Origin of the sequence: Halovivax ruber XH-70 (genome assembly GCF_000328525.1) — an archaeon.
Taxonomy (GTDB): Archaea; Halobacteriota; Halobacteria; order Halobacteriales; family Natrialbaceae; genus Halovivax; species Halovivax ruber.
The window spans coordinates 1,927,240-1,983,817 of sequence record NC_019964.1; the positions used below are offsets into that span (position 1 = coordinate 1,927,240).

Annotated in this window: 57 protein-coding genes and 1 tRNA gene (2 of these 58 running past the window's edge); 34 read left to right on the forward strand and 24 right to left on the reverse strand. The window is 62.6% G+C overall.

Annotated features, from left to right (window positions below; translation table 11 throughout):
* A protein-coding gene (locus HALRU_RS09135) for a DUF192 domain-containing protein (RefSeq protein ID WP_015301108.1) crosses the window boundary here: on the forward strand, window positions 1-188 show its 3' portion. The gene continues 166 nt to the left of window position 1, outside the view; only the last 188 of its 354 coding nucleotides appear in the window; its start codon lies beyond the left edge, outside the window; it ends in the stop codon at window positions 186-188.
* Window positions 189-640: 452 nt separating this feature from the next.
* On the opposite strand, the gene HALRU_RS09140 is transcribed toward HALRU_RS09135, so the two are convergent.
* Window positions 641-725 (reverse strand) — tRNA-Ser (locus HALRU_RS09140).
* A gap of 122 nt (window positions 726-847) precedes the next feature.
* Here HALRU_RS09140 and HALRU_RS09145 point away from each other — a divergent pair.
* Both HALRU_RS09145 and HALRU_RS09150 read left to right on the forward strand, forming a co-directional pair.
* The gene (locus HALRU_RS09145; protein ID WP_015301109.1) at window positions 848-1,798 is read left to right on the forward strand and encodes an AAA family ATPase; all 951 of its coding nucleotides are present in this window, start codon (window positions 848-850) and stop codon (window positions 1,796-1,798) included.
* A 70-nt stretch (window positions 1,799-1,868) separates the two neighbouring features.
* Window positions 1,869-2,420, forward strand: a complete 552-nt coding sequence (locus tag HALRU_RS09150; protein ID WP_015301110.1) for a hypothetical protein — start codon at window positions 1,869-1,871, stop codon at window positions 2,418-2,420.
* A 375-nt stretch (window positions 2,421-2,795) separates the two neighbouring features.
* Here HALRU_RS09150 and HALRU_RS09155 read toward each other — a convergent pair whose 3' ends face one another.
* The 7 genes from HALRU_RS09155 to HALRU_RS09185 all read right to left on the reverse strand — a co-directional run bounded on the left by HALRU_RS09155 (window position 2,796) and on the right by HALRU_RS09185 (window position 10,891).
* Window positions 2,796-3,758 (reverse strand): zinc-dependent metalloprotease, encoded by a 963-nt coding sequence (locus tag HALRU_RS09155; protein ID WP_148680487.1) that lies wholly within the window; start codon window positions 3,756-3,758, stop codon window positions 2,796-2,798.
* A gap of 46 nt (window positions 3,759-3,804) precedes the next feature.
* Window positions 3,805-4,095: a hypothetical protein gene (locus HALRU_RS09160; protein WP_015301112.1), complete on the reverse strand. Its 291-nt coding sequence runs from the start codon at window positions 4,093-4,095 to the stop codon at window positions 3,805-3,807.
* A gap of 54 nt (window positions 4,096-4,149) precedes the next feature.
* Window positions 4,150-5,427, reverse strand: coding sequence for a serine/threonine-protein kinase (locus HALRU_RS09165; protein ID WP_015301113.1), 1,278 nt, complete (start codon window positions 5,425-5,427; stop codon window positions 4,150-4,152).
* A gap of 39 nt (window positions 5,428-5,466) precedes the next feature.
* Window positions 5,467-7,215 carry a PP2C family protein-serine/threonine phosphatase gene (locus tag HALRU_RS09170; protein WP_015301114.1) on the reverse strand — a complete coding sequence of 583 codons (1,749 nt, stop codon included), beginning with the start codon at window positions 7,213-7,215 and terminating at the stop codon, window positions 5,467-5,469.
* Window positions 7,216-7,223: 8 nt separating this feature from the next.
* Window positions 7,224-8,477, reverse strand: a complete 1,254-nt coding sequence (locus HALRU_RS09175) for a serine/threonine protein kinase (protein WP_015301115.1) — start codon at window positions 8,475-8,477, stop codon at window positions 7,224-7,226.
* A 144-nt stretch (window positions 8,478-8,621) separates the two neighbouring features.
* On the reverse strand, window positions 8,622-9,827 hold the full coding sequence (locus HALRU_RS09180; RefSeq protein WP_015301116.1) for a vWA domain-containing protein: 1,206 nt from the start codon (window positions 9,825-9,827) through the stop codon (window positions 8,622-8,624).
* A gap of 173 nt (window positions 9,828-10,000) precedes the next feature.
* Window positions 10,001-10,891: an FHA domain-containing protein gene (locus tag HALRU_RS09185; protein ID WP_015301117.1), complete on the reverse strand. Its 891-nt coding sequence runs from the start codon at window positions 10,889-10,891 to the stop codon at window positions 10,001-10,003.
* Between the two features lie 401 nt (window positions 10,892-11,292).
* Here HALRU_RS09185 and HALRU_RS09190 point away from each other — a divergent pair, with 401 nt between their 5' ends.
* From HALRU_RS09190 to purF, 4 genes are all read left to right on the forward strand, one after another.
* A complete protein-coding gene (locus HALRU_RS09190) occupies window positions 11,293-12,615 on the forward strand; it encodes a zinc ribbon domain-containing protein (RefSeq protein ID WP_015301118.1) in 1,323 nt (440 codons plus the stop codon).
* A gap of 137 nt (window positions 12,616-12,752) precedes the next feature.
* Entirely contained in the window at window positions 12,753-12,995 is a 243-nt protein-coding gene (locus HALRU_RS09195; protein ID WP_148680488.1) for an LSM domain-containing protein, read from the forward strand.
* Window positions 12,992-13,168 carry a 50S ribosomal protein L37e gene (locus tag HALRU_RS09200; protein ID WP_007704383.1) on the forward strand — a complete coding sequence of 59 codons (177 nt, stop codon included), beginning with the start codon at window positions 12,992-12,994 and terminating at the stop codon, window positions 13,166-13,168. Before HALRU_RS09195 ends, HALRU_RS09200 begins: the two co-directional genes overlap by 4 nt.
* 202 nt (window positions 13,169-13,370) lie before the next feature.
* The gene (gene purF / locus HALRU_RS09205) at window positions 13,371-14,882 is read left to right on the forward strand and encodes an amidophosphoribosyltransferase (protein ID WP_015301120.1); all 1,512 of its coding nucleotides are present in this window, start codon (window positions 13,371-13,373) and stop codon (window positions 14,880-14,882) included.
* A 56-nt stretch (window positions 14,883-14,938) separates the two neighbouring features.
* Here purF and HALRU_RS09210 read toward each other — a convergent pair whose 3' ends face one another.
* Window positions 14,939-15,505, reverse strand: coding sequence for a DUF420 domain-containing protein (locus HALRU_RS09210; protein WP_015301121.1), 567 nt, complete (start codon window positions 15,503-15,505; stop codon window positions 14,939-14,941).
* Between the two features lie 203 nt (window positions 15,506-15,708).
* Here HALRU_RS09210 and HALRU_RS15705 point away from each other — a divergent pair, with 203 nt between their 5' ends.
* From HALRU_RS15705 to HALRU_RS09230, 5 genes are all read left to right on the forward strand, one after another.
* Complete coding sequence (locus tag HALRU_RS15705; protein ID WP_015301122.1) at window positions 15,709-15,846, forward strand: hypothetical protein; 138 nt, start codon at window positions 15,709-15,711, stop codon at window positions 15,844-15,846.
* A gap of 177 nt (window positions 15,847-16,023) precedes the next feature.
* Window positions 16,024-17,367, forward strand: coding sequence for an alkaline phosphatase family protein (locus HALRU_RS09215; RefSeq protein WP_015301123.1), 1,344 nt, complete (start codon window positions 16,024-16,026; stop codon window positions 17,365-17,367).
* Between the two features lie 104 nt (window positions 17,368-17,471).
* On the forward strand, window positions 17,472-17,939 hold the full coding sequence (locus tag HALRU_RS09220) for a DUF371 domain-containing protein (protein ID WP_015301124.1): 468 nt from the start codon (window positions 17,472-17,474) through the stop codon (window positions 17,937-17,939).
* Window positions 17,940-17,957: 18 nt separating this feature from the next.
* Window positions 17,958-18,896, forward strand: coding sequence for a cation diffusion facilitator family transporter (locus HALRU_RS09225; RefSeq protein ID WP_015301125.1), 939 nt, complete (start codon window positions 17,958-17,960; stop codon window positions 18,894-18,896).
* Between the two features lie 124 nt (window positions 18,897-19,020).
* On the forward strand, window positions 19,021-19,911 hold the full coding sequence (locus HALRU_RS09230; RefSeq protein WP_015301126.1) for an endonuclease III domain-containing protein: 891 nt from the start codon (window positions 19,021-19,023) through the stop codon (window positions 19,909-19,911).
* A gap of 83 nt (window positions 19,912-19,994) precedes the next feature.
* Here the strand turns inward: HALRU_RS09230 and HALRU_RS09235 are convergent, their stop codons facing one another.
* Window positions 19,995-20,249: a hypothetical protein gene (locus tag HALRU_RS09235; protein ID WP_015301127.1), complete on the reverse strand. Its 255-nt coding sequence runs from the start codon at window positions 20,247-20,249 to the stop codon at window positions 19,995-19,997.
* Between the two features lie 719 nt (window positions 20,250-20,968).
* On the opposite strand from HALRU_RS09235, the gene HALRU_RS09240 reads away from it, so the two are divergent.
* Window positions 20,969-21,412 (forward strand): PH domain-containing protein, encoded by a 444-nt coding sequence (locus HALRU_RS09240; RefSeq protein ID WP_148680489.1) that lies wholly within the window; start codon window positions 20,969-20,971, stop codon window positions 21,410-21,412.
* 30 nt (window positions 21,413-21,442) lie between these two features.
* On the opposite strand, the gene HALRU_RS09245 is transcribed toward HALRU_RS09240, so the two are convergent.
* On the reverse strand, window positions 21,443-23,380 hold the full coding sequence (locus HALRU_RS09245; RefSeq protein ID WP_015301129.1) for a beta-CASP ribonuclease aCPSF1: 1,938 nt from the start codon (window positions 23,378-23,380) through the stop codon (window positions 21,443-21,445).
* Window positions 23,381-23,700: 320 nt separating this feature from the next.
* Between HALRU_RS09245 and HALRU_RS09250 the strand changes: the two genes are divergently transcribed.
* Complete coding sequence (locus HALRU_RS09250; RefSeq protein WP_015301130.1) at window positions 23,701-24,201, forward strand: hypothetical protein; 501 nt, start codon at window positions 23,701-23,703, stop codon at window positions 24,199-24,201.
* A 131-nt stretch (window positions 24,202-24,332) separates the two neighbouring features.
* Window positions 24,333-25,634 carry a helix-turn-helix domain-containing protein gene (locus HALRU_RS09255; RefSeq protein ID WP_015301131.1) on the forward strand — a complete coding sequence of 434 codons (1,302 nt, stop codon included), beginning with the start codon at window positions 24,333-24,335 and terminating at the stop codon, window positions 25,632-25,634.
* 60 nt (window positions 25,635-25,694) lie between these two features.
* On the opposite strand, the gene HALRU_RS09260 is transcribed toward HALRU_RS09255, so the two are convergent.
* The 3 genes from HALRU_RS09260 to gvpA all read right to left on the reverse strand — a co-directional run bounded on the left by HALRU_RS09260 (window position 25,695) and on the right by gvpA (window position 26,970).
* A complete protein-coding gene (locus HALRU_RS09260) occupies window positions 25,695-26,030 on the reverse strand; it encodes a CHY zinc finger protein (protein WP_015301132.1) in 336 nt (111 codons plus the stop codon).
* Between the two features lie 104 nt (window positions 26,031-26,134).
* The gene (gene gvpO / locus HALRU_RS09265) at window positions 26,135-26,653 is read right to left on the reverse strand and encodes a gas vesicle protein GvpO, halophile-type (RefSeq protein ID WP_015301133.1); all 519 of its coding nucleotides are present in this window, start codon (window positions 26,651-26,653) and stop codon (window positions 26,135-26,137) included.
* A 23-nt stretch (window positions 26,654-26,676) separates the two neighbouring features.
* Window positions 26,677-26,970: a gas vesicle protein GvpA gene (gene gvpA, locus HALRU_RS09270; protein WP_007704306.1), complete on the reverse strand. Its 294-nt coding sequence runs from the start codon at window positions 26,968-26,970 to the stop codon at window positions 26,677-26,679.
* 271 nt (window positions 26,971-27,241) lie between these two features.
* Between gvpA and HALRU_RS09275 the strand changes: the two genes are divergently transcribed.
* The 7 genes from HALRU_RS09275 (at window position 27,242) to gvpM (ending at window position 31,255) form a co-directional block, all read left to right on the forward strand.
* Window positions 27,242-27,868, forward strand: coding sequence for a GvpL/GvpF family gas vesicle protein (locus HALRU_RS09275; protein ID WP_015301134.1), 627 nt, complete (start codon window positions 27,242-27,244; stop codon window positions 27,866-27,868).
* Window positions 27,865-28,119 (forward strand): gas vesicle protein GvpG, encoded by a 255-nt coding sequence (gvpG, locus tag HALRU_RS09280; RefSeq protein WP_015301135.1) that lies wholly within the window; start codon window positions 27,865-27,867, stop codon window positions 28,117-28,119. The genes HALRU_RS09275 and gvpG overlap by 4 nt, the downstream gene beginning before the upstream one ends.
* Window positions 28,120-28,234: 115 nt before the next feature.
* Window positions 28,235-29,077: a hypothetical protein gene (locus tag HALRU_RS09285; protein WP_015301136.1), complete on the forward strand. Its 843-nt coding sequence runs from the start codon at window positions 28,235-28,237 to the stop codon at window positions 29,075-29,077.
* A complete protein-coding gene (gene gvpJ / locus HALRU_RS16125; protein WP_015301137.1) occupies window positions 29,074-29,508 on the forward strand; it encodes a gas vesicle protein GvpJ in 435 nt (144 codons plus the stop codon). Before HALRU_RS09285 ends, gvpJ begins: the two co-directional genes overlap by 4 nt.
* A complete protein-coding gene (locus HALRU_RS09295; protein WP_015301138.1) occupies window positions 29,505-29,846 on the forward strand; it encodes a gas vesicle protein K in 342 nt (113 codons plus the stop codon). The genes gvpJ and HALRU_RS09295 overlap by 4 nt, the downstream gene beginning before the upstream one ends.
* Window positions 29,843-30,874: a gas vesicle protein GvpL gene (gene gvpL / locus HALRU_RS09300; protein ID WP_015301139.1), complete on the forward strand. Its 1,032-nt coding sequence runs from the start codon at window positions 29,843-29,845 to the stop codon at window positions 30,872-30,874. The genes HALRU_RS09295 and gvpL overlap by 4 nt, the downstream gene beginning before the upstream one ends.
* 3 nt (window positions 30,875-30,877) lie before the next feature.
* Window positions 30,878-31,255: a gas vesicle protein GvpM gene (gene gvpM, locus HALRU_RS15985; protein WP_015301140.1), complete on the forward strand. Its 378-nt coding sequence runs from the start codon at window positions 30,878-30,880 to the stop codon at window positions 31,253-31,255.
* 45 nt (window positions 31,256-31,300) lie between these two features.
* Here gvpM and HALRU_RS09310 read toward each other — a convergent pair whose 3' ends face one another.
* Window positions 31,301-31,513, reverse strand: a complete 213-nt coding sequence (locus HALRU_RS09310; RefSeq protein ID WP_007704295.1) for a hypothetical protein — start codon at window positions 31,511-31,513, stop codon at window positions 31,301-31,303.
* A gap of 584 nt (window positions 31,514-32,097) precedes the next feature.
* Between HALRU_RS09310 and HALRU_RS09315 the strand changes: the two genes are divergently transcribed.
* The 3 genes from HALRU_RS09315 to HALRU_RS09325 all read left to right on the forward strand — a co-directional run bounded on the left by HALRU_RS09315 (window position 32,098) and on the right by HALRU_RS09325 (window position 35,377).
* Window positions 32,098-33,882, forward strand: coding sequence for a MutS domain V (locus HALRU_RS09315; RefSeq protein WP_015301141.1), 1,785 nt, complete (start codon window positions 32,098-32,100; stop codon window positions 33,880-33,882).
* Between the two features lie 115 nt (window positions 33,883-33,997).
* Entirely contained in the window at window positions 33,998-34,654 is a 657-nt protein-coding gene (locus tag HALRU_RS09320) for an HAD family hydrolase (RefSeq protein ID WP_015301142.1), read from the forward strand.
* An 87-nt stretch (window positions 34,655-34,741) separates the two neighbouring features.
* Entirely contained in the window at window positions 34,742-35,377 is a 636-nt protein-coding gene (locus HALRU_RS09325) for a helix-turn-helix domain-containing protein (protein WP_015301143.1), read from the forward strand.
* Window positions 35,378-35,428: 51 nt separating this feature from the next.
* Here HALRU_RS09325 and HALRU_RS09330 read toward each other — a convergent pair whose 3' ends face one another.
* Window positions 35,429-35,896 (reverse strand): MaoC/PaaZ C-terminal domain-containing protein, encoded by a 468-nt coding sequence (locus tag HALRU_RS09330; RefSeq protein ID WP_015301144.1) that lies wholly within the window; start codon window positions 35,894-35,896, stop codon window positions 35,429-35,431.
* 66 nt (window positions 35,897-35,962) lie between these two features.
* Window positions 35,963-36,955 (reverse strand): glutathione S-transferase family protein, encoded by a 993-nt coding sequence (locus HALRU_RS09335; protein ID WP_015301145.1) that lies wholly within the window; start codon window positions 36,953-36,955, stop codon window positions 35,963-35,965.
* Window positions 36,956-37,146: 191 nt separating this feature from the next.
* Here HALRU_RS09335 and HALRU_RS09340 point away from each other — a divergent pair, with 191 nt between their 5' ends.
* Window positions 37,147-38,172 (forward strand): DNA methyltransferase, encoded by a 1,026-nt coding sequence (locus HALRU_RS09340; RefSeq protein ID WP_015301146.1) that lies wholly within the window; start codon window positions 37,147-37,149, stop codon window positions 38,170-38,172.
* Between the two features lie 55 nt (window positions 38,173-38,227).
* Here the strand turns inward: HALRU_RS09340 and HALRU_RS09345 are convergent, their stop codons facing one another.
* Complete coding sequence (locus tag HALRU_RS09345) at window positions 38,228-38,884, reverse strand: potassium channel family protein (protein ID WP_015301147.1); 657 nt, start codon at window positions 38,882-38,884, stop codon at window positions 38,228-38,230.
* 238 nt (window positions 38,885-39,122) lie between these two features.
* Here HALRU_RS09345 and HALRU_RS09350 point away from each other — a divergent pair, with 238 nt between their 5' ends.
* The 3 genes from HALRU_RS09350 (at window position 39,123) to HALRU_RS09360 (ending at window position 46,374) form a co-directional block, all read left to right on the forward strand.
* Window positions 39,123-40,628 carry a DUF7289 family protein gene (locus HALRU_RS09350; protein ID WP_015301148.1) on the forward strand — a complete coding sequence of 502 codons (1,506 nt, stop codon included), beginning with the start codon at window positions 39,123-39,125 and terminating at the stop codon, window positions 40,626-40,628.
* A gap of 276 nt (window positions 40,629-40,904) precedes the next feature.
* The gene (locus tag HALRU_RS09355; RefSeq protein WP_015301149.1) at window positions 40,905-43,247 is read left to right on the forward strand and encodes a vWA domain-containing protein; all 2,343 of its coding nucleotides are present in this window, start codon (window positions 40,905-40,907) and stop codon (window positions 43,245-43,247) included.
* Between the two features lie 337 nt (window positions 43,248-43,584).
* Window positions 43,585-46,374 (forward strand): DUF7289 family protein, encoded by a 2,790-nt coding sequence (locus tag HALRU_RS09360; protein WP_148680490.1) that lies wholly within the window; start codon window positions 43,585-43,587, stop codon window positions 46,372-46,374.
* Between the two features lie 74 nt (window positions 46,375-46,448).
* Here HALRU_RS09360 and HALRU_RS09365 read toward each other — a convergent pair whose 3' ends face one another.
* Entirely contained in the window at window positions 46,449-47,102 is a 654-nt protein-coding gene (locus tag HALRU_RS09365; protein ID WP_015301151.1) for an adenylate kinase, read from the reverse strand.
* A gap of 58 nt (window positions 47,103-47,160) precedes the next feature.
* Between HALRU_RS09365 and HALRU_RS09370 the strand changes: the two genes are divergently transcribed.
* The 4 genes from HALRU_RS09370 (at window position 47,161) to HALRU_RS09385 (ending at window position 51,883) form a co-directional block, all read left to right on the forward strand.
* On the forward strand, window positions 47,161-47,559 hold the full coding sequence (locus HALRU_RS09370) for a hypothetical protein (protein WP_015301152.1): 399 nt from the start codon (window positions 47,161-47,163) through the stop codon (window positions 47,557-47,559).
* 225 nt (window positions 47,560-47,784) lie between these two features.
* Window positions 47,785-48,708, forward strand: a complete 924-nt coding sequence (locus tag HALRU_RS09375) for a heme/copper-type cytochrome/quinol oxidase subunit 2 (RefSeq protein WP_015301153.1) — start codon at window positions 47,785-47,787, stop codon at window positions 48,706-48,708.
* A complete protein-coding gene (locus HALRU_RS09380) occupies window positions 48,708-51,401 on the forward strand; it encodes a cbb3-type cytochrome c oxidase subunit I (RefSeq protein WP_015301154.1) in 2,694 nt (897 codons plus the stop codon). The genes HALRU_RS09375 and HALRU_RS09380 overlap by 1 nt, the downstream gene beginning before the upstream one ends.
* Window positions 51,402-51,616: 215 nt before the next feature.
* Complete coding sequence (locus tag HALRU_RS09385) at window positions 51,617-51,883, forward strand: cytochrome C oxidase subunit IV family protein (RefSeq protein ID WP_148680491.1); 267 nt, start codon at window positions 51,617-51,619, stop codon at window positions 51,881-51,883.
* 118 nt (window positions 51,884-52,001) lie between these two features.
* Here the strand turns inward: HALRU_RS09385 and HALRU_RS09390 are convergent, their stop codons facing one another.
* Complete coding sequence (locus tag HALRU_RS09390; RefSeq protein ID WP_015301156.1) at window positions 52,002-53,321, reverse strand: 4Fe-4S ferredoxin N-terminal domain-containing protein; 1,320 nt, start codon at window positions 53,319-53,321, stop codon at window positions 52,002-52,004.
* A gap of 228 nt (window positions 53,322-53,549) precedes the next feature.
* Here HALRU_RS09390 and HALRU_RS09395 point away from each other — a divergent pair, with 228 nt between their 5' ends.
* On the forward strand, window positions 53,550-53,960 hold the full coding sequence (locus tag HALRU_RS09395; RefSeq protein WP_245547735.1) for a high-potential iron-sulfur protein: 411 nt from the start codon (window positions 53,550-53,552) through the stop codon (window positions 53,958-53,960).
* Between the two features lie 80 nt (window positions 53,961-54,040).
* Here HALRU_RS09395 and secY read toward each other — a convergent pair whose 3' ends face one another.
* The 4 genes in view from secY to HALRU_RS09415 are tightly spaced (at most 3 nt apart) and all read right to left on the reverse strand, a layout consistent with a single transcriptional unit that may run on beyond the window.
* Entirely contained in the window at window positions 54,041-55,501 is a 1,461-nt protein-coding gene (secY, locus tag HALRU_RS09400) for a preprotein translocase subunit SecY (protein WP_015301158.1), read from the reverse strand.
* A gap of 3 nt (window positions 55,502-55,504) precedes the next feature.
* Entirely contained in the window at window positions 55,505-55,990 is a 486-nt protein-coding gene (locus HALRU_RS09405; RefSeq protein ID WP_007704236.1) for an uL15m family ribosomal protein, read from the reverse strand.
* 2 nt (window positions 55,991-55,992) lie between these two features.
* The gene (gene rpmD, locus HALRU_RS09410; RefSeq protein ID WP_015301159.1) at window positions 55,993-56,460 is read right to left on the reverse strand and encodes a 50S ribosomal protein L30; all 468 of its coding nucleotides are present in this window, start codon (window positions 56,458-56,460) and stop codon (window positions 55,993-55,995) included.
* On the reverse strand, window positions 56,457-56,578 hold the final stretch of the coding sequence (locus HALRU_RS09415; RefSeq protein WP_015301160.1) for a 30S ribosomal protein S5. 532 nt of this gene lie beyond the right edge of the window; only the last 122 of its 654 coding nucleotides appear in the window; its start codon lies beyond the right edge, outside the window; its stop codon occupies window positions 56,457-56,459. The genes rpmD and HALRU_RS09415 overlap by 4 nt, the downstream gene beginning before the upstream one ends.

The following is a 56,578-nucleotide window of genomic DNA, read 5'->3' on the forward strand; positions in this document are numbered from 1 at the left end:
TCCACATGGTGTTCGTCTTCGTCCCGCTCGACGTGATCTGGGTCGCAGACGGCGTCGTCACTCACGTCGAACGGTTGCACCCCTGGCGTGGCATCGCCCGTGCCGAGGCGGATCTGATCGTCGAACTCCCCGCCGGTGGCGCCGATGGAGTGGCGGTTGGCGACCAGCTCTCACTGAGCGAGGCGTGACAGACAGTCCCGTCGGTCTCGGTCCGTTCGGATCTCGCCGGTCCAACGAGTCCCGGGCCGGCTCGCTTCGCTCGTCACGTTGTTCACGAAGAAGCGCCGAGGGGGAGATTTGAACCACGCCGAGACGTTCCGGGTCGCTCGCTGGCTCACGGCTGTGCCGTTCCCTTTTCGCGGTTCTCACTCCGTATCGAACCGCGCTCCGCTCGCGTCCCGGGCTGCGACTCGTCTCCTTCAAACTCACTATTCGCGCTCTCCGCTCACGGAGACGAGCACACGCTACGCGGTGCTCGTCACGTTGTTCACGAAGAAGCGCCGAGGGGGAGATTTGAACCACGGTCGGACGTTCTCGCTCACTTCGTTCGCGAGCGTGCGACCTCCCTGATTCAAATTCCCCGTTCTACGTTTTCACGACGCAGTGGCTCGCTTCGCTCGCCGTGTTGCGTCGTGAAAAACGCCGAGAGGGAGATTTGAACTCCCGTGTCCGTGAGGACAGCAGATTTCGAATCTGCCGCCTTGGCCGGGCTAGGCTATCTCGGCTCGTCATCGTCTACCGGGTGGGTGATTTTAGTGGTTTCGATTCGGGGCCGGCGTGGCCGTGACGAGGTGAGATTCTGCTCCGGGACCGCAAAAACTATCCGAGAAAGAATTAAGATACCAACATGGACGCCAACCAGGCGCACGACGAGTGCGAACGCGTTCTCGAGACGATCGGTGAGGCAATCGTCGCCGAGCGTCGCTTCTTCGAAGACATCCTCGTCGGAGTCGTCGGTCGGGGGCACGTGTTACTGGAAGACGTTCCCGGGACAGGAAAGACGCTGACAGCCCGGAGCGTCGCCACGGCACTCGGCCTCTCGTTTTCGCGCGTGCAGTTTACGCCCGATCTCCTTCCGTCCGACGTGACGGGCACGCACATCTACAACGAGAACGACGCCACGTTCGAATTCACCGAAGGGCCCATCTTCGCGAACATCGTGCTCGCCGACGAGATCAATCGCGCGCCACCGAAGACACAGGCGGCGCTCTTGGAGGCCATGGAGGAGGGGCAGGTGACCGTCGCCGGGGAGACTCGCGAACTCCCGAAACCGTTCTTCGTGATCGCCACGCAAAACCCGGTCGAACAGGAGGGAACGTTTCCCCTCCCCGAGGCACAGGTCGATCGATTCCTCGTCAAGACCTCGATGGGGTATCCCGACGAAGCCGGTGAGATCGAGTTGCTAGAGAGGCGAGCGAACCGGGACGCACAGAGCCCGTCAGTCGAGGAAGTGTTCGAACCGAGTCACGTTCGCGACCTCCGTCGCGCACCGGAGACCGTCGACACCGATCCCGACCTGCTCTCGTACATCGCGGCGATCGCTCGCCAGACACGAACCGACGGCCGCGTCGCCGTCGGCGTCTCCCCGCGTGGCACGCAGCGACTCTTCGAGGCCTCGCGAGCGTACGCCATCCTCCAGGGCCGCGATTTCGTGACCCCGGACGACATCAAGCGCGTCGCACAGCCGGTGCTCGCCCACCGGCTCGTCCTGACCCCCGACGCCGCCGTCAACGACGTCGAAAAGTCCCACATCATCGAGGGCGTCCTCGAATCGGTTCCCGTGCCGACGGTCGAGTGAGGACGCGCCGTACCGGCTTCGCTTCTCGGGATTCGATACGTTCATCCACCCAGCGGCGAAAGTGGATGGTATGCGGATTCGAGAGTGGAACGACCTGCTCGAAGACGTCAGCGACGAGTCGGCAGCCCCGGCAGACTGGCGAGCGATCGCCGGCGATCGGGCCAGCGGCGTCGGCGAGGACCTGTACCTCGCACACCCACAGGTCGGCGTCTACCTCCTCAAAACGTACGCCAAGAATCCCTACGAGGTTGGCGGCTACGGCGCCGAGGTCGCCAGATCACTCGACGACGAACTCGGCTCGTTCTTGCCGTCCGACGACGCAGACGGTCGGTTCGCCCTCCAGCAACCCCCTGACGACGAAGATCACGCCGAGACGGTGACGAACCGGCTACAGACGGTCGTCGAGACCCACCGTGACGCGCCGACCACTCCGAAAGACTTCTTCGACGACGTGATGGACGCACTCGAGAGTCCAGCCTTCGGACCGATGGAGTACGATCAGTTCGATCGGCCCGAGGAACTCGACGAACTCGCAGCCCGGTTTGAAGAGGCCGAATCGGTCCTCGACGCCGAACTTGACGAGCTCATCGAGGCGGACGACGTCGATCGCGGATTCATGTGACTGGGACCGACCGATCAGCGCCGACCAGCCGCTCGATCGATCACAGACCCAGCGCGATTCCAGAACGACTCCCGACGAATACCTGTGCTGTCCTTCAACGGCATCGATAACACACGCTCACAGGTGGTAGAAAACGGCAGGGAATGTACCCTGCCAGTGTCAGAGGCAGGCACCCCACTACTGGTGCCGTCTATCCCTACAGATCATGACCACGTAGTAGTATGGCCTAATCGTTTAGGACAGGTATGTGACGGCGTACCACGTGACCAGCCATGAACGAGGGCTGGATCTCGACGACAGTCCCGACCACTGGACTGGACAGATCGAACGGCGTTAGAACACGTGACACGCCAACTCAAGGGGCGCCGGTCGGCCTCAGCGCGTCTCGTCCATCCGATCGATCCACTGCGCCGGTGCGTCCAGTTCCGCTGCGGTCGGCAGCGCCTCCGGACCGTTCCAGACTCGACCGGCGAACGCGAGGTCGCGCTTCCTGGCTACCGTCTCGAAGAAGCGCTTGCCGCGTTCGTACTGTCGACGTTTGAGTCCGAGACCGAGGAGGCGCCGAAACAGACGCTGGAGTGGAGAGCCACCCTGGCGGCGGTCGTCGAGTTTTCGCCGCAAGTCTCCGGTCTCCTGATCGAACGCGTGGTCCATTAGCAGTTCGGCGTAGCCCTCGACGACAGTCATCGCAACGTCCAGCGTTTCGAACGCGTTCGCGTCGAAGGACCCCGACGAGAGCGTCCGGAGGCTCGTCTCGACGTGGCGTTCGAGGTGGGCAGACAGCCACGGTGCCGTCGCGAACTCCGCCGCGTGCGTGACCTCGTGAAACGCGATCCACCGGCGAAATCGATCGCGATCGAGGTCGAGTTGTTCGGCAACGCGGACGATGTTCGGGTGGACGAAGTACAGCGCGTGCGTTCGATCGGCAGACTCAGCGAGCAACAGCGGGTCGTACTGGCCGAGGACGTTCCGACCGAGATAGCCGAGCAAGACGGACATCGTTCCCGTGTTGATCGTCCTGGCGATACCGGGAAACGACCCGAGTTCGTGCTCGATTGGCGTCATCACGCGCTCGAAGGTCGTGACGTTCGCGTCGATCCAGTGATGGCGATTGTGGACGTCGATCGCGTCGGGAAGCGTCACGTCGACGCCGCCGACTCGCTCGATCTCCCGGCGGGCATCCCTGACGTCCGCCCTGTACCCCGCTCTGTCGGCCTCGTCTATGTCGAGCGAACCAGGTGGCGTCAGCGCCTTCGACGCCTCGGCAGCCGCTGTCCAGTCGATCGCGTGCTCGCCCGAGGCGCCGGCGACCGCCCGAGCACTCCGATACAGATTCACACGCGACATACGAAGCTACCGGGCAAAAGGGTTCGGCTCCCAGCGGTCAGTTGACGACGACGTCTCGCTCGTCGAACGAGTCGGGTTCGGACTCGTCACGTCGGTATCGACGAACGGCGACCGCGATGGCGATCATGGCGACCGCCCCCACGACCAGCGGACCCAGGCCGCGGCCGTCGTCGGCCGACTCCTCGTCCGCGGATTCGGCCTGCAGCGCGGTCTCGTCATCTGCCCGTGAGTCGTCCGAACTCGAACCCAGACCGGGGAGCGACTGCGGACCGAGCTGGTACTCGCCGTCGAAGTGCAACTCCAACAGAGTGAACGTTTTCTCACCCATACGTGGCCTGTCCACAGTCGGGCACTTAGCCGTTGTGTCGCCAAAATCGGTCGCTCAACGATCTGCCCCAAAGGTGAGGATGGGACTGTACTCCGGGCTTACGGGGGAAATCCTGGTTCCGTTCTCGAGTGACACGTGCTCGGGCGGCGATCGATCCGGCACCGACTCCCCGGCAGCACGTCTGCGCTCGATCCCGTCGGCAGCACAGACGTACCGCCACTCGCCGTCGATATCCACGTAGGTCCCGTTCACACTTCGGTCCACGTATCGCCAGCCACCTGGCGTCCACTCGATCGTCGCGTGCGTCGGTGAGAGATATCGCTCGACGTCGGGAAGGACGACCGCCGGTGACGCTCGATCGGAATCGATTCGACCAATCGCATCGCCCGAACGGACGGAAACGCTCACCCCGCTGTCCTCGTCGGTTAGTGTCGCCAGCCGGTCGGAGCGTCCGAGGATCGGTTCGAGCGCCGAGAGCAGTTCGATGGCGTCGTCGTAGCGATCCGCCGACCGGGGTTCGGTCGCGGTTCTGACGATCGTCGCGAGGTCGGCCGAACAGTCGGCACCGTGGGCCCAGGGGTCGAACGGCGTCCAGTCGACAATCCGTGAGGAATCGTCACCAACTGCCTGGGTATCGGCTGTCGAGTTATCACTAACTGCCAGGTCATCAGCTACCGTGTCGTCCGCGGCCGTGGTACCGGTAAGCACCGCCCAGATGAGCACTCCGAGCGCATAGACGTCCGACCACGGACCCGCCGGGTCGTCGCGAACGTCCGTCGGCGACAGTTCCGGCGGCTTGAACGGATCGTGATGAAACACCGTCGACGTCCCCTCCTCGATGGCGGCGGCGGAGTTGAGGTCGATCACCACGGGCGTTCCCTGCGGTCGAAGCAGGACGTTAGACGGTTTGACGTCCAGGTGCGCCACGCCGTTTTCGTGCAAGAAGGCGATCGCTCGACAGATCGGGGCGGCGAGTGATCGAACCGCGTCGGTCCCGGGGGAGCCAACCGGAAGTCGATCCGCGAGCGACCCGCCGTCGATCAGTTCGGTCACGACGAACCCGCCCTCGTCGGTGGTCGATCCGTCGACGAACCGGACGAGCGACCCGGGGATCGGCGTCTCGGCGAACCGACGAACCCACCGGAGTTCCCGGTCGAAGTGACGCCTGACCTGCTCGCGGTCGTGAATAGCGTCGTCCGCTCGCTTGAGGGCAACCGGGCGGTCTCGATCCAGATCCGTCGCTCGCCAGACGGTCGAGAGTCCGCCAGAATCGAGGCGAGCCTCCAATCGATAACGATCGGCGACGACCAACCCTGTCGGATCCGAACTCATTCGCACGACTCACCCTGGCGAACCGGTATCGACTCCATCTCAGACGATGAACTGTTCGAACGCCGATTCACCCGTCTCGTCGGGTCGATTCCGTCTGTCACGGGCGTCCGCCACGGAGCGGAAGAACTGGAAGGTAACCGTCTCGGTCGAGCGCGGATCCTGGAGCGTAAACGCCGTTCCGTCCTCGATCGTCGTCGTCGCCGAGATCGCCTCCTCGGCCGCCGCACCCGGGTCGAACCCGTGTTCGCGGTGGAGTTCGACACCCTCTGCGGAGAGCAACAGTACCCATTCACCGGGAGCGGCCTCGACGTACGTCCCGGAGGAACTCGAATCGCGAACCGTCCACGCGTCGGCGTCCTCGTCGTACCCGATCGTCGTGTGGGCCGGTTCGACGATCCCGTCCGGTCCGACGTCCAGTCCGATGTCCGGACCGTCGTCCGCCGTGTCAGTCACGCATCCGATCGTCACGCCGTCACCGACCTCGAAGACGCGGTCCTCACCGACGACGGCGATCGCGGCCGTCGGCGGCTCGCCGTCACACAGCGTCACGACGTGTTCGTCGGGAACGAGTGGATCGTCGTCAGCAGTCGAGGGAGCAGACGATTCAGGCGTACTCGAGGTATCCGTCGACGATTCGGGCGTGCCGGACGACGCCTCGGGGTCCGCCGACGCTTCGGCGATTGTGGCCGCTGTCGAGTCGCCATCACCGGCGGATCCACCTTCGTCGGACGCCGATCGGGCTGGTGATTCGATCTCCGTCTCCTGATCGACGAGACCCGGCGAATCGGATCCGATACCACGCGCCGGCGGTCGATCGGGTGTCTCGGCGGCGGCGGGATCGCTCGCGAGCGAGATGGAGAGGTTGTCCTTGCCGCCTCGATCGTTCGCGAAGTCGATCAGTTCCTCGACCGCGTCGGACAGATCGTCGGCACCGAGGACGATGTCGCGAATCTCGTCGTCCGTGACGAGCGTGTCACGAATGTCGGCCCGGACGGCCTCGGTGTCGGTGGCCGCCTCGTAGGCCGCCCGGAGTGGCGCGATGTCCGGGAACGCGTCGATCAGTCCGTCGCTCGTCAGGAGGATCACGTCGTCACGATAGACCGGAACCGACCCGAACTCGACGTCGACGCTTGGCTTGCCGTGGCCCGATCCGCCGACCGCGTTCGTGATCGCCGTCGCATCTTCGTGAACGCGCGCGTGCTCGTCGTGGTCGATTTCGCCTCGCTCCAGCAGGTCGTTCGTGACGGCGTGATCCCGCGTCAGCTGTTCGATCGTCTCGTGGTCCCGGTTGAGAACGTAGAGACGACTGTCGCCGACCCAGCCGTAGTGAAGGCGGCCGTCGGCGTACACGGCAGCCACGACCGTCGTCGCCGGCCGTGCACCGACGTCCCGCGCGTACTGCTGGACGTGTGCGTGCGCCTCGTCGATGGCCTCCTGGATCGCCGTCCGGATCCGGGACTCGGAGAGAGGTGACGTGCCGTCGTCGTCCGTCTCTGAGACGGTCGGCGGCGTCTCGTCGTAGGCGTCGATCGCGTATTGCTCGGGACGGTCGGTTCCGTCACCCAGCAGCGCCTCCGTCAGGTGCGCCCTGACGACCGACGTCGTCAGAAACGACGCGACGTCGCCGCTCGCTTCGCCGCCCACGCCGTCACCGAGGACGAAGAGGCCGACTGATCGACTCGTTCCCCGATGATGGTTCTCGAGGATGGTCGTCGCCACGCTGTCCTCGTTGATGCCGTTTGCCTCGCGCTTTCGTCTACCGATGTCTACCGTGCTCGCGTGTTCCATGATGTCGGTCAGATGTTGAATTGAACGTAGAATCGTTCGGGATAGCCCGGGCTGACGAGCGCGATGACGTCGCCGTCGTCGAGCCGGCGCGTCGACTCCAGATCGTCCGGGATCGATTCGCCCTTCTCTCGCTGGCGCTCCTGACCGGTCTCCGAGAGGAGCCGGTCCCACGACCGCTCGTCGCGCTTGCTGATGTACGTGCCGTTGAGACTCGTGTCGATCACGACCCAGTTTCCGTCCTCGTCGGTGTCGAACCGGCAGTGAACGGCCGAGAGCGCGCGGTGCTCGTCGTCGTTCAGCATGATCGACGGTCGGGGGCCGTCCCGGGTCCGGCGACCGATCGTGTCACCGGGGCTGAGTCGCCAGCGCGTGTCCTGCCCGAGCCACGAGAGCGAAGCCTGGGCTGGCATCGTCGAGTCACGCGTCTCCAGCGCCCGCTTCAGGACCGAGGCGTTCGGGTAGCGATCGGTCTGGTCGTGTTGAGTCGCCGTCCGGATGATCTCGTCCAGATACGGCGCGCCGTCGACCCCGAAGTCCCGTGGGGCGACGCCGTCGTCGTCCGGGACCCAGCCGACCTGGAGGAAGCAGAGGATCTTGCCGATGGAGTAGACGTCGCTCCAGGGCCCCTGTCGTTGCTCGGACCCACGATTCAGTTCGGGCGGTTTGAACTCGCCAGGGACCGTCGAATCGCCTTCCGAACTCGCCGACGGGTTGGAATGGGTACCGCTCGTGAACTCCGCGCCGCCCATCTCCGCGACGAACCCCTTCGCGGTCGTAAAGTCGATGAGTTTCGGCTCGTACGACCCGTCCAGCATGATGTTGTCCGGCTTGAGATCACGGTAGATGATATCGTGATCGTGCAGGAACGAGAGGGCGTCACAGATCCCGATCCCGATCTCCCGAACCTCGTCCGGATCGGTGATGGGATCTTCGTTTCTGACGACCGTCCCGAGCTCCTCGCCCTCGATCAATTCGACGACGAGGACGGAAGTCCCGAATCCCTCCTCGACGCCGTAGGCGGCCATGATGTTGGGGTGACCGCCTGCCGTTCGAATGTCGGAGAGAACCTCCCGCTCGCGCTGGAAGTACTTATCGACCAGCTCGGGTGGAGCGCTCCCCTTGTAGTTCGGATATTTGAGTGCGACCCGGGACCCGTCGGTCGTGTCCCGCGCCCGCCATACGACGCCGAAACCGCCGCGGCCGAGCTCCGTCTCGAGTTCGTACCGACCGGCGAGTTCGTCTCCAGCTGATGGTTCAGACATGGTATACGTGGAAATCTCGTCCGCGATCGCGTCGGCGACGTCGCCCGAGTCGACACCGGTCGACTCGTCCGCTGGCCAGAGTGGCCGAGTACGGTGACGAGCCGGGCAGGAGTCGTGGACCGGGAGACGGTCTCGAGCCGACGTTCAGTTGAACTGACTGTCGTCGAAGACGACGGTCGTGTTCTCCTGTACCTTTCGCGCTTCGCTCTCGTCACCCTGTTCGATCCGGGTGACGTTCTCGCGGAGGACGTCGGCGATCTCCGTCTCGCCCGTGATGACCTCCGTCTCGTCGATCTTCTCACGGACTTCCTCGAGTTCGCCCGGAGAGTCGGCGTGGGCGATTCGGGTCCGGAGATCCGTGTCGTGGTAGGCGAGCGTGACTTCGGTTTCGTGCTGGGAGAGTTCCTGCGCGTCGTCGGAGTAGGTCACGGAGAGCGCCGTCGAGGCGTCGACGGCATCGGAGTCGAGTTCGACGTCGGCGATGACCTGCTCGTCGCCGACCGTTCCCGGCGGGGCGTCCATCTTGAGGACGATCTCCTGCCGCTCTCTGTCCTGCAGGTCCGGGAGCCCAACGACGACGGAGCCGTCCTCCTCGTACTCGAGGTCGATCTGCTGGACCTGCGGGAGCCGGCGGAAGGCCATCCCGACCTCACAGCCCTCGATCGGGTCGATGACCAGTTCCGGATTGTTCGCGAGAACCGTGGACGCCTCCTGAACGACGTCGCCGAAGAACGAGCGAATGTCCGTCGGCTTTTCGACGTGCGCCCACCGCCCCTGGGAGTGTTCGCCGACGGTACGGATGACCTCCTTGCCGTAGTTGGTCCCGATCCCCGCGGAGTAGACGGAGATGCCAGCGGTCGCGATCGCCTTCGCGAGCGGTTCGAAGTCCGGCGGCTTCGCGCGCAGGTCTCGACCGTCCGAAAGCAGGAGGATGCGCTTCGAGATATCCTCGCTCCCGTCCAGTTCGACGAGCGACTTTCGCGCTTCTTCCAGACCGGCGTAGATGTCGGTCCCACCGCCCGTCTCGATGTTCTCGAGGCGTTCTTCCGCCTCCTCGCGCTCGATGTCGCCCCATCGTGTCGCGTCCATGATCACGTCGACCTCGTTGTCGAACGTGATGATGCTCAGGTAATCGTCGTCGTTCAACAGGCCGAAGACGAGTTTCGTCGCGTCCTGGACCTGATCCATCTTGCTGTAGGCCATCGAGCCGCTGCTGTCGACACAGAGCGCGATGTGGCGCTGGGCCGGCTGGTCCTGTGCGTCCGGTTCGATGAGTAGCTCGCAGGTGACCCCGCCCCCGTCTTCCGGCAGGTACGGTCGGTTCACCTTCGTGGATAGTTGCGTCGGCATTGTGACTGGTATATCGTGGCAGGAACGTCGGATAACTTTTTCGGAGCGTTCAGTTAGTGTGACACCACGGCAATCTGAAGCATCCGCTGCGCGTCGTCGGCCGCGGCACGTCCGCGATCGATCACCCCCAACGAGCCGACAGGAAGGTCGGTGTCGGCAGCGATCGATGGTGACTACAGTTCGACGGTGAGCTCGGCCCGTTCGGCGAGCGTGAGCGTATCACCGTCCTCGAGTTCGGCTTCGTCGCCGTCGAGATCCTCACCGTTCAGCGCCGTTCCGTTTCGGCTCGTATCCGTCACGGTGACGCCATCCTCGTCGACGGAGAACGTCAGATGGTCGCTCGAGATGTACGCGACGTCGTCCGAGCCGCCGCTCTCGTCGACGAGCGTCTCCAGCCACGGTTCGTCCTGGCGACCGAACGTGTCGCCGTCGTCGAAGTCGTACGATTCGCCCCCGAAGGAGAGCGTGACCGGTGCTGAGTCGGCCTCGTCGTCAGCACCGTCGTCTGCCTCACCGTCGTCAGCATCGTCCGCGTCGGCGTCTTCGTCGTCCGCGTCGGCGTCCTCGCCATCGGCCTCGTCCGACTCGTCAGCGTCTGGCGCTTCGTCCGCCGAATCGGTGTCGGCGTCCGCCTCCGCGTCGTCCGCCTCGTCGTCTTCGGCGGCTGCCGCACGGGCCTCGCCGAGATCGGTCCCGCAATCGGGACAGTACGATTCCGTCGAGACCGCCCGACCACAGTCGGGACAGGCGTCGAGTTCGCCATCTCCGTCGCCGTCGGTCACGGCATCATCGATGTCGGTCCCACAGTCCGGACAGTACGAGATCGAGTCGGACGACGCGGAATCGTCGCCCTCGGACGTCCCGTCATCCGCCGAGGCCGCATCAGCGTCACCGGCCGCCTCGTCGGTTTCGTCGCCAGTCGATCCATCGTCTTCGCTCTCTTCGTCGGTCGCTACTTCGAAGTCCGGGTGCGGTGTATCACAGTCCGGACAGAAGCCACCGTTTGGTGCGGGATCGAACGTCGTCTCACAGGAAACACACTCCAGGGTCGCATCATCTGACATAGTAGGTAGACGCGTTCACAGTCACTATAGAAAAAAGTATTGTCGACTCACTTTATATTGTACAACGGTTCGGCCGGAGTCCGTTGGAGACACAAACGGTGGTATCGGTCCGTACGGAGCCATACTCGCCGACTCCGACGTCACAACGAGGGGCTCGCCGCCACTCGAGGTGCTGACAGGTCGGGGATGCGATCCCACAGCAATTTCGCGCTGTCATTGCAGCCAACACGGAGGGTCGTGCACCAGCTCCAGGGGGCGAGAAATTCAGAGGCGAGAAACCACACCAGCAAAGAAATCACGTCGAGTGGGGAGTTACGTCAGAACCGTGACCAACGGAGTCTCCGTTCGACTCGCAACCGGTCACGAAACTATTTATCTGAGAAGTCCAATGTCAACCCTGAATGGACGTTCCAGAACGGGCCATACGTGCCCACGTCACCCTCAGTTTCTACGAAGTGGCTGTGGTCCCGCTTTCGTTTCTGGCAGTATTCTTCGCGTTGCTCCTCGCCGGCGGCGTTCTGTCGGGGGTCGGGATCGCTGGCGACGCGCTCGCCATCGGATCGACCGCGCAGTCTGTCTTACGGGTGGCCGTCGTCGTCGCGACGGTCGGCTCGCTGAGCGCGCTCGGTGGGGTCGTCGTTCGACTGTACCAGGGCATCTTCGATCGGTCGTTCGGTTCACTCGCCCCGCTCCGGCTCTGTGCGATTCCGCTGGTGGCACTCGTCGGTGCCCTCGGCTACGGCATCGCGTCCGGGGGGCCGATCACGGCGCCGTGGTGGATCGCCCTGATCGCCATCGTCAGCGCCCACGCGCTCGTCTTCCGATCGATCGCGGTGTTCTCGATGCTCGATCACGCGAAACGAACCGGCTCGCGCGTGGGCACGATCGCCGCAGTGCCGGCCGTGCTCGCGCTCGTCACGGTGATCACCGAGCAGGTACTAGGCGCGGGAATGAACGCGGGCGGGACGCTGGTCGTTTCGACCCTGGACGCCACCGGAATCCCGCAGGCACCGGCCACGCTCCTGCTGGCTCCGATCGCCGTCGGCAGCGTGTACGGACTCACGACCCGGGAAGAGACGGTATCGACGGACACCGTCCGACTGTCGCTGCCGTTCGAGACGGATCGGTCGCTGCTCGACCGACTCCGGCCGTCCGGCGAGTCGACGCACCCGTCGAGAGCGTCCGGCGAATCGTCGGTTCGCAACCGTTCTGGCGAGGCACCACCGCCGTCGAGCCCACACGCGAGTAACACGACCGGACGGTCGAACGGATCGACTCGGAACCGCTCGAACCGATCGGTCTTTCGGGGTGGCTCCAGCGGGGCAGATGGGACGGAAGACTCGTCGTCCGCAGCCAACGCCGCTGACTCGTCCGGAGGCACGTCGAACGCATCCGACGACGCGGCACAGACATCCGGGAATGGGTCGGCAGCATCGACCTCGGCACCGCCCGAGTCGGGTGGAGCGGGTGAGGAGTCGTCGCCCGACCCAACCGACGCCGAGGAGCAGGAAGCGACCAGTGAGGCGAATACCGAATCTGGGCCGGCTACGAACGGGTCGGGCACGGAAACACGTATTTTCACGGATGATTTCGGCGAGTACGCGGGTGCCAGCGGCGAGAGCGCTTCTGCCGACACGGACCCCGAAACGTGTCCGGAGTGTGCAACCGACCTTCCAGCCGACAGCGTCTACTGCCCGAGCTGTGGGAACGAAATTCGCACCTGAGTCCGGAACGCCGCGTTCGAAACGGCCGGAGAGAGTGAGGGTGGTGGAAGACGCTGGAGTAAACAGCGAGGCGGTCGGCGATGGTGATCGGTGCGCCGACCGATATCGTTAAGTGGGGCGTGACTGGCCTCTTTCGTATGAGTGGACGACCGCTGGACGTTCTCGAAGCCGCCCTCGGCGACCGAGTTCGCGTCCATCTGAAGACCGGAACAGAATACGTCGGTGAACTCGCCGGATACGATCAGCACATGAATCTGGTCCTCGAGGAGGCCGAGCGGACGGCGACCAGCGAGACGACACCGGCCAATGGCGACGAGGAGACGTCGAGTCAAGACACAACGATTATACGCGGCGATAACGTCGTTTCGATCAATCCATGACTGGTTCAGGAACCCCGAGTCAAGGCAAGAAGAACAAGACCGTTCACGTGAAGTGCCGACGATGTGGTGAGGCCTCCTATCACACGAAGAAGGAGCGCTGCTCGGCCTGTGGGTTCGGAAAATCGGCCTCGCGCCGCGACTACGCCTGGGAAGGCAAAGCTGGCGACAACTGATCGGTTTTTTCTCGTTCGTTCGATTTCGACACCCGGTGCAGCGCTGAGACACAAGCGGCGCGATCGTCTTCCAGGGTCGTTGGACCAGGCGGGCAGAGACGGACCCACGAAGTGCACCGCCCCGATCGGCACGAATTCGCGCGATCCCTGACCACGGCGAAAATACGGACTCTTTTATCGGGTGGAGGCCCAAGCGGTGTGTATGACTGACGGGCGGGGCGAGACACCCCTCCGGAACGGACCGACGGAGAAGTGCGGCGTCGTCGGCGTCTCACTCGACGGCCGATCGGCGGCACGGCCGCTGTACTACGCGTTGTACGCGTTACAACACCGCGGACAGGAGTCTGCTGGAATCGTCACTCACGACGGCTTCCAGCAGCACAGCCACGTCGAGATGGGGCTCGTCGGCGACGCGTTCGACGAGGGAGACCTGGACGGCTTGACCGGCGAAGCCGGCATCGGGCACGTCCGCTACCCCACGGCCGGGAGCGTCGACAAGGGCTGTGCACAACCCTTCTCCGTCTCGTTCAAGAGCGGGTCGCTCGGCCTCTCGCACAACGGCAACCTGGTCAACGCGGACGAGATCCGCGAGGAACTCGCCGGACTCGGCCACGCGTTCACGAGCGACGGCGACACCGAAGTGATTGCTCACGATCTGGCCCGGAACCTTCTGGAATCGGACCTCATTCGAGCGGTCAAGCGCACCATGGGTCGGATCCACGGCTCCTACGCGCTCACGATCAGTCACGACGACGTCGTTCTCGGCGTGCGCGACCCGGAGGGGAATCGACCCCTCTGTATCGGGAAGTTGGACGACGGCTACGTCATCGCCTCGGAGTCGGCGGTGATCGACACGCTCGACGGCGAACTGGTCAGGGACGTCCGCCCGGGCGAACTCGTCGTCCTGGAACAGGACGGCTCCGGGTTCGACTCCTATCAGCTCGTCGAGCGCGAGCACACGGCCCACTGCTTCTTCGAGCACGTCTACTTCGCCCGCCCCGATTCGACCATCGACGGAACGCTCGTCTACGACGCGCGACGGGACCTCGGGCGCAAGCTCTGGGCGGAAAGCGGCGTCGAAACCGACGTCGTGATGCCGGTGCCGGACTCGGGCAGGGCCTTCGCCAGCGGCTACGCCGAGGCAGCCGGCGAGACGACGGCCGATGGCGCGCCACGCGACGATGACGACGATGGCCCCGAATTCGCCGAGGGCCTGATGAAGAACCGGTACGTCGGCCGGACGTTCATCATGCCGACACAGGACGAACGCGAGCGCGCGGTTCGGCTGAAGCTCAACCCGATCAAGAGTACCGTCGAGGGCAAGTCCGTGACGCTGATCGACGACTCGATCGTCCGCGGGACGACCTCGACGCAACTCGTCGACCTACTCAAAGACTTCGGCGCCACCGACGTCCACATGCGAATCGGCGCTCCGGCTATCGTCGCCCCGTGTTACATGGGGATCGATATGGCGACGCGCGAGGAACTGATCGCGAGCGACAAGTCGGTCGACGACATCGCCGAGACGATCGACGCCGACAGTCTGGCGTACCTCTCGACCGATGCGGTTGCGGCAGCGCTAGAGACCGGCCGATCCGACCTCTGTCTGGGCTGTGTTACCGGCGAGTATCCATACGATATCGACGGCGAAGCGACGGATCGGGACGTGACGCGGCCGGAGATCGACGGACAGGCAATGGGCGCCGACGACTGAGACGTCCGGCAGACACAGCACAGTATCGACGGCAGTTTTCCACGACGAACGTCGGTCTATCCGTAGACGACCCTGCCGAGGAGATACACGACGATGCCGAGAGAAAACGAGATTATCCACAGCGATGCGGCCACGCGACCAACCTTCGCGTGCGCCGTCTCTCGGAGGCCACGCACATCGTGGCTCACGGCCAGTCCAAGCGTGTAGTACAGCAGCGGAATGCAGACGATCGCGAGTCCGACGTGACCGATCAGGACGGGCAGGTAGACGAATTGGAAGATCTCGTCGGGACCGGCGAACGACGCGGCCCCGCCGGTGACGACGAGCCGGTAGAGGTACAGGGTGAGAAAGGTCACGAACAGCCCGACCGCCGAACCCATCGCCCGACGGTGGGTCCGAACGCGACCGCGGCGAATCGCCCGCCAGCCGGTGGCGATTGTCACGATCGCGATCGCGCTGATGAAGACGTTGACCGTTGGGATCGCCGCCAGGACGGCCTCCGGTGGCGCGGGAAGGACGGACGAGGGAACGTATCCACCCGCTGCGGCGAAGACGATGGCCAGCGAGACGGCCGACAGCACGCCAGCAACGAGCGGAACACGATCCGGTGAGAGTGTTGCCATCGATCGAACTGTCGCGGCGGAACCGCCTTAGCAATTGGTGTTCGACGACGGAGAACGTGGCCACGGAGGTCTCCAACCAGCTTCCGCCACTGACTGCAGTGAGCTTCGAACTGACCAGATACTCGGCAGTTATCGCCGCCGTTCGCCACATGCATTATGAGCATGGGTAATCTTTTGAGTGGTGCGTGCGTACCTGACTATGTATGGCTACCAGTGAGCGGTCCCCACGGTCGACCCACGAACCCGACTCGCGAACGGCCCCCAGCGACGAGGGCGCCGGTATGGCCCACCTGACGGTCGTCCCGACCAATCTGGACGACTCAGACGCCGAGCGGGAGTAACGACCGTCGATCGACGCGCTCGGAAGTTGCGTAATCGAACGCCAGCCACATACTCGGCGGACGATCCTCGGATAGCCCACCGTTCTCGGACACAGCACCGTTTCCGGAAACAGCGCTATTCTCGTACACAGTGTGGAGAGACGAACCTTCTTGTATCCGGTCAGACTACCGTCCCCCATGGGTCTCTTCGACCGGTTGCGGGGGGAGGACGACCCCCGTGTCGCCTTCATCGGTGTCGACGGTGTGCCGTACAGTCTCCTCGCCGAGCATCCAGAGAGGTTTCCGAACTTCGCCGCGCTCGCAGCCGAGGGGACTGCGGGGGAGATTTCGAGTATCGTTCCGCCGGAGTCGAGCGCGTGCTGGCCGGCGCTGACGACCGGCGTCAATCCCGGTTCGACGGGCGTCTACGGCTTCCAGGACAGGGAAGTCGGGACGTACGAGACGTACGTTCCGATGGGCCAGGACGTCCAGGCGACCCGTATCTGGGATCGGGTCACCGACGCCGGCCGGAACGCGACGGTGCTCAACGTCCCAGTGACGTTCCCCCCGCAGCGAAACGTTCAGCGAATGGTCTCGGGGTTCCTCTCGCCGGAGTTAGATGCCGCCTGTCACCCGGGTTCCGTGCAAGCCGACCTCGATGCCATGGACTATCGCATCGACGTGAACCCGAAACTCGGTCACGACGAGGATAAAACTGCCTTCATCGAGGACGCCCACGAGACGATCGACGCCAGGTTCGAGGCGTTCTCACACTACATCCAGAAGGACGACTGGGACCTCTTCATGGGCGTCTTCATGACGACCGACCGAGTCAACCACTTCCTCTTCAAGGACTACGAACGTGACGGGGAATACGCCGAGGAGTTCCTCGCGTTCTACGAAGTCGTCGACGAATACATCGGTCGCCTGCGTGAGATGCTTCCGGACGACGTGACGCTCATCGTCGCCTCCGATCACGGCTTTACGAGCCTCGACCACGAAGTCCACTGCAATCGGTGGCTCACCGAAGAGGGCTGGCTCACCTACCGAACGGACGAACCCGAGGGGTTAGACGACATCGCCGACGACACGCGCGCGTACTCGTTCATCCCCGGCCGGTTCTACCTCAACCTCGAGGGGCGCGAGCCACGAGGATCCGTCTCGCCCGAGGACTACGACGACGTCCGCGACGAACTCGCCGAGCAACTGCGCTCGCTCACCGGGCCGGACGGCAACCCGGTCGTCGATCGCGTCGTCGAGAAGGAGACCGCGTTCCGGGGCGACCACGACGAGATCGCTCCAGATCTCGTCGCGATCCCCGCGAACGGATTCGACCTCAAGTCGGGCTTTGCGAACGAGGGCCCCGTCTTCGACACCGGCCCCCGAAACGGGATGCACAGCTTCGACGACACGTCGCTGTACATCGACGACCCGGACGTCGAGATCGACGACGTCGACCTCTTCGACATCGCTCCGACGATCCTCGAGTATATGGATATCGAGTATCGACGAGGCGACTTCGACGGCGCGAGCCTCGTCTGAGCCGCTCACACCGGATCATCCGCTCACACCACAACCAAACCCACAGCGAGCCGGTTCTACCCAGCATCGATTCCGTTTTCACCCCCACGCTCACCCGGTTACACATGACCGAACAGGCGGACGCGTTCGACGACGACCGATACACAGAAGTCATCCACGCGTGCGGCCACGAGCACGTCAGCGGCGAGCACGCCAGTACGTTCGAGGTCTCGACTGACGACTTTCTCACCCCGGCTGGTGACTGTATTCTCGCGATCGAAGCCGACCGCGCGCCGGCAGAGTTCGACTCGGACTTCGTCGCCGCGTGCCAGGACGCCACCGCGACGATCACGATGAGCATCACTGCTGGCGGTTCCGAGACGACGATCACCGGCCGGGGCGATCCACGACTGACCTTCGAGAGCGAGCGAAGCGCCGTCGGTCGGACGAGCGACTACGTCGACGACAGGACGATTATGCTAGACGCCGATCGAGCGGCGGGCGACGTAGATCGAGAACTGATCGATGCGCTGGCCGACGGCGCCGACGCGCGGGTCGTACTCGCAGTCGAAGACGGGAACACTGAAGCATAGCGCGTCGCTACGACCGGTATGAGCGAGGCTGTCGATCGGCGGCGGTTCGCCCGGGCGGCCTGGGTGAACGTCCTTGGCAACGCGGCGAAGATCGTCGTCGAGGGAATCGCTGGCCTGGCGTTCGGCAGTGTCGCGCTCCTCGCCGACGCGGCGCACTCGGTGGGCGATCTGGTGGCGAGCGTAGTCGTCCTCGTCTGGGGCGATACGCGGTTTCAGGACCCCGACGACACCCATCCACACGGCCACGCCCGAATCGAACCGCTGACGGCGCTGTTCGTCGGCGCGACGATCGTCGTACTCGGGGGAAGTCTCCTTTTGGAATCCGCACAGGGCCTCCTCGAGGGAGAGAGTGCGACCTTCAGCTACGTCCTCCTCGGCGCGCTCACCTTCGCGATGGTGCTCATGTACGCCACCTATCGCTACACCGAGCGCGTCAACGCGACCATCGACTCGACGGCACTCGCCGCCCTCGCCGCCGACTGCCGGAACGATATCTACACGACGATCGCCGCCTTCGTCGGGATCTTCGGGCTCATGATCGGCTACGAACCGCTCGATCCGATCGCCGGCGGCCTCGTGAGTTTCCTGGTCGTCTATCAGGGCGTCTCGATCGCGCGTGAAAACGTCGGCTACCTGGCCGGCGCCGCCGCCCCGGCTGACCACCGCGCCGAGATCACGGACCGACTCCGAGAACACCCCGCCGTCGAAGGGGTTCACGACCTCGTCGTCTACTACGACGGCACGGTCCTCGAAGTCGAGGCACACGTCGAAGTCGACGGCGGGCTGACGCTCAGAGAGGCCCACGAAATCGAGACAGACCTCGTCGAGCGCGTCCGCGCCCTCGAAGCAGTCGGCGACACGCACATCCACCTCGATCCATCGGGGATGGGCGAGTGGAAAGACGCGACCGACGGCGGGTGGACGGCGGAAGAGTCTCCGCATCCCGGTCGCTCCTGACCAGCTGGTACCGGCCTGGCCACCGACCGGCGCGCCGACGGGCGATGCGAAACCGGTCAGCCGATCGGACACCGACGGTCCGGTGACCGCAGGGCATTTCTTCAGTCCGTGCCTCTCGTCGGGCATGAGCGAGGAGTCCGACGGTGACCCCGCGGACGCGGACGAACCCACCGTCAACATTAGCGGTGGCGCCAGCGGCGGTGGTGCGGCCGCGACGTTCGATCCGGGGACGGCCGACTCCCGGGCGGAGCGGGTCGTGGATCGCCTCGGCGAACTGTACTGGCAGAAGACCTACGGCGGGCAGGACGCCTTCACCTGCCTCGTCCGAACGATTCTGAGCCAGAACACCAGCGACGTGGCGAGCCAACCGGCCCACGACGCGTTGATCGAGCGGTACGGGCCCGACGGCGGGGAGGCCGACGAAAACGGCCACGAGGGGGCAACCGACGGCGAGACGGAATCCACATCCGATCTCGCGGCAACGTTGGCCGATGCCGATCGCGAAGAAATCGCCGAGACGATCAGCGCTGCCGGACTCTACAACCAGAAGTCCCGGATGATCCAGGAAGCGGCCGAGTGGGTTCGCACGGAGTTCGGAACGGCACCCGCGTTCGACGCGTACGTCAGAGAAACGGCGCCGGCCACGGTCAGAGACGAACTCCTGTCCGTCCACGGCGTCGGGCCGAAGACAGCCGACTGCGTGTTGCTCTTCGCCGGTGGGCAGGACGGAGTCTATCCCGTCGATACACACGTCCACCGGATCAGCCGCCGGCTCGGCATCGCCCCACCCGAAGCGGGTCACGAGGGCGTCCGCGAAGCGCTCGAAACGACCGTCCCGGGCCCAAAATGCGGCTTCGGTCACACGGCGATGATCCAGTTCGGTCGCGAGTACTGCACTGCTCGCAAACCAGCGTGCCTCGATGGCACCGAGGCCTGTCCGCTCGCCGGGGAGTGCGATCGGGTCGGCGTCGATATCGAGGCTCAGTCTGTGGTCGATCCAGCAGAGGCGGACTGACGCAGGGTCGGGTTCTGCCACCGCAACGGAACGGCTGCCGTCCCCACGCTAGTACCGGTGTCGCACCGCGGTACTGACCGTTCCTAGCCGCCAATCGGCTCCTCACCGCTTCCAGCGCGCGCCTTCAGCCGAGCAGAAAACTCGGAGAGGTTCATCGCGGCTGCACAGTCCGGGCAGCAAAATCGCTCCGCGGTCTGGTAGTCGCGCGAAAGCGCGGTCGGTGGCTGGGAGACGAGCCGAAAGAGCCGCGCCGGTGCCACGTCGCGATCACACCGATAGCACTCCCGGTCGTGAGTCGAATCGCCGGGCCCGTCGCTCGTCCGCTCGACGGATTTCATCCGAGTACCCCGCAGTCCGACAGTTCGAACTGATCGAAGCGACTCGGCCCCCCATCCCCGAAAACGAAGGTGAACGACGGGTAGCGATACGACTCTCTAGGCAACGGGCGTGCGAGACCTTTTTGTCTCGATGGTGTCTTTCGGAACATGGCTGACGAAAACCCCACATAGGGTTTCGGAAGCCACGTCTCGGGTGCCTAAACACCCGGGGCATTTCTACCCCAATCGAGTCCGTGGCTTCCGTGTGTATTATTGACTCGATGTATAATATAGTTACTGGTTGTGGTGTGAAAACAATAGTGGATGGCGAAGTGAACCCGCCAGGCCTCACTTCGGTAGCCCTGCCCAGTGGTTCGATCGGGTAATTCGATTTACTACAGGCGCTCGAATGTGTAGCGGTCGGGACTCACTGCTAGAGACGATCGTAACGTTACTCGTCCTCAGCCGCATGTCGAGCAGGTGACTCCTGTAGAAGGAGTAATCCCAGTCTCCGATCGGTCGATCAGACTGGACAACCATGGCTACCCGGTATTACCCGCCCTCGCACCAATATGCCCACCCCAATAGTTTAGAAAACAAAACACATCGGCAAAAACACTTTTTATAGTAAAGGGAAGATCCGTATCCGGATGTCGAAAGCAAAATCAGCAGGCGGGGGACCGGGAAGTTTCGAACAATCGGGCACGGGACGGGAACAATACCTTTTCGATGGTGAAGATGTGCTGATCGATGCACGACCGGCGTGGACCGCGTGGATGGTCCACCTCGTCGTCGCGATCGTCGCCGGTCTCGGCGGGCTCCTCGCCGACGAATCCGGGATGCAGCTCTTCGGCATCTTGATCGCGGCGGCGATCGTCGGCTACGTCTGGTTTCAGCGCAAGAAAGTCCGGTATCTCGTGACCGACAGGCGAATTCTCGTCGTAACGGGAATCAGTTCCAGATCGACGAACGAGGCCTGGATGGTCGACGTCCGCGGCATGCAGACCGGCGCCTCGTTCATGGAGCGACTGCTCGGGCACGGCCACATCACGGTCTCGACCGATATCCTCTCCCAGGGATCACTGCTCGCCAGCCGGCTGAACGGGATGACTCTCGGCGGCATCAGTAACTACGAGGATGTCGCCGCTGTGATCAGAAAGCGACAGGCCCAGGAAAAGCACTAGCGTCGTACGGCGGCTTCGAGACCGAGCGAATTACAGGAACCGGAACGTCTCCAGATTTTTCGGCGCGAACGTCCGCATGTTGTAGTCGTGGTACAGCGCCGAGGAGAGGTCCTGCACGGACCGTTCGTCCCCGTGGACACAGAGGACTTTCTCCGGGCGCGGGTTCATCGTCTTCACGAAGTTCTCGAGGCCGGCGCGGTCGGCGTGGCCGGAGAACCCGTCGACGGTTTCGACGTTCATGTTGAGCGAGAGGGTACCGCGGCCGCCGCCACCGTTGTCGTGGCGACCGATGTCGGAGACGGGAATCTCGTCCCAGCCGTTCTGGATGCGCCGACCGAGCGTCCCCTGGGCCTGATAGCCGACGAAGGTCAGCGTCGAGTCCGGATCGGGGCCGATGTGGCTGAGCCAGGACATGATCGGGCCACCGGTGACCATCCCCGACGTCGAGAGGATGATACACGGCTCACCGTCGGCGACGTCCTGGCGTTCCTCCTCGCCGCCGTCGATGTGGTTGAACTGCTCGGCGAGGAACGGGTTCTCGTCGTCGTGGAAGATGCGATCCCGGAGGTCGTCACGGAGGTACTCGGGATAGGTGGTGTGGATGGCCGTCGCCTCCCAGATCATCCCGTCCAGATGAACCGGCATCGTCGGAATGTCGCCCTCGCGCATCGCCTCCTCCAGAACGAGCATGATCTCCTGGGAGCGACCGACGGCGAACGCCGGGATGACGACCTTGCCGCCACGCTCGTAGGTTTCGTTGATCACCTCCGTCAGGTTTCGCTCCGAGTCAGCCTGGTCGGTCTGGTAGTCGTTTCGCCCGCCGTAGGTTGACTCGAGAACGAGCGTCTCCACGCGCGGGAAGTCGTTGACGGCGCCGTTGAACAGCCGGGTGTCTTCGTAGTGGATGTCACCGGAGAAGGCGACGTTGTAGAGGCCGTCCCCGATGTGGAAGTGCGAGACCGCCGACCCGAGGATGTGGCCCGCGTTGTGGAACGTGAGCTTGACGTCCGGCGCGATGTCGGTGACGTCGCCGTACTCGAGGGGGATGCAGTGTTTGATGGCCTCGCGAACCTGCTCTGACTCGTACGGTGGCGTGCGGCCTTCCTTGGCTGCGACGTCCAGGTAGTCGAGCGTGAGCAGGCCCATGAGGTCGCGAGTGGGTTCCGTACAGTAAATCGGCCCGTCGTAGCCGTATTTGAAGAGAAGCGGGATGAGCGCGGAGTGGTCGAGGTGGGCGTGGGTCAGGACGACCGCGTCGATTGTCTGGGGACCGGCACCGAGCGCCTCCGGCGCGTGAAGGTACGGCACTTCGCCTTCGGCACCCGGTTTGTCCCCACAGTCGATGAGGATCCGGGTTTCGGGTGTCGACAGGATGAACGCTGCCCGGCCGACCTCGCGGCTACAGCCAAGCGTCGTGATGCGGACGTACTCGTCGTCCGACATCTCTTCACGGTGGATCTGTCGGCCAACTCGTTCGAGAACGTCACGGCGTTCGTCGCGTTCGTGTTTCAGGAAATTCCTGACGTTCGAGACCGTCGAGGATTCGATCGGCGGCGTTCGGACGACTTCGGGCGTCCAACCGACGGTCTTGGTGATCTCGCGGAGCGTCGAGCCGTGGCGACCGATTACCATGCCCGGCTTCGCCGCTTCGATGACCACCTCGCCGGTATCGGCGTGGAAGTCCAGATCTTCGACGCCGGCGTCGTCCGGGATCACGTTCATGATCTGCTCGCGAGCTTCTTCCGGTCGGGAGAGGACGCTCGGATCCGGTCGCACGGTGATCCGCTTGCGGAGTTTGCTCGCCAGTTTCCGAACGAGGTCTCCCTCCTGGGCGAACTTTTTCGGATCGTGCGTGTAGACCACGAGTTCTGGGCCTTCGTACTTCACCGACGACACCGAGATATCGCTCGGCAATTCGCTGGTGATCTCTGCTTTCAGATCGTCGAGTTGCTGCTCTACAGTACTCATAATCGCAGGTGGTCGGTTCGCCGGAGGTGGGAAACGACAGTGGACGAGGCGGCCCGTCTGTGGGCCGAATCGGCGTGACGCCGCGACACAACGTCTACGGACGTGACGCCGCTCTCTGGCCTCGCGGACGAGGCCGGTGTCACCACGGGACTGTCGGACCAGTACATCGTGTCACGACTGTCGTTGGATGACGAAGACGCCCACTGGATTCCGATCGACACGGGAGGACTCCAGCGAGAACCCGCTTACTCCGAGATACTCAATCCAGCGTATAAAAGCCTTCGCAAACGTCAGGGTCCGTCGCACCTAACCGGTGGCACATGGACCTCACACCGGAGCGTGTGGCGGCGGAACGTGACTGGGTACGCGATCGATCGGATCGCATCGTCCCGTTGATCAACGACGTTCGATCGGCCCTCGCGACCGAGTTCGACACCACTGTCGACCAGGTCACGGCCACGCAGTACCGTGCTGCCGTCGACCAGGTGTTCGCCGATGGCGACCTCGCCGTGAACGTCGCCGCACTCGTCGCCCTCCTTCGTGAGATCGACGTCGAGGGTGACTATCCGGGCTTCGTCGTCGACGAGTTACTGGGCCGCGAACTGGCAGCCACGATCGGCGGAACACAGCCGTTCAGAACGCTGGGAGAGGCGACGTTTCACTACGCCGACGTCGGAGTCCACGGTGAGGGGGACGAGCCAGCTGGACTCGACGACCTGGACGCGGCACTGGCAGCGGGCTTCCAGGAACGAATTCCGGGCTGGCCCTGGACGGACGAACCGAGTCCGTTCAGTATCGAACCACCGCAGGAGGATGACTGAGCGGACATCGACGAGTGACGGCTGGGCGGACCCCGAAGAGCGAGGACTGAGCGGGCCCCGATTTCGGCCCAACAGATCACACATCAGAGGGGAAGACCTATTACGGAGACAGCCATTTGCGCCGACCAGTCATGCACTCGTCCACGTCGTCACTCACCGCCCTCGCCGTCGGGCTGGTGCTCCTGTGCGGGCTCACCGTCGGGGGCGCGAGCGCCACGACAGGCGGACAGGCGACCTTCGTGGACAACACCACCGAGGAACTGACAGAACCATCCGAAGAGCTAGACGAATCCACGGAGGACCTCGTCAACTCCTCCGAGACCCTCCTCGACGACACCGAGACCACGGTGGACGCGTCCGAGGAACTGAACGAGACAGCCGACCAGTTGAACGAATCGGCAGACGAAGTGACGAGCGGCGCCGACTCCGGGACGGAGCTACTCGAGGACACCAACTCGACCGACGAAGACGGCAGCCTCGATGGCGGGATGGATCTCGATGGGACACTCACAGAGGTCGAGTCGGTTCTCTCCCTCGAAACACGGTCGAACGAGTCGGTGATCGCTGTCCGACTCGACACTGCACTCGGCCAGACGAATTCGTCAGTTACCGTCGAACTCGGTTCCCAATCCACGGCCGACGACGGATCGGAATCGACCGACGACGAGACGGATCGTTCCGAGGCGATGGTCCCACCCGCGAGCGACTCGGGTAATGTCGTCGACGCAGGCCTGGTCGGCCTGCTCGGCGGTCTTTCGCTCCTCGGCGGAGTCGGGACGGGAAGTGGCGCGGGCGCTGGCGGGGCAGGGGCGGCTGGGGCGACGAGTTCGCTCTTCGGACAGACCGTCGGGTCGGTGCTTCGGCTTCTCGGCGGTGTTTCAGGCCTGGCAGGCAAACTCCCGCTCAGTCTCCTTCGATACAGCCGCTACGACGACTCCGATCCGCTGGAACACGAGACCCGCCGTGCCATCTTCGACTCGATCGAGGGTGAGCCCGGTCGCTACCTCACGGCCCTCGAATCAGCCCACGACGTCTCGCTGTCGACCATCCGCCACCACCTCTCCGTGCTCGAAGACGAGGGACTCGTCGAGGCAAGAAAACAAGGTGGAAAACGCCGGTACTATCCCGCCCAGACCGACGGTGTCGAACTCGCCGCAGCCCTGGACGAACCGGCGAAGGTCGACATCCTGACGACGCTCGAAGCGGTTGGCGAGGCCCACAACGGCCGGCTCGCCGACGAGCTCGGGCTCGATCCGAGTACCGTTTCTCACCACGTCTCGACACTCGAATCGGACGGCCTGATCGAACGGCGACGCGACGGCCGCACGATCATCAATACGCTCGCACCGAACGTCGAGAACGCCCTCGGCGATCGAGCCGAAACCGATCGGACGACGACGCACCGCCCGGTTCGCGTCCCCAGTGACGACTGAGTCAGCGATGGACTGACACAGCGACCGGTCGCTTCCGTCGACGATCACGCCAGCTCGAAGTCACTCCGTTTCGAAGTAGCGGTCGCGGTGGGCCCGACAGCCCGGATTGAACGCCGCGTCGCACGCCGGGCAGCGATTGGCAGCGTCGAAGTACGCCTCCGGAGTCAGCGTAGCGCCGCACACACCACACAGCACCGCCGCTTCGTCGAACCGGGACCGGGGCCACACCTGCGCCTCGTGGTCGGTAACCGCCTCGTGGCACGCGTGGCAGGCGTAGTACGAGTCACAGCAGCCAAACCGAAGGGCGACGACGTCCCGATCGCTATCGTAGTGGGCACACCGGGTCTCGGCGTCGAGATCGACGCCGTAGACTGGGACGCCGTGAACTGATTTCACACACGGACGAATGCCAGGTTCGACCCTGAATGTTCTGGTCGGTAGCGATGGCGATCGAGGAGGGCGTGGTGACCAGACAGGCTGTGTGTCCGCCGAAACCCGAGTTACTGGACGGGGTCGAACGCGGTGGTGTCCCCTCGCCGATATCGGTCGAGTCGACGGTAGCCCTGTACCGTGCCGTTCTCGTCGAGATCGATCCGATACCGGCCGATGACGTCCTGTGTGTCGGGGACTGCTTTGCGTTCGATCACCTCGACGACGGCGTTCCAGCCCTCCTCGGCGGCCGTTATCTCGGAGACGCCGTCGAACGGATGGCCGACGAGGTCTCCGGCCGACGATTTGACGGTCTGGCGAATCGAGAGGAGCCCCTCGATCTGCTCGTCGGCCTCCTCCGCTGTCACCTCGATTTCGTCCAGTTCCGGTTCGGGCTCGTCGACTGCGTCACCACTCGACTGGTCTGTCTCGCTCGATTCGTCCTCGGAAGCTGTCTCGGCGTTACTCACGGTTGAATCACTCTCGTCGTGTTGATAGCAGTAGTCGCCCGAACCAGCGGTCCGTGAACAGCGCTCACCGTCCGCGGTGAGGGCGATACACTGACCGTCGGAGGTCGCCGTCTGTGCCATACGTTACACCCGGATCTGTGCCGTCACGATGTTTCAGCCGTCGACATCGGCGAGGACTCCGGCCGGCGCTCGATCTCGAGTTCCTCCAAGTCCTCGAGTTCACCGTCAGAGACGGCCCGTTCGATCTTGGCGATCTCGTGGGCGTAGTGCAAGAACGTATCGACGGAGGCCACGACGACCCTCGCCTCGACGGTGAGGAGTTCGATGCCGACGACGGAGACTCTCGCCCAGACGTCGATGACGACGCCCTTGTCGAGGATCCGGTCGAGAACCTCCGCGAGGCTCGAGGAATCTGGCCGGCGTTGTGGTGATGTCATGCGTCCGTAGTCCCCCAGCACGACGTATCACGGTTGACGTGGCACTCGCAGGCACTATGGTAAGGGGCCGCCGCGTGGCACTCCGTTCTGACTCGCGCGGTCGAGCAAAAAACGGCCGTGAGTGCCCCATGAGATACGAGACAGCCACCGATCGAACATCCGTACCCACCGTTGCTCGCTTCCGAACGGGACAGCACCGAAGTGACCACACCGCAGGACACCGAGAGAGGCCGCGATTCAGGGTGCAGGCACGATGTCGAGAGGCGGAACGATGAGCCGACCGTACGCGTACGGCGTCGTCGACGTCGAAGAGACCATCGAGCTCTCGGTCGACGGCGTCGGCGACGGCGACACCGTCTATCCGATCGCCGATCGATCGATCGCTGCCCTCGCCTCAGACATCGAGTCAGCCGAACCCGAACGGTCGGACGAGAACGTCCGCCGCCACGACGAGGTCTTAAGAGCGGTGATGACGGCCGACGGGGGCCGAACCGTCGTCCCGATGCGCTACGGGATGGTGTTCCGCGACGAAGAAACGCTGAAGAACGTCCTCTCCGGCGCCCGCGACGCGTTCGAAGACGCACTCCGAACCGTCGAGGGTGCCGAGGAACTCGGCGTCTCCGTCGTCACGCCACCGTCCGGGTCGGTAGACGAGGCGGCGATCACGGCGACCGTCGAGGACGAACTCGAACCGCTCGCCCGTGAGGTCGTCAACAACCGGCTGTTCAGCGATCGACTCGTCTGTAATCGATCGTTCCTCGTCGATCGCGACGACAGAGATGCCTTCGACGAAGCGGTGGGGCGCCTCGAGGAGCGTCACGACGGCGCGATCGTCCGCTATACCGGACCGTACGCTCCCTACAGCTTCGTCGATGTAAAAATCGGAGCCCAGCAATGATCGTCATCGACGACCTGCTGTTCCGACCGATCGTCGGCCTCGCGAACACCCTTCGAACCACGGCGCTCGACGAACTGTACGACGTCGAGGAGATTCAGGACGAACTCTCGGAGAATCGACTGCTCTACGAGCTGGGTGAACGCTCACGCGAGGAGTACGAAGAAACCCGAGACCAACTGGAGGCAGATCTGGAGGTCGCAGAGGAGGTTCACGAGTGGCTCTCGAGCGGGCGCGTGGAGGTGAAACGGTGATTCTGGAGCTGCAGGCCGGTACCCCTCGAATCGAGGGGGATCGGAGCGATCCCGTGCGCGGATACTGCCACGATGACAGAACGAACCCAGCCACGAAACCAGCGATGATTCAGTCATGACACCAGCCACCGACGACAATCGAGACGCAAACGAATCGACACTCGAGGCAGTCACGACTGCCATCACGGACGAAGTCAGCGAGTCTCCCGGCACGGCTCTCCAGGCGGTCGTGACGATCCTCCAGGAGGCAGAGAACGTCCTCGAGGCGATCGACGTCGAGGAACTCCCCGAAGCAATCGACGGCGAGACGATCAGCGAGGCGATCGACGTCGGAGAGATCCCCGACGCACTTCGGGGCGACGAGAGCGCCGACGCCGTCTCGCTCAGGAAGGTGATTCAGGCGATCGATCTGGGGCGTACCCTGGCCGCGATGGACGTCAATCAGGTCTGGGAAGCGAAACAATCGATCGAGGGTGCGACGGACGATCTCGGTGGCGACCTGTCCGATGGCGATGACGATGGACTGCTGGGCGGAATGCTGGATAGTGCCGACATCGACGGCGAACTGGTCGATACCGACCTGGTGGACGCGGCCGCAGAAGAACTCAAAGACGACGTGGATATTGAGAGTGGCGACCTCTCGGCATATCAGGCCGTCATCCAGCAACAGGCGATCGAGGGCGTCGACGCGTTCCGCGACGCCCTCCTCTCGACGCACGGGACGTTCGAACGGATCGTCGAGACGAACCGTGAGCTGATGCGAAAGCAGGACCGTCAACCGAACTCGCGCAACCCGACGGCAGTGTCGACGCTCCCGACGGGGCGAGCCGACGTCGCGTCGGTGCCGAACTACGCGACGATGCCGCGGACGATTCGCCACAGTGACGGCCCGACGCGCTCGCACATCTACGGCGACCGGTTCAGACGCGAGCGCGAAAAACGGGAGGGACGCCGATGACCGACTTCCAACCCAGTCGCCAGCAGGCGGACCTGGCCGACGTCCTCGAACTGCTGCTCGACAAGGGCATCGTCATCAACGCCGACATCGCCGTCTCGATCGGCGATACGGAACTCCTCGGCGTGCAGTTGCGGGCAGCCATCGCCTCGTTCGAGACGGCGGCGAAGTACGGCCTCGCCTTCCCGGAAGGCACGGACATGGACCGACTCGCAGCCGCCGTCGACGAACCCGAGTTAGCAGAGAGCGACCGCCCGCGCATTCCGATCGACGCGACCCGCGGCGTCAACGTCACGGACGAGGACGGTCGGATCCAGAGCGACCGTTCCACAGCCGATCGGGAGCATACGCCCGACGAGTTCGAAGACGATGACACGTCGACGGACGAGGAGGCCGAGTCAGATCGTGAACCAGCCACGGAGGACGACGCATGACGACGATCGACGTCGACGGCGAGTCGGCCGCCGACGGGCTCCTGACGCTCGTGCTCGCGGTCGTCGAGATTCTGGTCGACGCACTCGAGCGCGAAGCGATCAGGCGGATGGAGTCAGGCCGCCTGACCGACGAGGAGGTCGACCGACTCGGCCAGCAGCTGGCCGCGATCGAAACGCAGATCGAGGAGATCGAAGCCGATCACGAACTGGAAGACGACGTGGCGAACCTCCGGGGCGATCTGGACAACCTCGTGCGAGACGCGATCGAGCGCCTCGGTGAGGCGGACGGAGACGACCGAAGCGTCGCGGATCAGTTTCTCGCTGGTGATCGACCGTGACCGACGAGGATCGTCGCGCAACGACCACAGCCGCGTCCGATCACGGGCTCGACGAGGGCAGATACCTGTACTGCGTAGTGGATCTCCGCGGAAGCGACGCCGGACGTGAACGCGACGCCGAACGCGACGTTGCAGCGTTCGACGTGGCGGGAGTCGACGACGAACCGGTCTCGATCGTCACCAGCACGGGAGAACGGTGGGATAGCGGCCAGACTCCGGAGCGCGTGGAAGCAGGCATCGGTGCGGTCGTCCACGACTGCGACGAACTCTACGACGCGGCGGATCCACGGCTACTCAAGCGGTGGCTCGTGCAGCATCAGCGCGTCGTCGACGAAGCCACCGCGCAATTCGACACGCCGATCCCGTTTCAGTTCGACACCATCCTCCGCGGTGGTGACGCCGGTGTCGGTTCGTGGCTCGAATCGGAGTCCGAGACGCTTCGTCGGGCGCTCGAGACAGTCGCTGGACTGTGTGAGTACCGAATCGTCGTCGGTCGAACCGAACCGATACCGACGACAGCGATCGTCACCGAAGACGACGAACTCGCAGCCCTCGAATCGCGAATCGACGCCGCCAGCGAGGGAACGGCTCACCTCCTCAAAAAACAGTACGAGCGGCAACTGGACAGCCGCCGGCGGGAACGAGACCGGCAGCTCGTGGCCGGGCTCGAAGAACGCCTCGAACCGCTGGTAGCGACGTTGCAACCCCTCGATCGACGACCTTCGGTCTCGCTCGCAGACGTCTCGAGCACGACGAAGGCGGCGGGTGGCGAGGAGAGTGGGACGGCGGATGGTGCCACCGACGAGAGCGCGAAAGGGGACGAGGTCACTGACGACGGCGAACCGGTCTGTCGGTACGCGATCCTCGCGGCCGACGACGCGATCGACGAGGTCGGCTCGCTGCTCGACTCGGTCGCCGACCGCGACGGTATCACCGTCCGGTTTACGGGCCCCTGGCCCCCGTACTCCTTCGTTCCAGCGTTCGACGAGGATTCGGACGAGCCCCCACGACAGACGGAGGTGCCCTAGACCGTGGAACCGACGACCGACGAGGCGCTCGTGGATCTGGTCGACGTGCTGTTGCGCGACGGCGCCGTCCTCAGAGCCGACGTGATCGTCACCGTCGCGGACGTCCCGCTGATCGGTATCAGTCTGTCCGCAGCGATCGCCGGGATGGAGACGATGAACGAGTACGGCATGTTCACGGAGTGGGACGGATCGATGCGGGCGAACGCCATCGCTCGACGCCAGTACGCCGAGGACGGCCGACCGCGACACCGAGCGATCCCCAGCCGAGAACGGGTGAGACCGAGCGGAGGCGATAAACCGGACGTCGAGACGGGCGACAGACCGAAGGTCGACACGGGTATCGAAACAGGCGGCGACTCGACGCGAGGGGAAACGAAATAACGAGAGCGGTCCGATTCGGGCAATGCGCGACCGATGACCGTCGGGTCAGGCGTATTTCGGTCGTTCGGTCGTCACGGTGATGTCACCGTTGACCTCCACGTCGTTGTCGTCTGACCGGGCGTAGGTGCCGGTCGCGTTGCAGAGCGTACACTCGTAGCGCTCGGAGATTTCGTTGATCACCTCCCCGTCCTCGAAGTAGACCCGGCTCCTGACGATCTGGAGGAACTGGGCCGTCTCACAGTTCGTACACTCGATCATACACCTACTGGGGCGGAGAGAGACGTAGTTATCCTGCAGGTACTGGACGGGTCCGGACGCAGGCAGGCGATTAGACGGAGACTACCGGCACCCGGTCGGTGAAACGACCGATACGTTTTCGACGCTCGGATCCCTCGAAGTGGGCACTCGCTACTGCTCGTGGACGGGGACACTGAGTCGGCTCACCGCATCGTGAGACGGTTTTTCGGCCAGCAGCAGCCGGTACGAATCGCCTACGATGCCATCGATCGGAGTAGGAAGTCGCCAACGATGGTCGCGAATTGCCAATAACTCCATAACAAAAGGGTCCGAACGCGAGAGGTCAGATGCGGGGCGGACGCCCCGCGTCGGGTGCGGCCTCGGCTCCGCCCACCATGCGCCCACCGGCCCGCCAGGGCTCGCGCCCAGTACTCAAGTGGACTCGCCCCCGCTTCGAGTGCGCTCATGTCTCTCACGCCAGGGCGGGAACGCCCCGCCCCTTCCCCCTACCCACGTTCCACAGTTCCATCGACGACCACGCAGCGATCGGTGCGCGCTCGGCGTGGATCCCACCACGTTTGTACCCCCTTCCCCATACCACGGATATGCGACTGGAGGAGTACTGGGGAGTCGGTCCGAAGACGCGAGAGCGACTCGTCGACACACTCGGTGCCGATCGAGCGGCGACGGCGATCGAACGAGGTGACGTTCGGGCGCTCACCGACGCCGGCCTCACGCGTGGGCGCGCGACACATATCCTTCGCCGGGCCACGGGCAACGACGGCATGGAGACGTTAGCGACGGCCGACGCCCGGGAAGCGTACAAGGACGTCCTCGATCTGGTCGTCGAACACGCGCTGACCGAACGCGCCGCGGATCGGATCCGAATTCTCACACCACTAATCGATCCGGCGGCGATGGAATCGCGGCTCGACGACGTCGAGCAGGCCCGCGAGGTCTGGGCCGGGCTCTCCGACGACGACCAGCGCGCAGTGCTGGCCGCGTACGACACCTACGACGACCGCGACGGGACGGAACTCGCTGCCGTCGAGACGGCCATCACCCTCGCCGAGCTCGGCGTCGACGACGGCCCCTTCGAACCCGTGTCGTCGCTCGATCCCGAGGCACTCGCCGATGCAACGACCGCGCTGGAAGCCAGTGCCGGTGACCGGATTCAGGGCGACGTCGACGCGGAGCTCGACTCGTTGCGGACGGCACTCGATTCGCTCGAGGGGCTGGACGCCGACACGCTCGTCTCGGAGTTGCGCGACGGCGGCGTGACAGACGTCGATCGGTTCCGCGAGGCGCTCGAAGATCGATTGCTGACCGAAACCGATCTCACCATCGACCGCATCCGAGAGGCGATGGCGACGGACGCGGCCGACGCCGCGGACTTCGTCGCCCAGACGCTCAGACAACTACGCATCTCCGTGCAATCGGCGACCGACGAACGGGAAGAGGCGGTGATCACGGACGTCGAATCGACCGTCGAACGCCACCGCGAGGCCATCGACGACGCCGTCACGGCGGTCGACGAGATCGCGCTCTCGCTCTCTCTGGCCAGGTTCGCCGACGCGTACGACTGTACGCGACCGACGTTCGCGACCGCCGACGACGCGGCGATTTCCGTCGTCGAGGCGCGGAACCTCAGACTCGCCGCGGAGGCAGACGAGTCGGTGCAGGCGATCACGTACGCGCTGGGCACCCATGACGTCGAGTCCGGCCCAGATGCGGCCGGCACCCCCGGCGACGAGCGCGTCAGCGTCCTGACCGGCGCGAACAGCGGCGGGAAGACGACCCTCCTCGAGACGCTCTGTCAGGTGACCGTCCTGGCGAGTATGGGGCTCCCCGTCCCGGCAGCGCGAGCCGAGGTGACGCCCGTCGACTCGCTCGTCTTCCACCGGCGCCACGCGAGTTTCAACGCTGGCGTCCTCGAATCGACGCTCAGATCGATCGTCCCACCGCTGACCGACGACGGCAAGACGCTCATGCTCGTCGACGAGTTCGAAGCGATCACGGAACCCGGTCGGGCCGCCGACCTGCTCCTCGGGCTGGTGACCCTGGCCGTCGACCGCGACGCGCTCGGCGTCTTCGTGACCCACCTCGCCGAAGACCTGGATCCGCTCCCCGACGCGGCACGCGTGGACGGCATCTTCGCCGAAGGGTTGAACCCGGAACTCGAACTGCGCGTCGACTACCAGCCCCGGTTCGACACGCTCGGGCGGTCGACGCCGGAGTTCATCGTCTCCCGACTGGTTGCCAACGCCGACGACCGTACCGAACGCGTCGGCTTCGAGACCCTCGCCGAGGCCGTCGGCCAGGAGATCGTCCAGCGAACACTCGCCGACGCACGGTGGACCGACGGGAGTTCGTCGACGGTCGGCGAGTAGTGCCCCTCCGGCTTCGTGCACGGTCCACGCACCGGCTGGACGAGGGAGCTCAACAGTCCGCCCGACCTTCTCGGCGACGTAACGCAGAAATCGTTCGAGCCCGTAAGAGACATCGATGCGATACGACGCCCTCGTGTTCGACAACGACGGGGTTCTCACCACGCCGACTGAGCTGACGGTGCTGGAACGGGCGATGGCGACCGCGTTCGAGCGCGTCGGTGTCGCGGAGCCACCAGCCGCACACGTCGAGACGCTGATCGGGCCGACCGTCGACGGCCTGCAGTCGGTTGCGCGGACCCACCAGGTCGATCCCCACGACCTGTGGGCCGCTCGCGAGGAGGCGGCGATCGACGCCCAGCTCGAGGCGATCCGGGCGGGCGAGAAACGCCTGTACGACGACGTGTCGACGATCACCGACCTGTCGGTGCCGCGTGCAATCGTCAGCAACAACCAGCACGAGACGATCGGCAACATCGTCGAACACTTCGAACTCGACGGGTTCGATCCGTGGATCGGTCGCGAGCCCACGCTCGAGGGGATCCGCCGCAAGAAACCGCGACCGTACTACATCGAACAGGCCGTCGAGGCCCTGGACGCATCGAACCCACTGTACGTCGGAGACAGTCACAAAGACATCACCGCCGCCCACGCCGCTGGCATCGACGCGGCGTTCGTCCGGCGTCCCCACCGCGAGGGCTACCAACTCGAAACCGACCCGACCCACGAACTGTCGTCGCTCGACAGGCTCGCGTCGCTCGTGTCCAGCGAGTGAGTTCGACGGAGTGTCGGTGACAGGACAGTCGTGACACGTGGGTTCGCCGGACGCTGGATTGATTGCCGTTCGACTCCCAGTGGCTGTATGATCGAGGAGTGTCTCGTGGTCGAGTTCCGCGTGACGGGCGACGGGTGCCCGCTCGCGGAGGCGTCCGCGGCCGTCGAGGCACCGATCGACGCCGCCCCGCCGCTCGATCGGGCGAACGGAACGACCTTGCTGCGATTCTCGACGCCGGATGGCGAAGTCGGGGAGGTGCTCGACGCGGACGATCGAATCCGGTACCTCCACCGTACCAGCGGCGAGCAGGGGACGACGTTCCGCTGCGTCTCGACGGAACGCTGTGTGGTCCACCGCTTGATCGACCGCGGTTTTCTCGTCGAATCGATTCGCTACCGGGACGGGAGTGAGCGCCATGTCGGCGCAGTCGTGGGGCAGACGGTCCTGCAAGACGTCCTCGAAACCGCCGGTGAGACGGTCGGCGTCCAACTGGTCCGGCTCACACCACTGGGCGAAGACGACGACTCGCCGATCGTCTCGCGGTGGAACCTGACCGCGGGACAGGCCGAGGCACTCGAGACGGCCCACGAGATGGGCTACTTCGAGGTCCCCCGGCGAAACGACGCGGCCGCGGTCGCCGCCGAGCTGGGCGTCTCGAAGTCGGCGTTTCTCGAGCGGTTACGACGGGCGGAGGGGACGCTACTGGAGCGGGCGATGGAATAGAGTCGGCGACGCCCAGAACGTTCGATGGGAAGTCTCGACGAAACGTAGCGGCTATTCTGCGTCGCGGCGCTTGAACAGGAACTTCATGTCGCCCTCGAAGACGGAGCGACCGTCGTCGGTGGTCATCGTGGTGTCGATCTCGACGTAACCGGCGTCGTCGCGGCTGTCGAGTTCGCGCAGTTCGGTCACCTCGTACTCGCCGCTGATCGTGTCGTCGATGTACAGCGGGTTCGGGATGTCCATGTAGTTCATCCCGAGGAAGGCGACGACCGTGCGCTCGACGATGCCGGTGCGCTGGAAGAGCCCGGTCGCGACGATGAACGTCATCGGGCCGTGGGCGATCCGCGCGCCGAAGGGGCCGTCCTCGGAGTACTCGGCGTTCGTGTGCAGTTCGGTCCAGTCGCCGGTGAACATCGAGTGAAAGACGAAGTCCGACTCGGTGATCGTCCGGGCGGCGCTCTCGAACGTCTGGCCCTTCTCGAGATCCTCGAAGTAGTGCGGTTCGTAGCTGTAGGGCATGCCTCGATAGAGTTCACCTATCGTGATAATACTTATCGAAGTGATCGCCAGGGCGTGGCTCGGTCGTTACGGCGACGTGGCCAGCGGGTCGCGGTCGGTGAGCCGATCTCGGTCGTGTGGCGCCTCGAAGTAGAGATCGGGGCCACGGGCGACGATCCGGTGTGGGTTCACGTCCGGGTGGGTCGTGTAGTAGTGTTCGGCGATGTGGTCCATCCGGACTGTCTCGGTGACGCCTGGCGTCTGGTAGACGTCCCGGAGGTACGGCCAGAGGTTGTCGTAGTCGACGATTCGGTTGACGTTGCACATGAAGTGTGTATGGTAGACCCGATCGAAGCGGACGAGGGTCGTGAACATTGCGACGTCGGCCTCCGTCAGTCGATCACCGGCCAGGTAGCGCTGGTCGGCCAGGTGCTCGTCCCAGCGATCGAGGGCGCCGAAGAGGTCGTCGATCGCCTCGTCGTAGGGTTCCTGTTCGGTCGCGAATCCGGCCCGGTAGACGCCGTTGTTGATGGGTTCGTAGATGGCGTCCATGATCTCGTCGACCTCGTCTTCGAGCCCGTCCGGGAGCAGCGTTCGATCGGCCGTCCCGAGATCGGCGAAGGCCGTCTCGAACAGTCGCATGATTTCGCGCGACTCGTTGTTCACGATGGAGTCCGTCTCCGTGTCCCAGAGGACGGGGACGGTGACCCGGCAGGTCGCTTCGGGATCGGATCGGACGTACAGCTCTCTTAGGTAATCGGCGTCGTGAACGTGATCGGGCGAACAGCCGTCCTTTTCCGGGGTGAACTGCCAGCCACTTTCGTCGCGGAACGGGTCGACGACCGACACCGAGATGGCGTCTTCGAGGCCGAGCAGGCGCCGCGCGATCAGCGTTCGGTGTGCCCACGGGCACGCGTAGGAGACGTACAGGTGGTATCGACCGGCTTCCGGCTGATACGTCGCGCCGGGTTGGTCTCGAACCCAGTCTCGATACTGTGTCGTCTGGCGCTCGAACGACCCCGACTCGTCCGTCGCTTCGAACGCGTCGGTTCGCCACTCGCCGTCGACGAGCATGTTCATCGTCGACGCTAGGGGCTCACCGTATTTAGGCACTCAACTGACATCGGTGTAACCGCCCCCAGTCGATACTCGCCAGCACAGTCCGATCACCGATGCGCCCTACCGGTTCGATGTCGGGACGAGACACTGAAGTCCGACGCGAGCGGGCGACGGACACAGCGTTTATGCGACGGCGGGCGGGACATCCCTCCATGGACGAGGGCGACCGGCACCGACAGAGTCGGCTGTTCACCGACGACGATGGGTCGTTCGACGAGTCGCGTGCGCGCGAAGAAGCCCTTCCTGTCGAAGACGGTGAGGTCATCGACACGGACGAACTCGCCGATCACCAGACGTACCTGGAGGGTCGGGGGATCTACGACGAACGAAATCGAGTCAACGACCTCACTGGTCGCGAGTGGAAGTACGCGACCAAGTCCGTCATCACGGACCGGTATCCGCCCGACCTCCAGCACGACCTGCGAAGCGAACACGGTGGGCAAAAACCGCCCAGACTGTGTACGGACCTCATCGAGCGATTCAGCTCGGCCGGAGACCGTGTTCTCGATCCCTTCGCCGGTGTCGGCGGCACGCTGCTTGGGGCGAGTCTGTGCGAATACGAAGGGACGGGCCGGCGAACGGCGATCGGCTTCGAACAGACGGAACGCTGGATCGACGTCTACGAGACGGCCCTGGAGCGTGAAAACGCCGATCGACGGGCTCGCGGCGAACCACCGCTTGCCGAACAGGACATCCGCCATGGTGACTGTACGACTCTGATCGATGACCTTGACGCGGATAGCATCGACCTGCTGTTGACCGACGTCCCGTACTGGCACATGGACGACCTGGAACAGACGCGCAACGAGGACAACGTGCGCGAGAGTAAGCTCGATTCGTTCGACGACGGCGAAGACGGGACCGCGACGCAGTGGGAATCGAAGGCCGATTGGCTGGCGGACATGGGCGAGTGGTTCGCGTCGTTCACCGACGCCGTGAAACCGGACGGCTACGTCGTCGTCTTCATCGGCGACATGTATCGCGACCAGTCCTACGAATTTCTCTCCGCGGACCTTGCCCGATCCATCGGCGATGCGGCCCCACTCACACTGAAGGCTTCGCTCGTGTGGTACGACCCGACCAAGGACTTGCACGTCTACGGCTACCCCTTCTCGTTCGTTCCGTCGATGGTCCATCAGAACGTGCTCGTCTTCCGAGTAGAATCCACCGCGACGTGACCAGCCGTTCGAAGCCCTACCCAGAACGCAAGGATACCGCTCGCAGTGAACGCACTCAGGCGGCGGTAAACTGGGTTCGCAACGACTCGACGGCGGAGTCGTCCATGATGATCGCCAGTTCGTCACCCGAGGCGAGCTCGATGCCGGGAAGCGGAATCGTCAGCGATTCGTCCGCGCCCCCGTGGGCGTAGACGCGGACATCAGCTGGGAGGTCGAGTTCGCTCAATCGCCGCCCGATCGCCGGCGAACCGGCTTCGACTTCGACGACACGTAGCTGCAGGTCGGTCGCGAGCTCAGTCACGACGTTGAAATTGCCCCCGAGGAGTGCGGTCTTCGCCCCGGCCGCGCCGAGGCGTTCCGGATAGACGACGTCGTCGACGTTCTCGGCGTACCTGTCGTACAGTTCCTCGCGATAGTCCTCGTCGATCCGCAGGACGGTTCGACAGCCGTGTTGGTCACCGATCATACAGGCGGTGAAGTTGACGTTCAGGTCCGGGGTGAACGCACCGATTGCATCGGCCGTTTCGATACCCGCCTCTTCGAGAACCCGTTCCTCGTCCCCGCTGCCGATGATTGCGTCGAACCCGGCGTTCGTCGCCCGGTCGACGCGATCCGGGTCGGAATCGACGATCGTAACCCGGTGACCTTCGGTCGAGAGGATACGCACCGTTCGACGCCCGACGCGGCCGTACCCCACGATAACAATGTGCATGGGAAGCGGTTCGGCCCCATCACACAAATGTACACAGGGTTATCGTAATGTGATTGATCAATTGGTGACCGACGGCGACTCGATTCCACCGTTTCGACAGATTACGACCAGAAGTTGGACGAGCAGGAAACCTCTCTCGAATAGTTCATGAATTGAAGCGCCCAGTGAACGATATAAACGGAAAAAACGGTACGGACTGGCGGTACAGTTTATCATATTCACAGAATTTCAGTAGTACATGACCGGACGTGCCGCCGTGCCCGCGGAGGAGTCGCCGCCGGATCGGGCACAGGCAGAGGTTCTCGGAGTCGTGTTACTACTCGGGCTGGTTGCTGTTGGTTCGCTGTCGCTCATGGTGGTTGCAACCAGCGCCGTCTCGGACACCCAGAGCCAGGCAGAGACGGAACGAATCGAGCAATCCTTCGTCCAGCTCAGCCAGACGATGGCGACGGCAACGACGGCCGGCGACATGCCCAAAGCGGTCTCGTTCGACGCGGGTGAGTCCGGCGCGATCACCAAAACGGACGCCGGAACGTTCACGATACAGGGCGGAAACGTCAACGTCACCAGAACGGTCGGGGCGATCGAGTACAGACACGACGACGGAAGCGTCGTCGCCTATCAGGCTGGTGGGGTCTTCGCAGAACGCGGAAATCAGACTCGCGTCATCTCTAACCCACCGATTTCGTACGATCCAGTCGACGAGACGCTCACACTCCCAATCACGGACATGAGCGAGAGCCAGGACCTCTCGTCCGGACCAGTGCGCGTTTCGACGGCAGCCACAGACCCATTACGTGAGGCGAGTCTGGTCGAAAACGACACGGTGACACTGACGATCCAGGGTCCGTACTATCGTGGCTGGGAGGAGTACTTCCGCGATGCCGCCGGTTCCGGCGTCGTCGACTCCATCGATCATAGCAAAAACACCGTCGTCGTCAAATTCGGGTACTTCGAGCTTGACGAAGCACTCGATACAGGAGCGACGGTTGGAGGGAAGGAGTCGAAATACTTCCACGACAAACACGGCAATATCGGGGAATATTACCGACAAGGAGTTCTCATGCCCGAGATGGACCCAGTGATTGACCAAATCATAAAAGACTCAAAATCAGATCCAGTCGCCGACTCTGATAATTTGAGGATGACGAACGGCACCTATTATGTCGACGAAATCGACGGCGCCGTCGATTACGATGTTGACCTTACAAAAGACGACGTTACCCTCGTTGTGGGGGGCGACGTTAATTTAGACGGTGGAGACATACACGTGACGGATAGAGACGGAAAAAAGGAGAACGTATTTCGGATCTATGCTGGCGGAGATAAATTCACATTAGACGGGGAGGTCTGTGTCCAGACTGGTAGCGAATGTGAAGAAGATGCGACGGCTATTCAGTTCTACGGACCATCCACGATGGCAGTCGATCTGGGTCCTGGATCTGCAGGAACATTCGAGGGACTACTGTACGTTGCATCGAACAGCGAGCAGAACGATTGGTGGAACAATCCAGAGGGGAAGTGCGGAGCACACCATCAAATTCACGAACAAGCAAATGGTGCAGATTTCACCGGTTCGATGGTGGCATACTCCGTCTGTGCCCAATCGAACGGAAATGAGTTCGACTACGACACCGATCTTGCAGACATCGACCTAGATGCGTATCCCGACGAGTATTCCCTTCCCCCACAGCTCACGTATCTCAACGTGGCTGTGTACCAAATGGACGTCGATAACAGCTAGCCGAAGGCAGGGTCGATTGACGTAGCTTCGTATACCTCAGGCCCTCAATCCGCAACAGATTGACTCCATAGCGGGTCGTCCGAATATCCGATCTCCGTACGCGCACTTCCAGCAGTGTATTGAACCGCACGACGGGCTAAAGCCCAGTAACACCACCATCCAGGAAACGCGTGCAGTAATTTTTCCAACGATCCACTCACGACGATCGACACACCAGCATAATTTAGTGAAAGTAATAAATAATGTTATTACAGTTGGATCCATTTGCTCCTAGCGATGACTCATGGGTTGGGGCCGAACCGAACGAATGGAAATCCACCATCCACCGGGGACGGGTGCCATCGTCGGTTCGGGAGACGGACGAATCGAAGCATCTCCGCAGTCCTCGGCATCGTTCTCCTGTTCGGGATGGTTCTCATCGGTGCCGCAGTACTCGCTGTCTCAGGGATGGCCCTGATCGATTCGCTGCAATCGGACTCAGCGGAGAGCCAGGGGCTCAACGAACTGGACCAGCTAGATCACACGCTCACGACGCAGGGCTACGATTCCGATAGCGTCCGCTCCTTCGCGCTCTCGGACGGTGCCTACGAGATGGTGCAGGACGGGACGATCACCATCACGGCGAAGGGACAGTTCGCCGGGTCGGAAACGGTCGTCGACGACCTCGCCCTCCAGACGATCAGTCTCGAGACCGACGAGGGCCAGACCGTCGGCTATCAAGCTGGTGGGGTGTTCGTCGGCACCGACGACAGCAGTCGCGTTCACTCAGAGCCAGCCCTCAGCTACGAGACACGGAACGCAACCGGAGACGCATCGAAGCACCTCTCGTTTTCCGTCGTCGACTTGCAAGGAAATCTGAGCACCGGAGAAAACCGGGTCGAAGAACGATCGAGAGAACGCTCTCGAGAGACGCTCGAGAACATTAGATACGTCGCTGGTGTCGAAATCCGCATCGAGAATACGACGTACCACCACGCGTGGGACACCTTCCTCAGCGACGAATTTGGCCACTCGGCAGTTACTCACTACGAACACAACCAGACTGTCGTCGTCGAGGCGGACATCGATCACAACCGTCCGTTCTCACAGTACGTCAATCTCTACCCGACGATATACGGCGGTCTTCACGCTGGTGCCAATTCTCCCGTCGAGCTGAGTGCGGACGGACTCACGATCGACAGTTACGATAGTCGAGACGGACCGTACGTGTCCGGTAACACGACGGCTGACCTCTTCACCGTCGACACGAGTGAGTTGCGAGTGACGTCAGCAGCTGACATCGACGGCCTCCCCGTGGCGAACGAGAATCTCAAAATACAACCGGGGGCGAGCGTCACACCGTTTGCCTTCTACGAAGACTCGCTCTTACCCCCCTCCCAGAGTTCGGACGTTCTGACGGCCAACTTCACGGAGCCGTTCGATACGATCGAACCCGTCACCGACGAGGTGACGAATCAGGCGATTCCGAACCTGAAAGCCAATGATACAGCGCTAACACCCAATCCCGGACCGGGCCTCTACTATCGTGACGGTGACGCAACCCTCACACACGAGACGATCGACACCGGGTCCGGCAACACCGGTGTTCACATCGGCGTCACCGGCGATCTGACGATGAAAAACGTCGACCTGACCGGCACCGGGCAGGCGCACCTCTACGTGACCGGGGACGAAATCGACCTCACCAACGTCGACGTCCCGGACCACAACGCCAGCAGTCTGTGGATCTACGCCACCGAGAACACGTCGATCACGATCGGCGATCGGTTCGAGGGTGTGGTCTACGCTCCGGGGAGTGACGAACTGACGATCGAAGATGGGACGGATATCTACGGCAGCGTCGTCGGCGGGACCCCGGACATCGGCGACGATGTCGCCGTCCACTTCGACGAGTCGCTCAGATCGGCCGAGGCACTGTCGGAAGAGGACCTGAACCAGTCCTGGTCGTCGACCGAACCGAACGAACTCGACGTGAGCTTCGTGCTGGACTCGACCGGATCGATGGAGTGGAACGACCCCGACGATCTCATCAAACCGGCCACGCAGAATGCGATCGGGATGCTAACGTCGCCGTATCATCGTGCTGGCGTCTATGAGTTCGACCAGTCAGGGCGGACGTTACACGACATCAGTGGTGACCTCGACGCCGTGCACGATTCGGTCGTCGCGAACGAGGATGGTGGAACGGACATCAGTACGGGCATCGAACACGCACTCGATCGGCATGCAGCGTTCGAAGATCCCGACCGCGAAAAGCACATGATTCTGATGACCGACGGGGAAAACTCGCCAGTGTGGTGGGGCCCAGATCCAGACGAAAAAACGCTCGACCAAGCAGAACGAGCAGCGGCAAACAATGTCACTATCTGGACGATCGCCTTCTCAGATAACGCCGACGCAGACCTCATGGGAGAAATAGCCTCGATCACTGGTGGCGAAAGCGAAACAGTCGAAGAGGCAGCTGACATCGAAGACGTCATGGAACAATTCCTCGCGGAAGTAATCGACGAAGAGGAGACGATCGACCTCGACGTCAACCTCGAGTTTGACGCAAATCCACGGACCAATCACGACGCGTTCGACGTCGAGACGTTCACGTTCGAGATCGAAGGGAACTGATCGACTAGAACGCAACCGTTCTTCGATTCATTCACATTTTTAATCAAACCTCTCGGTCCAATGGAGCGTGGGTGACCAAACTGATTCGAGATCGATAGTGAAAAGTGTCAAAATGCAGTATAGCGCCACCAACGTTGGTGGGAGAGTCACACGCACATTCGAGGTGCTTGAGTATCATCCGTATTCAATTTTACATGTATGAGTCGTTATCATTCCGGTAGCATTATGATTGGCTGAGAGAATACCACGTCAACTAATGGGATTTGGGGAAGATACACAGGAACAAGGGGGCCGTGGGATTACCGAAACTGATCCCACGTCGAATTGCGAACGAAGTGTGTCCCCCATCGTCGGGATTATTCTACTGTTTGGACTGGTGTTCATCGGCGCTGCCGCCGTCGCAACTGCTGGGATTGTACTGATGGACGATATTCAATCGACATCAGTCGCTGAACGGACCGAACAGTGTACGATGGAGACCAACCATCGGATTGCAACGGTGATCGCTAACGGTGGTGTCGAGGAACTCCCGTGTGATGGTGGCCAGTATGTCGACGATGGTACGGTGCACCTCGTCTGGCACAATGGGAGTGCGGGTCAAGATATGCTGACTACGTTCTCTCACTCGACAGCGACGATCGACGAACTAGGTGCCCTCGAATACAATATCGAGGGAGAGTCCTATGCCTATCAGGCAGGAGGCATCTGGAAGGGGACAGGGGACTCCATAAACCCAATTACAGGGCCTTCGTTCTCGTACCAGTCAGCGGCCAATTCAAATACAAATTCCGCAGCACTAGAGATCAACCCGATTGTCGTCGACGGGCAACAAAGTGGAACCACCCCGAAACAACTGTCACGGGGAATGAACAGTAGTGATGCGTTTGCAGATGCTCTGCGTGCCGGCGAACGAAACGGATACACACACCTTACCCTGCTCGTCGAAAGCAAGTACCACGCTGGGTGGAAGAGTCACTTCGACTCTAAGATGAACGGATCGAACGTGGCCATCAAATCTGGTGGTGCACTCAATATCGACGGCGTAAACGAAGACCAAACAGTTGCTGTGGAAATTAGTAACGCGATCGATCCGGAACCTCGATTCGAAGTCGTCGCCGATAACGGATTGGTTGGCGCAACTGCTGCTCAAACAGACGTGTACGCCCCACAGGCTGGTGGAGGGGGAGCCGGTGCCGGAGGTAACAAACTTCGAATTTCGGCGGCAATCGAGAATACCGGCGTCCAGACCGGCAGTACGACAGCAACACTCAAAATCCCAGGAACGGGTATCACTGATGACGTCGATATCACGAATATCAAACCGGGAGAGACGGAAACCGTAGAATTCGCCGTCAACTACGGTAACGTTGTGAGTAGCAACATGGAACCAGGGAACGTCTATGAGTACAATATCACTACTGAAGACGATTACCTCAACAAACACGGTTCGTTCCTCTATGCCACACAAGAAGACGCTGATTTAGCGGTCGAAAACCCACGTGTCGATGGTAAAGATGCTTCGAGTGAATCGTCACCAGTACTGGCTAACGAGCAGAACGTAACCCTGAGCGTCGATGTGCATAATATCGGTGGCTCGTCAGTGACGGATGCCGAACTGGCACTTTCGATGGTGGTTGACGAAGCTGGCGAATCTGATCCGTACAATCTCGCAGGTAAATCCTACGAAGTCGACCGAAAGTACGGGGAGAATGCGACCGTTACGTGGGAACTCAATCGTAGTTCCCTCCTCGAAGCAGAACACGAATTCACTGTCTCGGCCGTTAACAACGCTAGCTCGACGACTGGCTACTTCGTCGTGGAAAACGGTGTCGACATCGGCGACACGGAACTGCGCCTCGACCCGGGGACTCAGGTGAACGCGACGGTAGCTGGGACGGAGATGTCGAGTGCCAGCCGAAGCTACTCGGGAGAACATACGGTCGGCCACCCAATTACCGACAGAAGCGCTGGTTCATTCACGACCGACGAGAACGGTATGTCGTACAGTTTCGATGCACCAGGGCCGGACTCGGAGAGTGATGAACTACAGATGTCCGACGATGGAGGGTGGGTCGCACCGGATGGAACTAAACCGGATGTGTCGGTTGAATGGAATTGGGGTTGGGACTATAGCTGGACCTGGGACACCGATGAGCTCGTCTGGGACGAAGATGCCGGCTACGAGTTGACGTGGGAACAAGGTGGCAACTGGGGCTGGACCGGACCGACTGGTGACGACGTCGTGATCGCCGGGAAAGAAGGGGAGACAGTTGGCGAACCAACCGGGACCCTCCCCCGATATGATATTCAATGGCTCCCGGGAAGCGCGACGCTCATCACGCAGCCGGTGGACGAGAACAACGACCCAATCGAAGAACCGTCACCGATTGACGGTGTCGATTGGCACGGAACAAACCTCAACGTCGAAAAGGACGCGACGAGACCGATTTACGAACACTCGTTCCAGACGAACGAACGAGTGAGTTTCCAGATGGAAGCATCGTCACATATGCACGGCGGTGGCGGCTTCTGTGGACCATACGCAACCGAAACGAGTTACGAGTTCGTAGACGGCAGCGTATATGCGAACGAATACTGTGCAGGCAGTGGCTCCGTAAACGGCGGAGATCTCGTCAACCTCAACGCGGATACCAACACGGAATCGACGAACGTTCGCGTACTCCAGGATGGAGATCAGCTCCCCGACATCGAGTCCGGGAGTGAGTGGCAGCGGGACGTAGACGAACTCCTCGAACGAGACGGAATCGATGCCACGGTTCGACCAGATGGAACACTCGATCTAAAAGAAAATGAGTTCATCTTCGCGTTCGAACTGACGCATCACCCTGAGCAGTACAATACCGCCCCAAACGTTCCCCAGGATATCAGCCAAGAGGATTACTGGAATCTCGCACACAGTAATGACGGCGATCCAAACTTCAACGACATGATCGTCCACGTCGAGATCAACCCGCCAGATGTCCCTGCTGACTTCGAACTCGACGGGGACTTCCACAGCGGTTCGGGGACAACGAGCATCGGTCCCGGTTCATCGAACGGCACAGGCGGTTCCAGCAGCGACACCGATAGCGTGGATGTCGGGTCAGACGAGATCATCATTGGATAGGCCGTCAACTAGCGAATCCAACACTCACTCTGCTCGAAACAGTTACTAGAGAGAATTGCGAAGAATCGACGCCCTTACTCGGTTGCTTCTCGCTCGATCGTCGTCTTCACGTCGTCCCACACCTCGTCAGGTGTCTGTTCCCCGTCGATACGCGCTAACTGGTCCTGTTCGTCGTAAAACTCGATGACCGGTTCGGTGTTGTCGTGGTAGACACGCAAGCGGTCTTTGACGGTCTCCTCGGTGTCGTCATCGCGCTGGACGAGTTCGCCACCGCACTCGTCGCAGACACCGTCGGTTGCCGGCGGATCGAAGTCGACGTGGAAGTTCGTCCCGCACTCTTCACAGACGCGACGGCCGGTGAGTCGATCGACCAGTTCGTCCTCGCTCACGTCGAGGGCGAGGACGACGTCCAGATCGGTCATCTCCTCGAGCTCTCGCGCCTGTTCCATGTTCCGGGGGTAGCCATCGAGGACGAATCCGTCGGCTTCGATGAGTGCCGTCTCGACGATCGTGTTGACGACTTCGTCGGGGACGAGTTCGCCCTGGTCCATGTACTCCCGCGGGGTGTCGTACTCGAGCCCGAGGTCGGAGATGTCCATGTCCTTGTTCGCCCGGAGGGCATCACCCGTCGTGACGTGCTCGACATCGAACGTCTCGGTGATACGTGCGCTCTGTGTTCCCTTCCCGGCGCCTGGCGCGCCCATGATAAGAATCCGTGGGTCGGTCATGAGAAAGCGTTCACCGCCCCCGCATAAATGCTTAAAGAATGGACCGCGAACTGCGCGTGTGAGCCGGTTCGACGCAACCACGCGAGACGAACGGGCGGCGCTGATCGAAGCCGGAATTCGAGCCCACCGAGAACGGTTGAGTGAATTCTGCACGTTCGAGGCGGACGAATCCACCACCGATGACGGAGCAAACCTCGGGATCCCGTGGGTCCAGTGCGCTGGCGACGAAACGTCGTTCGACAGTACGGAGGAGGAACTCGACCGAGTCAAGTCGCTCCTGGAATCGTATCCCCGGTACCAGATCGCGGAGTTACACCGCCCGGAAGACGCCGACGGAGTTCACGTGATAGTGGACACACCAGGCGAGTTGCATCGCCGAGCGCAATTCGTCGACGACCTCTTCATCCACGTGTTCGAACGGCCGGAATCGTACAGATTGTGGGCAAGTGCGATCTGAGTGACGAAACAGGCCGCAGACGTATCAGCGAAGGCAGGAACGGTAGAATCAAGACGATTCTCTCCAAGTACTAGTGAGTCGCGATGTCGTGGTCGTAATGCCCCGAAATTTCGCGGGCCGCGGAGCGAAGTCCCAATAGATAAGTAGATACGCACGCCATCGTCGGACAACGATCAAATAGAGGTGAACACGATCTATCAAGCACTACTGACTCCGACATCGGAGATGACACGCGGGGACGTGTTCGAGTTGATTTTCCAGGTCTTCCTGGGGCTCGGCACACTCGTCGGAATCGTCGTCGTTCTGTATATCATGTACAACGCGTACATTTACCGCGACGACGAAGCCGTCGACGATCCCAAAGCGGATAGTCGCCCCGAAGTCGGAGAGTTACCGGTCGGTGGAACGGGCGGAAAGAAACTCTTCATGTCCTTTATCCTCTCGGCGATCATCGTCATCTCGCTGATCGTCTGGACGTACGGCATGCTGCTGTACGTCGAAGATGGACCAGGCGGAATCGGACAGGGAGGAGACATTCAGGTTCAGAACGAAGAAGAGGTCGACCAGTACCACGACCTTACGGTGAGAGCGAGCGCATTTAGCTTCCAGTACGAACACAACTATCAGGGAGAGGGTGGTGGAACGCAGGGGAACGAACTCGTTATCCCCGCTGACGTCCCGATCGCCACGAACGTGACCGGTACCGACGTCTGGCACACGTTCGGAATCTCCGAGTTCCGCGTGAAAGCGGACGCGATCCCGGGCGAATACGAGAACACCTGGTTCGAAGCCGATGAAACGGGTGTCTACGATACGGGCGTCCAGTGCTACGAACTATGTGGCAGTGGACACAGCGGGATGAACCACGACCTGATCGTCGTGAACGAAGAGCTCTTCGCCGCTGCCATGGACGCAGAGGCACCGGGAGACCTGTACAGCGCAGTCGAGTCCGGTGAGCTCTCGGTCGACGCCACGGCCGAAGAGTTCGAATCGTACATGGCTGCCCAGCAGTCAGACGACGAAGAGAGCGACGGTGGAAACAACAGTGAAGGTGACAGTGGAGACAACAATGACGAAGGTGCAGACAGTCCCGACGAGGGAACGTCCAACAATAACGAACAGACCAACGAGTCCGGAGGTGAGAACTGATGAGTGAGCTTCCACCACGACGCTCGCTGAAGCGGTGGCTGGTGACGACCAACCACAAGGACGTCGGGGTTATGTATCTCGTCACCGCAATGTTCTTCCTGCTGCTCGGCGGGCTCTTCGCCCTGGTCTTCCGCGCACACCTCTGGGAGTCCGGTGGAACCGGACTGCTGAGCGGGGCCGAGTTCAACCAGTCGGTAACCTCACACGGACTCATCATGGTCTTCTGGTTCCTCTCGCCGTTCGCGACCGGGTTTGCGAACTACGTCGTCCCGCTACAGATCGGTGCCGACGACCTCGCGTTCCCACGACTGAACGCCCTGAGTTACTGGTTCTACCTGTTCTCGGGCATCCTCTTCATGCTCGCGTTCTTCCAGGGTGGCTCGTTCGGCGGCGGGTGGACGATGTACGCACCGCTCAACGTGCCAACGTACACGCTCGCGATGGAAGCGACGGCAGGTTCGAACATGACGATCATCGCGCTGATGATGTTCGTCATGTCGATCAGCTTCGGGACGGTGAACTTCATGACCACCATCCATCGCATGCGGGCTGAGGGACTCGGCCTCTGGAACATGCCGTTGTTCACCTGGTCGTGGCTCCTCACCGTCTGGATGATGCTCTTCGCGTTCGCGGCGCTCCTCGCAGCGCTGTTGCTTCTCTCGATCGACCGCATCTTCCTGACGCAGTACTTCGCGACCGCAGAAGGGTCGTCCCTGTTGTGGGGCCACCTCTTCTGGTTCTTCGGCCACCCAGAGGTCTACATCGTCTTCTTCCCCGCACTGGGACTCATGTTCGAGACGTTCCAGACCTTCACGGGTCGACGCCTCGTCGGCCGCAAGTGGGTCATCATCGCGATGGTCCTCGTTGCCGTCCAGTCCTTCCTGGTCTGGATGCACCACATGTTCCTCACGACGATCAACCTGGAGATCAAGACGCTCTACATGGCGACGACCATCGGGATCTCGTTACCGTTCGACCTGATGGTCTTCGCACTGATCTACACGATGGTCAAGGGGCGCGTCCGCTTCACGACGCCGTTCCTCTTCAATCTCGGAGCCCTCGTCCTGTTCATCCTGGGCGGGATCACCGGGGTCTTCCTGGGCGCCGTCGTGCTCGACTACGAGTTCCGCGGCACCTACTGGGTCGTGGCCCACTTCCACTACGTGATGGTCTCCGGTGTCACTGCCCTCGTCGGCGGGCTGTACTACTGGTGGCCGAAGATCACGGGGAAGATGTACCACGAGTTCGCCGGGAAGCTTCACTTCGCCGCCTACTTCATCGGGTTCAACCTGCTTTACTTCCCGATGTTCCTCACCTGGGAGACACCCCGACGCGTCTTCCACTACCAGGCTGGCGACCTGATCTGGCATCAGCTCACGACCGTGGGAGCGTACTTCTTCGGATTCTCGTTCCTGATCATGTTCGTGAACTTCGCCTGGAGCCTGCTCTACGGGCCAAAAGCACCCGACAACCCGTGGAAATTCTCCCGCACGGCCGAGTGGGCGATTCCATCGCCGCCACCGCTCGACAACTGGCCGGGTCGACCGACCTACCGATCCGGCACACTCGAGTTCGTCGACGATTCGACCGAGACCGCCACTGACGGCGGCGAGGCGGACGACCCAGCAGTTGCGACGGACGGCGGAACGACAGTGGACGATACGGAACCCGACGACGATGACGATCCGACCATCATGACGGACGGCGGCACAGTCATCGACGACGAAGCCACTGACGGTGTGACCGAACCGGTCGCAACTGACGGGGGCGCCGTCACCGACGCGACGATGGAGGCCGACAGGACCGACGACGCGGCGAGTACGCACGAAGAAGCACACGTCGATCACGCCAGCATCTGGCCGTTCATGCTGGGCCTCAGCACGTTCATCATGTTCGTCGGCCTCTCGGGCATGACCAGCGTGGTCATCGAACTGCTCGGCGATCAACTCGCCAACAACTTGAACGAAGCAGCCATCTCCGATCCGGCGGCCTCTACGGATCTGATCGTCGGTTCCGGCGAAATGCGATGGGGCTACATCACCGCGTTCGTTGGCGGCCTCGGCCTCCTGCTTTACTCGCTGTTCAAGCTGGGGACCGAACAGTTCGAGGCGCCGACGATGAACGTCGCCGAGCGCTGGCCGTTCGAAGGAATCGACACCACGAAGTTCGGCGTCTGGGTGTTCCTGGCGTCCGACGTGATCGTCTTCGGTGCCGCCATCGGCGCGTACGTCTTCATGCGCCTGTGGTCCGGCTGGGGGACGTTCCACACGATTCCGAACTACACCTGGCCAGGGCTCCTCAACACGTACGTGCTTCTCACCTCGAGCTTCACGGTCATCCTTGCACTCGTGATGGCCGAACGCTCGAACAAGAAGGGCGTGCTGGCGACGCTCGGGGCAACGATCATCCTCGGCATCGGCTTCCTCGGCATCAAGGGCTGGGAGTGGGCTGGAAAGTTCGCAGATGGTGACTACTGGTTCAGCGGCCTCGAGTACTCGATGTACTACGTCACCACCGGCCTCCACGCGCTGCACGTGATCATGGGGCTCCTGATCGGGATCTTCATGCTCTACCGTGTCTACACGATCGATGCCTACCTGGGTGACAACCGACACCTGGAGTACTTCGGTCTCTACTGGCACTTCGTCGACATCGTCTGGGTCATCCTCTTCCCGCTGTTCTACCTGATGTAGACGGCGGAGACACCCACGGATTGTTCGCTCGAAACCCGACTTCTTCATTGACTCACTCGCTGAATTTCACAGCGCCTGCATCTCCAGTAGCCTGGCGAACGCGACCCTATCGTGACGGCTACGAGTGAGCAATGGCGCAAAACCCGCAGACGGGAGCTACCGGCGACGACACGCATGAGGAAGCTATAAGTGACGCCCACACCGAGTACGTCGTAATGAGTAGCATCAGGACCTACACGATCATTTACATACTGTTGCTCGCGTTAGCAACGGCGAAGGTCGGATTCGAAATGCTCCCCCTCGGCACGGGCATGTTCGTCGGTGTCATCGTCGTCCTCGCGTCGATCAAAATCGTCCTCATCGCCGGCTGGTTCCAGCACCTCGTCGAGGAGCCGCGATCGATCACGTACATGATGTTGACGTCGCTCTTCATGGTGCTCCTGCTCGTCGCCGCGGCAGGGTACTCGATTCAGGGCGCGTAAGTTCACCGACGACGGTTCTCTTCGCTGAGTTGGACCGCACGGACGACTATTTGATTGCGATCGATCATCCTGCGACCACCGCGACCGTATCACCTCGCTTGCAACGATCCGCCATCGACTATTCGAACCGGACCGTCCCTTCCTCCAGACGATCCATCTCGTTGTCTAGCAAGCCGGCTTCTTCGTAGCTAATCGGGCCCGGAACCTGTTCCGCGTGCGGACCGGGTTCGTTGCCGACGTAGATGACGTTCGGGTCGGTTCCAACCTCGGCGAGTAGCTGAAACGTCGCGGCGCTTTCGCCGGCCGCGTCGTCGACGAGGGATCGCGCTTCCTCTTCGGTCAGTCCCTCCGCAGCCGATTCCGCCGGTTCTTCCTCGCCGGTGAGAATAGCGACCGCCGCCTGTAGTTGCTCGTCGTCGGGGTTGCGCTCCTGGAGCCTGGCCAGAGGGATATCCGAAAGATACTGCTGCGGGTCGCTCTCTTCGTCGTTCATATCACCGAACTGAATCGCCCCCGGGGGGCAGGCGTCCTCGCACGCGGTCGTCCCGACGGCGTCCTGGCCGCGCGATCCGTCCTGCCGGGTCGGACAGAACGTACACTTGCTCATGACGCCGCGCGGAGCCCTGCTCGAGACCGGTCGCCCACGGGCATCGTAGTAGTGATTCTCCTCGATCTCGTTGAGCGGAACGTAGGGCTCGTTCCACTGGAAATAGTTGACGCCGTAGGGACAGGCCACCTGACAGTACCGACAGCCGATACAGACGTCGTAATCCGTCAGGACGAGTCCGTCCGACCCCCTCGTGTGTCTGGCCGTCGTCGGACAGACCTTCTCGCAGGGCGCGTCGGTGCAGTGTTGGCACGGCCGAACGAGGCGACCTCGGCCGGTGTTGAGATCCGCCTCGGGCGACTCCCAGTCCATCACGTACATCCAGTTCATCCCCGGATCCCACCGGTGTTCCTGCTGGCAGGCCTGCATACAGGCCAGACACCCGTCGCAGATCTCGAGGTCGATCGACATCCCCCACTGGACGCCCGTCTCCGTGCCTTCGTCGACCTGTGCTGCGGTCGATTCGGGCCGATCGTCACCGACAGCATTTCCCAACCCGAGAGCGGCTCCCGCTGCGCCGAGTGTCGCGAGCACCGCCCGACGATCGACGTCACCATCGAGGTCGGTGAGCGATTCGACTCGAGACTGCGACGCTTGCTCGGCAGCCTCGGCAGTCGGTCGGTCATCCTGACCGAACTCCGACAACACAGCCTCGTGATACCGCTCGTGGAAGGTTTCCTCGGAGAGTTCACCAGCCGTGACGGCCATCGCGTCCTCGGCCATGGCGAGTCCGAGCTCGGTGTCGTACTCGGTCTCGTCGAGCGTCGCCTCGAGGTCGGCCTCCCACTCGGGGCCGAGTGGGTGGAACGAATCGTCCGCCGAATCACTCATCGGGGTTCACCCCCGTGTCGGTCGTATCCGCGCAGGTCACGGTAAGCCAAGCCAGCTCGACTGGATGGGGAGGGTCCGTCATCGATTCTCACGGGGTCCCTTCCACAACGATTGACAAATAACCTGTATTCACGTTCACCGACCGGTTCCCTCGCGAATGCGTACAAACGGCTTCAGCAGGTGCTGGCCCGGATGGGCATTATAACGCCGAACGGTGTACGACGGGCTATGGATTCAGGGAGGACGACTCGCCGACGGATACTCATGCTCGCTGCCGGTGGCTCGTTGGCGCTCTCGGCCGGGTGCATCAACACACCCACGAGCGAGCCGATTGCCGTCGAGGAACCCAACGACTGCCTCGAACAACTCGACGACAGCGTCCCCGAGGAAGAGGCGACGGCGCTGAGTATCGATGGCCTCGAACGACAATCCGAAGAGAACCTCGCGTCGAAGACAGAGGCTGGTTACGCGTGCGGTCCGCAGGAAGGGATGCTCTGTGGGAACTGCACGTTCTATATCGACGATAAATCGGGTGACGGGATCGGTGCATGTGCCGTCGTCGCCGGCGAGGTCCGGTCCGTCGACTGGTGCGGGCTCTGGCAACCGAGAGAGAAGTACGGCGGCACCGGATCTGGATGAAACGTATGCCCTATCGGTCGCCGATCGCGGGCAAACCGTTCTGTGAATAGCTGAACGCGGGCAAAAGCGACCGAGGTCGATTACTCGGAGCCGAACATCTGGCGCATCATCGGGTGCATCTCCATCATCTGCTCTTCGGCGATCTCCTCGTAAAGCTTGTAGGTGATGGAGACGGCCAGCAGCAGGCCAGTCCCGGTGACGCCGCCGATGGTCCCGAGCATGTTCGCCCAGACGGCCAGGAGGCCGACGAGCGCACCGCCGATGACGGTCACCTGCGGAATGTACCGCTCCATGACCTTCTCGACGACGCCGACGTTCTGGCGGAAGCCGGGAATCTGCATCCCGGAATTCTGGATCTGTTTGGCCGTCGACTCCGGCCCCATGTCGGTCGTCTCGACCCAGAAGATGGCGAAGATGGCACCGCCGATCACCATGAACGTGAGGTCGACGCCGATCCGCAGGAGTACCTGCCACGTCTCCTGGGTGACACCGGCCCACCACATCCAGTCATCAGGCCGGTAGATCGGCGCCGTATAGTAGAAGAACCCGCTCGCCGGTTCCCCGCCGGAGTAGGTGCCGAGGAACTTTGGCATCTCGCTCCACTGTTGATTCAGGATTTGGCCCATGAACTGTATGTTCGCCTGGACAGCGCGAACGAGGATCATCGGCAGGACGCTCGCGTAGATGAGTTTGACCGGGAACCGTCCCCGGGCACCCTTCACGCGCGAGTGGCTGAGCGGAATCTCCACGCGAACCGACTCCGTGTAGACGACGATCAGGAAGATCAAGAGCGTCGTCATCAGCGCGATGATCTGGCCCTCCGAGACGAGCAACTGGTAGAGCCCGTTCCCGCCGATAATGGAGTCGATCTGGACGTCGCCAGTCAAGATGAGGAACCAGTTGTAGAAGAACCCGGCTCCTCGTTCCAGGGCGAAGAAGCCCCCAATGAGCATCTGGCTCACGCCGGCGATGATGAAGAGGCCGACACCGCTGCCGACGCCCCACTTGCTCACGACCTCGTCCATGTAGAGGATGAGGATCCCCCCGACGAAGATCTGGGCGAACATGATCAGTTTCACGCCCGTCGGACCGAAGGTGAGACTTCCCAGTTCTAGCTGCTGGGCGGGTACCAGGAAGCCGCCTCCCGCCAGCACCAGCGGCGCGGCGGTTAGTGCCGTCATCACGACCACGAGCAGCTTCTGCAGTCCCTGATAGAGGACCTGATCCCGTGGATCGTCAGTGTCAAGCCCGAGCAGGTTCGCCCCACCGAGCAACTGTAAGACGATGCTCGCCGTGACGATCGGACCGATCCCGACCTGCAGGATGGAGCCCTGCTGACCAGCCAGAATCGCCCGGAACTCCCCAAAGAGGTCCTCACCTCCCCCTGACGTCCCCAAGATGGCGATGTTCGTCAGGAAGAAGTACAGTACCAGGATCGCCCCGGTCCACATGAGTTTTCGCTTGAAGGGAACGTGTCCCTCCGGTCTGCGGACCGTGGGCATCCGCGCGAGTACGGGTTCTGCGGCTTCCTTCCAGCCCATGTATTAGTCCTCTGTCTCCTCGTCGTCGGTTTCGGCGGCTCGCGCCTCGCCACGCTCGGTAAGGACGGCGGCGCCACCAGCGGCTTCGAGTTTTTCACGTGCACCGTCGGTGAACGCGTCGGCGGTCACGGAGAGCGCGTCGTGGACCTGACCGGAGCCGAGAACCTTCACGAGGTCGACGTCGTCTCCGTCGTCGGCGACGTCGCGGGCATCGATCGCGTACCCGTCGTCGGTCTCCTCGGCCACACCGTCGGCGACGAGCAGCGGGAGGTCCTCGTCCAGCGTACGGACGTCTACCTCTTCGACCGTCGGCTGCGCGTCCTGCGGGCGCTTGAAGCCGTGTTTGTGCTTCGGTTCGTAGTTGTGGAACTCGTGTTTGCTCCGCCCGGCGCGGCCGCGGCCGCCTCGATGGCCGGCTCCACGGCGGTTCTTGTGCGTCCCGCCGCTGTGGGTTCGCGATCCGCGCTGGCGCTTTTTCTTACTCGTCATGGTTAGCGCATCGATTCTAGCAGGTCGTTAATCTGCTCCGTTGTATGCTTTCCGAGTTGGCCACCGTCGCCCGTCGGCTTCTTGATACCGTCGTGCCCACCGCGTGGCGGGTGCAGGCGAAGCGTCGGGGAGAGTCCTTCCTCGCGAAGTGTCGTTTCCTCTTCGAGTAGTGCCTCGGCGAGCCCATCGAAGTCGCCGTAGGCCGTGTTGTCGGCGACCCACGCTTCGTCGACGTCGGACTGGCGGCCTTCGAGCGGCTCGGCCCGCTTCGAGAGCACCGTCGCGAGCACGTCCGTGCTGGGTTCACCGTACGCGACGTAGTCGTGGACCTTCGTGATCATCCCGCGGTAAGTGTCCCGTTCGGGGACGAGCGTCGCGTGGTTGACCTCGGGGATGTTGAGCATCATCAGCGTGTCGTCGACCGCGTCCGAGCGGTCGACCTCGCCGCGAAGCTGGACGAGTGCCTTCATCGCTCGACCACCTCGGCGTCCTCGTCAGCCTGCGTCCGAGCCGGCATGCGGGACTGCGAGGCGTTCTCGAGCGCGTTGAACGTCGCTTTCGCGAGGTTGACCGTCGTCCGAGTGTTGC

Coding starts and splice junctions, on each gene's coding strand:
- HALRU_RS09145 (WP_015301109.1), top strand. CDS start 848: ATGGACGCCAACCAGGCGCACGACGAGTGCGAACGCGTTCTCGAGACG.
- HALRU_RS09150 (WP_015301110.1), top strand. CDS start 1,869: ATGCGGATTCGAGAGTGGAACGACCTGCTCGAAGACGTCAGCGACGAG.
- HALRU_RS09160 (WP_015301112.1), bottom strand. CDS start 4,095: ATGGGTGAGAAAACGTTCACTCTGTTGGAGTTGCACTTCGACGGCGAG.
- HALRU_RS09165 (WP_015301113.1), bottom strand. CDS start 5,427: ATGAGTTCGGATCCGACAGGGTTGGTCGTCGCCGATCGTTATCGATTG.
- HALRU_RS09170 (WP_015301114.1), bottom strand. CDS start 7,215: ATGGAACACGCGAGCACGGTAGACATCGGTAGACGAAAGCGCGAGGCA.
- HALRU_RS09175 (WP_015301115.1), bottom strand. CDS start 8,477: ATGTCTGAACCATCAGCTGGAGACGAACTCGCCGGTCGGTACGAACTC.
- HALRU_RS09180 (WP_015301116.1), bottom strand. CDS start 9,827: ATGCCGACGCAACTATCCACGAAGGTGAACCGACCGTACCTGCCGGAA.
- HALRU_RS09185 (WP_015301117.1), bottom strand. CDS start 10,891: ATGTCAGATGATGCGACCCTGGAGTGTGTTTCCTGTGAGACGACGTTC.
- HALRU_RS09190 (WP_015301118.1), top strand. CDS start 11,293: ATGGACGTTCCAGAACGGGCCATACGTGCCCACGTCACCCTCAGTTTC.
- HALRU_RS09195 (WP_148680488.1), top strand. CDS start 12,753: ATGAGTGGACGACCGCTGGACGTTCTCGAAGCCGCCCTCGGCGACCGA.
- HALRU_RS09200 (WP_007704383.1), top strand. CDS start 12,992: ATGACTGGTTCAGGAACCCCGAGTCAAGGCAAGAAGAACAAGACCGTT.
- purF (WP_015301120.1), top strand. CDS start 13,371: ATGACTGACGGGCGGGGCGAGACACCCCTCCGGAACGGACCGACGGAG.
- HALRU_RS09210 (WP_015301121.1), bottom strand. CDS start 15,505: ATGGCAACACTCTCACCGGATCGTGTTCCGCTCGTTGCTGGCGTGCTG.
- HALRU_RS15705 (WP_015301122.1), top strand. CDS start 15,709: ATGGCTACCAGTGAGCGGTCCCCACGGTCGACCCACGAACCCGACTCG.
- HALRU_RS09215 (WP_015301123.1), top strand. CDS start 16,024: ATGGGTCTCTTCGACCGGTTGCGGGGGGAGGACGACCCCCGTGTCGCC.
- HALRU_RS09220 (WP_015301124.1), top strand. CDS start 17,472: ATGACCGAACAGGCGGACGCGTTCGACGACGACCGATACACAGAAGTC.
- HALRU_RS09225 (WP_015301125.1), top strand. CDS start 17,958: ATGAGCGAGGCTGTCGATCGGCGGCGGTTCGCCCGGGCGGCCTGGGTG.
- HALRU_RS09230 (WP_015301126.1), top strand. CDS start 19,021: ATGAGCGAGGAGTCCGACGGTGACCCCGCGGACGCGGACGAACCCACC.
- HALRU_RS09235 (WP_015301127.1), bottom strand. CDS start 20,249: ATGAAATCCGTCGAGCGGACGAGCGACGGGCCCGGCGATTCGACTCAC.
- HALRU_RS09245 (WP_015301129.1), bottom strand. CDS start 23,380: ATGAGTACTGTAGAGCAGCAACTCGACGATCTGAAAGCAGAGATCACC.
- HALRU_RS09250 (WP_015301130.1), top strand. CDS start 23,701: ATGGACCTCACACCGGAGCGTGTGGCGGCGGAACGTGACTGGGTACGC.
- HALRU_RS09255 (WP_015301131.1), top strand. CDS start 24,333: ATGCACTCGTCCACGTCGTCACTCACCGCCCTCGCCGTCGGGCTGGTG.
- gvpO (WP_015301133.1), bottom strand. CDS start 26,653: ATGGCACAGACGGCGACCTCCGACGGTCAGTGTATCGCCCTCACCGCG.
- gvpA (WP_007704306.1), bottom strand. CDS start 26,970: ATGACATCACCACAACGCCGGCCAGATTCCTCGAGCCTCGCGGAGGTT.
- HALRU_RS09275 (WP_015301134.1), top strand. CDS start 27,242: ATGAGCCGACCGTACGCGTACGGCGTCGTCGACGTCGAAGAGACCATC.
- gvpG (WP_015301135.1), top strand. CDS start 27,865: ATGATCGTCATCGACGACCTGCTGTTCCGACCGATCGTCGGCCTCGCG.
- HALRU_RS09285 (WP_015301136.1), top strand. CDS start 28,235: ATGACACCAGCCACCGACGACAATCGAGACGCAAACGAATCGACACTC.
- gvpJ (WP_015301137.1), top strand. CDS start 29,074: ATGACCGACTTCCAACCCAGTCGCCAGCAGGCGGACCTGGCCGACGTC.
- HALRU_RS09295 (WP_015301138.1), top strand. CDS start 29,505: ATGACGACGATCGACGTCGACGGCGAGTCGGCCGCCGACGGGCTCCTG.
- HALRU_RS09310 (WP_007704295.1), bottom strand. CDS start 31,513: ATGATCGAGTGTACGAACTGTGAGACGGCCCAGTTCCTCCAGATCGTC.
- HALRU_RS09315 (WP_015301141.1), top strand. CDS start 32,098: ATGCGACTGGAGGAGTACTGGGGAGTCGGTCCGAAGACGCGAGAGCGA.
- HALRU_RS09320 (WP_015301142.1), top strand. CDS start 33,998: ATGCGATACGACGCCCTCGTGTTCGACAACGACGGGGTTCTCACCACG.
- HALRU_RS09325 (WP_015301143.1), top strand. CDS start 34,742: ATGATCGAGGAGTGTCTCGTGGTCGAGTTCCGCGTGACGGGCGACGGG.
- HALRU_RS09330 (WP_015301144.1), bottom strand. CDS start 35,896: ATGCCCTACAGCTACGAACCGCACTACTTCGAGGATCTCGAGAAGGGC.
- HALRU_RS09335 (WP_015301145.1), bottom strand. CDS start 36,955: ATGAACATGCTCGTCGACGGCGAGTGGCGAACCGACGCGTTCGAAGCG.
- HALRU_RS09340 (WP_015301146.1), top strand. CDS start 37,147: ATGGACGAGGGCGACCGGCACCGACAGAGTCGGCTGTTCACCGACGAC.
- HALRU_RS09345 (WP_015301147.1), bottom strand. CDS start 38,884: ATGCACATTGTTATCGTGGGGTACGGCCGCGTCGGGCGTCGAACGGTG.
- HALRU_RS09350 (WP_015301148.1), top strand. CDS start 39,123: ATGACCGGACGTGCCGCCGTGCCCGCGGAGGAGTCGCCGCCGGATCGG.
- HALRU_RS09355 (WP_015301149.1), top strand. CDS start 40,905: ATGACTCATGGGTTGGGGCCGAACCGAACGAATGGAAATCCACCATCC.
- HALRU_RS09365 (WP_015301151.1), bottom strand. CDS start 47,102: ATGACCGACCCACGGATTCTTATCATGGGCGCGCCAGGCGCCGGGAAG.
- HALRU_RS09375 (WP_015301153.1), top strand. CDS start 47,785: ATGACACGCGGGGACGTGTTCGAGTTGATTTTCCAGGTCTTCCTGGGG.
- HALRU_RS09380 (WP_015301154.1), top strand. CDS start 48,708: ATGAGTGAGCTTCCACCACGACGCTCGCTGAAGCGGTGGCTGGTGACG.
- HALRU_RS09385 (WP_148680491.1), top strand. CDS start 51,617: ATGAGTAGCATCAGGACCTACACGATCATTTACATACTGTTGCTCGCG.
- HALRU_RS09390 (WP_015301156.1), bottom strand. CDS start 53,321: ATGAGTGATTCGGCGGACGATTCGTTCCACCCACTCGGCCCCGAGTGG.
- HALRU_RS09395 (WP_245547735.1), top strand. CDS start 53,550: ATGGATTCAGGGAGGACGACTCGCCGACGGATACTCATGCTCGCTGCC.
- secY (WP_015301158.1), bottom strand. CDS start 55,501: ATGGGCTGGAAGGAAGCCGCAGAACCCGTACTCGCGCGGATGCCCACG.
- HALRU_RS09405 (WP_007704236.1), bottom strand. CDS start 55,990: ATGACGAGTAAGAAAAAGCGCCAGCGCGGATCGCGAACCCACAGCGGC.
- rpmD (WP_015301159.1), bottom strand. CDS start 56,460: ATGAAGGCACTCGTCCAGCTTCGCGGCGAGGTCGACCGCTCGGACGCG.